Source organism: Amazonocrinis nigriterrae CENA67 (assembly GCF_016056305.1).
GTDB lineage: Bacteria > Cyanobacteriota > Cyanobacteriia > Cyanobacteriales > Nostocaceae > Amazonocrinis > Amazonocrinis nigriterrae.
The window spans coordinates 74171-119752 of sequence record NZ_JAECZC010000011.1; the positions used below are offsets into that span (position 1 = coordinate 74171).

The following is a 45582-nucleotide window of genomic DNA, read 5'->3' on the forward strand; positions in this document are numbered from 1 at the left end:
GTCATTAGCCAAAGTTCCGTGTAGAGTTCTATATTTTCGTAGTCGGATCAGCCTCAATTAAAGCTAATCAAAACAAGGACGTTGCTAAAGAACGCCTATGAAAGGAGCAAGCTGGAGGAGAAAAGAATTTAAGTTTTTTCAAAAATTCCTAATCATATTTCAATTTAGCAATGTCAAAACAAGATGTGTTAGAAAATTCATTGGAGTCATTGAACTGAAATTAATACTTACATACTGAAATAGACCGAATCACCTGATTTTGCTCAAAAGCAACTGTTGTTAGCCAAGGGCAAAAGACTAGTTTCACCCCAACGGGGTATGCACTTAATCAAGACTGTTGGTAATAGAGCAGGCATAAAACTTATATAACAAATCTTAATAGAGTTATGTGATCTAAATTATGAAGTCAAGGTTGAAAATAGAGGATTTTTGCTTGGTTCATAGGTCATTAATCCTTCATAGTCATCAGCCGCAGAGAATACATACTTTTTTCTTGAAATTATAGCCACTGCAATTGAAAAGTATATAAATTTACTTGAGTATTTTTTATATGTAATTAGACATATTTATTCAAATTAACATTTGAATAATACAGCAGATGGCAGTTGGCAAATTGAAGCAAGGCTGAAGCAGTGTGACTGCTTTACCTCCTATTTCAAAATCTGTATCTTTGTACTAAATGTCAACAAAAACTGCTGTATGGTTAACCATAGAGTCTGCAAGCCATACCTTTGTGTAAATCTTTGCGTCTTGGCAACTGGTGTTGCAAAGGCTCTACCGATAGCCTTTGCATATGGCGTGAAACCTCAAAGCTGCGACCCCCGACGCTCCTACGTCGCTAACGCTACGCTAATATTGCAACACGCTGGCTCCCCAAGGCATCCGATTGCCTTTGGGTGAGGCTGAAAAGTTCTTGTTTTCCAAGATGCGTGCAAGAAGTCTGCTGTATTAATATCAGCTGAGTAAGACTTAGGAATTGATGAGTTGATTTATATAAGCATTTGAAATTTTTACAATTGTTAAAACAGCGATCGCAGTAGATCTGTCCTTTGAATGTATATTGGGCGTAGTAGCCTGTTCTGTTAAATCTCACCATGTCAGCATATGGATAAAAAACACTTGGCTAAAAACCAAAGTTGCTACGTCAGTTGTGTGCAGTTAGCATACCAGGGGCAGAAAGGCAATAACTATAATTGCCGTGATTCATCTGTTTTGACAAAAGGTTGAAAGATGCAGGTGAAAGAGTTTTTTGGCTTTTGCACCTCAGTTCGACAGGAGTCGCAACAAGGATAAGGAGAAAAACCAATGGTCTTGGCTCTTTTTAATTTTTGCAAAGTGCTACTGAGGTGAAAATGGAGAAAAAGGAAAAAAGCAAAAGTCAAAAGAAGAGTAGGGTAAGCAGGGAAAGCATAGGGGAGATGTTGTTGAGCGAATCCCATACATAAGTGCAGAGGACTGAGACTATAGACAGCTTGTACCTCATTGTACGAGACTGGTTATAAATCTTTTTCTTTTTTCAATAAATAAATTTAGTTGCTCTGTCCATTAACTCTCGGCAATCTCCCTCCCCCAGTTTCCCAGCGTCCTCTTTTTCGGTCAAAAGTAAAAAGGGATAGTGCTTATACAGTTGCTTGTTCCTTTGCCCCTTCCCCTTCTTTGTAAAGCGCTACCACTGCCTTTGTGGAAAGTTTTGTCAGGATTGTTTACATATTGCAACTGTTTACTTCACTTGAAAGTCCGTTGTAATTTGTAAAATGCTTCTGTGACCTGGATCTTGTTCAGATTGCGGCTCTCTTTTAACGATATTCATGAGCATTTCGACTTCCGTGCTGAGTGAACTGCTACAGTCCATAACCTACCTGCGGCCCCAGCTATATTTTAAGGCTTCACTAACGGCGCTATCGCACGCGATGGAAGACCAGGTTTTGGCTGCGACTCTAGAGCAACCTCTGGTAATTGCTAGCTTCCAACGAGAGCGATACTATCGCCAAGAAGCTCACCGCTATCAGCGGCTGGCTTTGCGAAGTAATCAAATATACGTTTTATCTGCACCGGAAACTGACTTTAGACACAGTTCGGAATACTATGAAAAGATAGCTTTCGAGCCAGAAGATGCCTTAAGTCAAGAGTGGCATTTGGTGGTGATTGCGGAAAACTATGCTACTTGCCTGGTTTGCCGAGAAAGTCTTGGTTCCATCGCTAAAACTAAGCAAACACCGGAGTTGACCCCCAGTTTAGATATGGACACATCTCGCAGGTTTGAAGGGATTTGGACATCGGAGAGGGGTGTCAGTCTCAAGGCAGCTGAGTTGTTATTAGATAGGATTTTAGTTTACAGACCAGACCTAGCAAGCAAAATTCAGGAGGCACGCCAGAGATTTGACATTGGGGAGACTAGAACCAACAAAAGAGCCAACCAAGTGGCTGAATTTGCTTGTGACATCGACACTGACCCCTTTGTACAACGCCTAGTGACTTACCTGCAAGCTAGCCAGTACAAATTACACAAAGCTTACCGTTCCATTACTGCCCAAGCTCGCAAAGAACGCTTGGTGAATTCAATTAGTACTGCAATTCGGCGATCGCTCGACCCGCACGAAGTCCTGCAAATTGCAGCACAAGAACTTGGACAACACTTAGGGGTTGGTCGGTGTCTGATTTACCGCGCTCAAGCCACAGATGACCAAGCCATAATTGAACATGAGTTTTTGAGCCAAGGTATTTTACCTATTTGTGGTCAAACCTGGGAGTTAGCTAATAACCCCCTGTTTCAGGAAGTAGTCAAACAGGGTGAGGGCGTCTGTGTAGCTGATGCAACTAATGACTTGCGTGTTACTAGTTCAGCCTCACTGTCCTTGATTGTGAAAAAGTTTGCTATTCGTTCATGGTTAATAGAACCAGTGTTGTATCAGGGACGATTGTTAGGCATCGTCGAGTTGCACTATTGCAACTTGCCACCCCATCAATGGCAAACAGGAGAGTTAGATTTAGTCAAAGCGATCGCTACTCATATTGGGTCTGCTCTCATTCAAGCAGAAGCTTATGCTAATTTAGAAGACCTCAACCAGCAACTAGAAGCCCTTGACCGTACCCGCAGCAACTTGATAGCTATCACTGGACACGAACTCCGCACTCCCCTGTCCACCATTCAAGTTTGTCTGGAAAGTCTCGCCAGCGAACCGGATATGCCTGTTGAGTTACAGCAGGTAATGCTCAACACTGCACTTTCCGACTCAGAACGAATGCGGAAACTGGTACAAGATTTCTTAACGCTTTCTAACTTGGAAAGTGGTCGAGTGGAATGGCATCCAGAATCTTTGACTTTACAAGAATGCATAGACTTAGCACTCAGCCGACTTCGTACCCGTTCCCAAGGAGAAAAGCTGCCACAAATCAAAACTCACATTTCCCCAAACCTACCTTTAGTCAGAGCTGACGGCGATTGGCTAGTAGAAGTGCTAGCAAAACTTATAGATAATGCGTATAAGTTTACACCGAGTGAAGGCGAAATCTCTATTAAGGCAATTCGTAACGGCGATCGCATGGTTGAAGTCACCGTGGCTGATAGTGGACGCGGCATCGAACCCAATCGCCTGGAAATCGTGTTTGATCGCTTCTATCAAGAAGAAGGAGCATTGCGACGTACCACCAGCGGCACTGGTTTGGGATTAGCAATTTGCCGCCAAATTGTCAATGGCTGGGGCGGTGAGATTTGGGCCGAGTCCAAGGGCAAAGACCAAGGCAGTCAGTTTCACTTCACTGTACCTGTTGTTCAAAGTAGCCAAGAGGAAAAGCGCTCAAAAGTCAAGAGTAAATAGTCAATGGTCAAAAACTTTGTACTTTTGACTTTTGACTTTTGACTTTTGACTAAAAACTGTTACAGTCTATGACGCGATCGCAATATGATGGTGATGACGGTGTTAGGATGCCCTAAAAACCTTGAGAGAATGCTTATGGCAGAACAACTTTCTGGAAAAACCCCCCTGTATGCCGGCAGCACCGGTGGCTTGCTGACAAAAGCAAGCGTTGAAGAAAAGTACGCTATCACTTGGACTAGCCCCAAAGCACAAGTGTTTGAATTGCCTACAGGTGGTGCTGCAACGATGCACCAAGGTGAAAACCTGTTGTATCTAGCTCGTAAAGAACAAGGCATCGCTTTAGGCGGTCAACTCCGGAAATTTAAAATCACGGACTACAAAATCTACCGGATTTTGCCCACCGGAGAAACCACTTTCATTCACCCAGCTGATGGTGTCTTCCCAGAAAAAGTGAACGAAGGTCGCGAGAAAGTGCGTTTTGTACCCCGCAGAATCGGACAAAACCCCAATCCAGCACAACTCAAGTTTAGTGGTAAATATACCTACGACGCATAGGGACTAGGGACTGGAGACTGGGGACTGGGGACTAGGGACTAGGGACTGGGGACTAGGGACTGGGGACTAGGGACTGGGGACTAGGAAAATCTTTCCAATACCAAGTACCCAATACCCAATCCCCAGTACCCAATACCCAATCCCCAGTACCCAATACCCAGCACCCAATCCCTCACCTGTCTATGATCTTTCCCGATTTTTCCGACTTTCAAGAGCTAGCTTTGCAAGGTAATTTTGTGCCAGTGTATCAGGAGTGGGTAGCAGACCTAGATACACCAGTGTCTGCTTGGTACAAAGTCTGTGCTGGACAGCCCTATAGCTTTTTGTTGGAATCGGTAGAAGGTGGGGAGAAAATAGGGCGTTATAGCCTAGTGGGTTGCGATCCGGTGTGGATTTTGGAAGCCAGGGGCGATAAGTGCATTGAAGATGGGCCTGGGGCTTACCGCACTGTCCAAATACACCGTGATGGTTCGCAAATTGTTTTTGAAGGCGACCCTTTTACAGCTTTAGCTCAATGTCTAGCACCTTATCACCCAGTGAAGTTACCCCAACTCCCCCAAGGAATTGGCGGTTTAGTGGGGTTTTGGGGCTATGAATTAATTCAGTGGATCGAGCCACGTGTGCCTATTCATGCACCTGATGAGCGTAATATTCCTGATGGTTTATGGATGCAGATAGACCATCTGTTAATTTTTGACCAGGTGAAACGAAGAATATGGGCGATCGCTTATGCTGATTTGCGTGATCCAAAAGTGGATTTGCAAACAGCGTATCAAAAAGCTTGCGATCGCGTTACCGAAATGGTAGGCAAGTTATCTCTACCCCTATCACCGCAAAAAACGATATTGGAGTGGACACCCCCAACCAATCAAAAAGCAGAGGTGACAGAAGAATATACAAGTAACTTCACTCGCCCAGAATTTTGTGCCAGCGTCCAAAAAGCAAAAGAATATATCAAAGCAGGCGATATCTTCCAAGTAGTTATTTCTCAGCGGCTATCTACAGAATATACAGGCGACCCCTTTGCACTTTACCGTTCCCTACGCCAAATAAATCCTTCGCCTTACATGGCTTACTTTCACTTCCAAGATTGGCAAATCATTGGTTCTAGTCCCGAAGTGATGGTGAAAGCAGAACGAGACCCTGATGGTGGAGTCATAGCAACAGTACGCCCAATTGCTGGGACACGTCCTAGAGGTAAAACAACTACTGAAGATACAGCATTAGCTAGTGATTTACTCACTGACCCCAAGGAAATTGCTGAACACGTGATGCTCGTTGACTTAGGACGTAATGATTTGGGGCGTGTTTGCCAAAGTGGTAGCGTCAAAGTTGATGAATTAATGGTGGTTGAGCGCTACTCCCATGTGATGCACATTGTCAGTAATGTTGTGGGTAAATTAGCGCCAAATAAAACAGCTTGGGATTTACTGAAAGCTTGCTTCCCAGCTGGTACAGTCAGCGGCGCCCCCAAAATTCGGGCGATGGAGATTATTCACGAGTTAGAACCGACTCGTAGGGGCGTTTATTCTGGTGTTTATGGTTATTACGATTTTGAAGGACAATTGAATAGTGCTATAGCAATTCGCACAATGGTTTTGCATGATAACACCGTTAGTGTGCAAGCTGGTGCGGGTTTGGTGGCTGATTCCGACCCAGAGAAAGAATACGAAGAGACACTGAATAAAGCTAGAGGAATGCTGTTAGCAATTCGTTGTTTACGTTGAAGTTTACCTGATCAAACTTTTTGCACTTCTTGTCCTAACCGATAACTGAGCAAGACTACTAATACAATTTCATGAATTAGCTGATGCTATGGAGGCGTATATTTGCTATACGTCTAAAATTAGACTAATCAATAATTCGTATTTGTAATTATAAAAATCAGATATGGTCTGGATTTGGGAGTTTATATGTGTCTAAATATTCTTATATTTAGTATAAATTAAAACTATTAATAACTCTACGCCCCTACAGCCGATTCGTGTGTTACAAATATTTTTGGAAATGGCATGAGTCCTAGAAAAGAAGAAAAAGAGGACAAAAGGCAAACGTCAGTTGATTCCTGACTTTTGACGGTATGTGAAAAAGGAACTCTAGTGTGGGGTGTAGTAAGACTTTCTTGTTTTCCTTACCCCAAGCCTTGATCAGGGTTTTGGTACTTCCTGTGAAAAGTTAGAGTTGATTCCTCTTTGTGCCTTGACCTCAGTTACTGATGAAATTAGATGTGTTACATAAGCACATTTTATAAAAATCTCACTGAGAAACAATTGCTTAAATGTAACATTTACGTTATATTTCTTAACAAAGCGTTACAAGACTCAGGTAATGCGTTATGCCAGCGATCGCGCTTAGGGTTCTGAATGAATGTGAGTATTCAACTTACAAGCAACAGATTCGCCGTGCATTTGTTGGTGTAATTGCAATCCTGTTGGTTTTGTCTTTGATGTTGACTGTTTTCGCTGTCAGCTCATAACACCTGACTTGCATTTGAGCAAATTTAATTTTTCAGATTTCACTTAACTGTAAATTTCATTGGGATTCTAAAATATGCCATTTACCATCCAGTCGGCTCAAAGTATTTTTCCGGGCACCCTCGTTGCTGACGTTGTTCCAACTACTATTGAATCCTTCAATCAGCTTAAGGCTGAAGATCAACTAGCATTACTGTGGTTTGCCTACACCGAAATGGGTAAAACAATTACGGTTGCGGCTATAGGAGCAGCCAATATGGTTCTCGCGCAAGGCATTTTAGAGCAAATTAAGCAAATGCCTTTTGAGGCTCAAACGCAAGTCATGTGTGATTTGGCTAACCGTGCTGACACTCCCATCTGTCGTTCCTATGCTTCCTTCAGCATGAACCTGAAACTAGGCTTCTGGTTTCAGCTAGCAGAATGGATGGAAAAGGGACTCGTCGCTCCGATTCCAGAAGGCTATCAACTATCTCCCAAAGCAGCCTCAGTGTTGCAAGCAATTCGACAAGCTGATTCAGGTCAACAAATCACCATCCTACGCAATGCTGTAGTTAACATGGGATTTGACCCGAATGCTCCTGGTAGTTACAAAAAAGTTTCCGAACCGGTGGCTCCTCCCACTGCACCAGCATTACGTACTAAAGTGACAATTGAAGGCATTGATAATGCTACAGTGCTGGCCTATATCAATAACATGAATGCCTTTGACTTTGATGCAGCTGTTGCATTGTTTACCTCCGAAGGTGCCTTGCAACCTCCTTTTGAAAGACCGATTGTCGGACAGCAAGCAATCCTCGCATACATGCGTGAACAATGCCAAGGGCTGAAAATGATGCCAGAACGCGGCGTATCTGAGCCAGCAGAAGATGGCTATACCCAAATTAAAGTTACTGGCAAAGTCCAAACTCCCTGGTTCGGTGCCAATGTCGGCATGAATATTGCATGGCGGTTCTTGCTAGACCCCCAAGGCAAAATTTTCTTCGTAGCAGTTGACTTGTTGGCTTCTCCCAAAGAACTGCTGAACCTAGTGCGTAAATAAGCCAGAAGGCATATTTATTGCATACTTTTTCTGTATTGCTACAGAGAATTTGTTGACTGATGACCGATGACAGTTATCAGTCAACATCACTAGATATGCAAGTTAAATATTGAAGGAATAACACTGCTGTGTTAGTCGCTTCTTTAACTGCTTAAGCATAAGTGAATTAGTGAGCGACACACCAAGCTTATGCCATGTTAATTAGCAATTTTTGTAAATTATCATCAATATATTTTTATCAAAATATTTTTTATATTCGGTGCAATGGAGATTTATAAAGCAAGCTGTATGGATGCTGATGAACTTCTAACACGCTATAGTGCAGGTGAGAGAAAATTCAGTCAGGTAAGCCTGCGCTTAGTTAACCTGAGCGAGATGTGTTTATCGGGTATTAATTTAGCTCAAGCTGACTTGGCTAAGGCAAATTTATCTCACTCCAACCTGCGCGGAGCAAATTTGATTGAAGCAAATTTGACGGCGGCTTCCCTATGGAGAACTGACCTCACGAAAGCAAACTTGATTTGGACAAACCTGAAAGCTGCTAACTTGATTCGTGCCAATCTGACTCAGGTAGACTTGTACCAGGCTTCTCTACAACATGCAAACCTGCGTTTAGCAGACCTCAGTGGTGCAGACTTAAGCTATGCGAACCTCAGCGGTGCAGACTTAAGCTATGCAAACCTCAGCGGCGCTTTTTTAGCAAAAGCAAATCTTAGTGGTGCAAACCTCACTGGTGCAAACTTGAGCAACACAGATTTAAGTGATGTGAATTTTGCTAAAGCTATTTTGTTCAAAACCGATTTCAGCTACGTTGATTTCACACAAGTAGATTTGACTAATGTAGATATGGGCGAGTGCTTCCTGAGCAAAGTCAAACTACCTGAACGACGTTTGCTTGAGGTGAATTGACCTGAGATATGTTAAGGTGCGTATGTTGTCGTTAAAAATTGAGTCAAGTGCGATCGCACTATCTATGCGACCTTGAAGTTAATTCTATAGCCAAAACTGGCGATCGCCTTCGACTATACCTGGAGCAATTCCTTGTAACCGCCGATAAGCTATTTTGTCAGAACCGTATAATGGGACGGGTAAGCGAGGTTCTTTCAAAGCCCCGTGATGTAGCAATGTCAGTTTAAGTGTAGCTTATATTAAACTTTCAATTAATACTTGCTGTTTGTGTTCAGGATCGGGAATAACGTTTAAACGCAGAGGATAAGGTAAACCCATTTTCTCAGACTTAACTTCAGTAGTGACTAAAATTACTTCATCCGGTGATAAGCGAAGAGCTAACCCTTTAGTTGGCGCTGTGACTACAGACTGCTGAAATTTATATAGTCGTGGAATCTGAGATTTTACACACTCCACCAAAATAAACTTTGAACCAATAACTTTTGCTCTTTCTCTTAAATTCTTTATTTCATCACCACAAAAATGTCCATCACGGTAAATTAGTACAGTTTTTTGTCTTAATTCAGCAGATGGGAGAAACCTCTCTAGTGTTCTTTTATCAATTGTTTCACCCTCAGTTAAAGCATCTTCCAGTCGGTAACGAATAAACTCACCTCGTTTGTCATAGAGACGCACACTTGCACAGACATTTCTACTTCCAAATCCTTTCTTTTTAGAAATTCGGGAAACATCAAAGCCGATGAAATAATCTGCAATTTCTAAAGGTTCAGCTAAAATAAAGGGTAAGTTTCCTAATTTTGCTAGAATTCCTGGAATTACTTGATGAAGGATATTCCCATAATTACTTGTATTTTTTAATGTCTCTTCATAAATTACTTGACTAGCAATTTTTCGCCGAAGTAAACGTGAAGAAATAAAAGAATAAAAGCTACCATCATCACTATTATCAGCATGGCGATCGGTTTGAGGTAGAAATGTTAAAACAATGTCAGTAGGAATCGCCATTAATTCATTAATAGCTTGTTCAACTTTTTCTCTATCATCAGAGATACTTGAACTACTTACTGATATACCAAATCGATGAGCGATTATGCTTTCAAACCCATAGCGTTTTAGACGTTGCTGAACTTCCCTAATAAAAGGATCTACCTTCAAATCACAAAGCTTCAAAGCTATAATGCGAATTAGTGTTGCTTTATCTTCATATTGAGATTGACGGCGATAAACGCCTCCTTTTTATTTAATAAGTAAAGAGCCATCGCTCTCCATCATCTACTAGCTGCGATCGCACCCCACAGAACACTAAACTAGAAAGTAAGATGCTCAGAATAGCCTATGAACGCCACGACAACAACTTTACTTTCTACACTCAAATTAGAAATCGACTTGACTGACGATCAGTTTTACCAGATGTGTCAGAAAAACCGCGATTATCGATTTGAGCGTACAGCATCAGGGGAATTATTAATTATGCCACCTACAGGTAGTGATACTGGCAGACGTAATGTTAAAATAACCACTCAACTGGATATTTGGAACTCAAAAAGTAATTTAGGTGAAGTTTTTGACTCTTCAACTGGCTTCAAACTTCCCAATGGTGCAGAACGTTCTCCTGATGCTTCTTGGGTGAAAATTGAACGCTGGAATGCTTTAACCCCAGAACAACAAGAAAAATTTGCCCCAATTTGTCCTGATTTGGTTGTAGAGTTACGCTCTGCTAGTGATTCACTAAAAGACTTACAGGATAAAATGCAGGAGTATATCGAAAATGGCGCTCAATTAGGTTGGTTAATTGACCGAAAAAATAAGCGTGTGGAAATTTATCATCCAGGTAAAGATGTAGAAATATTAGACAATCCTACTAGCTTATCAGGAGAAGATGTCTTACCTGGATTTGTATTGGATTTACAACAAATTATTTAGCTTGATTTATACAAAAAAGTTAGAAGTACATTGTTGTTGTACCCCTAACTTTGTTAGCTATGAAGTGCGAAGGTAAATTTAGACCAACGCTGTTACCTTCTCTAACACTCCCTGAAACAACCTCAAACCATCATTACTGCCAAGCATAGGATCAGATGCTCTTTCTGGGTGTGGCATCATTCCTAAAACATTGCCCTGACGATTGCAAATTCCGGCAATGTTATTCAACGAACCATTGGGATTTTCTCCTGCATAACGGAACACCACTTGACCGTTATCTTCAATCTCTGATAATGTCGCCTTATCAGCATAAAATCGGCCTTCTCCGTGGGCAACGGGTAGAGTGATGATTTCAGTATCTGTATAAGCTTGCGTCCAAGAGATATTGCTATGCTCTACTTTTAAAGGCACGCGATCGCAAATAAAATGCAAATCTTGATTTCTAGTCAGTGCCCCTGGTAACAGTCCAGATTCAGTTAATACTTGAAACCCGTTACAAATACCGAGGACAAATTTACCTTTTTGGGCATGTTCAATCACCTGCTGCATCACAGGGGAAAAACGCGCGATCGCACCGCAGCGCAGATAATCTCCATAACTAAAGCCACCAGGTACGATTACTACATCCAAATCAGCAATATCTGTTTCTTGATGCCAAACCATGCGAGTTGGTTGCCCAAGCAAATCTCTGGTGACATAAGCAACATCGCGATCGCAATTAGAACCCGGAAAAACAACAACGCCGAATTTAGTCATTAGTTAATAGTCATTTGTCATTTGTCATTTGTCATTTGGGAATGGGGATAAGGAATTAGGCGTTGCTGAGTGAAAGTATGAATCTGTCTCACGCAGAGGCGCACCAGGCGCAGAGAGCAAGAGTTTGAGAAATGAAACTTTTAACATTCATGCCTCAATTCAGCAACGCCAGGAATTAGGTAATAAAAGAATTTTCTCCCAGTACCCAGTACCTAGTCCCAAATCCCCAGTACACAATCCCTAAAAAACTCCCGTCTGGGTTTCAACCTCTATCAAATCAAAGCGATAATTTTCAATCACCGGATTTGCTAGCATTTGGTCACAAATCTGTTCCAGGTCTTGACGTGCTTTTTTTTCTTCCGTCGAGGTGATGGTCAATTCTATGTACTTTCCAATCCGCACCTGCTCAACGTTATTGTATCCCAGTTGCTGAAGACCAGATTGTACAGCCACGCCAGCAGGATCTAAAACTGAAGGGCGAAGCGTCACGAAAATTTTGGCTAGATACTTCCTTTGCACAAGTTTACAAACCTCTAAAATCAATACTTTCAACCATTAGTCTCTCTAAAATGTTCATCTAATGCTTAAAAGCATTATTTGCAGTGTTTGAGCTAAAAGCTTGAGTATACTAATTTACTCAAGATTTCTGTTCATTCAATGCTTGCTCTCTTATTATCTCTCTATGTTCCGTTCTGTAAAAGCCAACAATTGCTAACATTTACTTTCTGCTTCATTCTGGAAGCATCGGTACTACCCCCTTGGAGGTGACGTTACGAGCATCGCTAGAAGCATCAGCGATTTTTTCCATTAAGCTACCTATTAGGACTATAAGCGTCACCTCCAAGGGCTTAACAGTCAACCGATTTTGGATTAATCGCATGGCTGAAGTCAGTATACGCCAAGGATACCTATAAATGAGAATTTAAGAGGTTTTTGCCTAAGCTTTAATCTCAAATCTCAAATTGTCTCGGTCAAAAGAGTAAAACCAATTACTAATAATTATTGTAGCTTGCTGAGTGATGTGAGTTACATTTACAGTTTACCTCTTTTTTCCAGAGTTTTAATTATTTATGGCTAAATGTTACCAATATAGAGAGCAAGCTGTTATTTAGATCAATCTTTTGATGGATTTTTGATTAATTTTCACCATTAAAAACTAATAAAGGTATAAAGGTGAGAAAAGTAAGAAAGGTGGGAAAAGTAGGTTGTTTTGTATAAATGGTTTACTAGGTGATTGATATGCTGTAAGTTAATATATGGAATTTTATCCAGTCAACTAATAAACAAATACACACTCTTATCTTAAACAACCTGACATCTAATACTGAGGCGATAGCTAAGCAAGTGTAACTCGTTGAACTTAAAAGTGGAGATTTGCAATTGCAAATTGAGTAGCGAAGATAACAGTAACACAGTTATCAGGATGATACTTGATGTAATACAAGTGCAAGTTTACTCTTTTTTGGTGTTGCTAGCACTAGTTTGACTTAGCTAAATAGTTTTGCTTTGTTCCTGTGAAAACATCAAAAAATGCACTGGTAAATTCCTTCTAATACCAAATAACTAACAATAATATCCAAAAACGGAAGGTGTAAAAATGAACGCACAAAAGGAAATCATAAAAAACACAACAATTAATCGAATGGTAATAAAAGAACTTTCTCAGACAGAGAAACTAGAGGAAATGGCTAACGGAGATGGATGTAGAATAAAATTAGGTGATATCAACATAAATTTGGAAAGCACAGTGCCAGAATTTACCAAAAATTATTTGAAAATAGTAGTAAGAAGAGGAGAGGATGTAAAAAATATAACTAAAAAATTGCGGACTTTGAATATTAAATACAGTATCAGTGCTGAGGGTAAGCAAATTTCGACGTATTAGCCTACTGCGGATTTAGAGAGTACTAGCAATTCATCTTTATTGAATGCAATGGACAGACAAGACTGCTAGCAAGTGACTTTGCACAGGCTTTGGCTGAATGCTGCGATCGCGCTGATCATAACTATCTGCTCCAACTGAGTCAAAATAGGACTATGGAGCAGTTATAGTTAATTTATTAGTTAGCCAGTATAACAGCTTCCTCTACAGTGGCAAATTCAAACAATTGTCTATGAGAGCCATACACACCCGCAGTCAAGAGCGTATTTTAAACCTCCTGAAAATTCTCAAACAAGGCATTTCCGCCCAAGATATTTACGTAGAACTACGTAATCGCAATCAGAGTATGGGTCTAGCAACAGTTTACCGCTCCTTGGAAGCTTTAAAACTGGAAGGTATGGTACAAGTGCGGACTTTGGCTAACGGCGAAGCTTTATATAGCCTAGCGCAGCAAGACAAGCATCACCTCACTTGCTTGCAATGTGGTATTTCCATTCCAATTAATCAATGTCCCGTACATGACCTAGAAAGTCAGTTAGAATCCAGCCATAAGTTTAAAATTTTTTATCACACACTTGAATTTTTTGGTTTGTGTGACCAATGCCACGTAAATCAAGGTGCTGAAGTTAGTCAGTAATTGGGAATTGGGAATTGGGAATTGGGAATTGGGTATTAGTTATTTCTCCCTCATCTCCCCATCCCCCTCATCTCCCTCATCCCCCATCTTAACCAGCGCGGTTATTATTCACTCCTGGTACTTGCCCAGAAAATAACTGGTTGGAGTCAGCTTGAGAATCTGAGACTATAGAGCGTATACCCTCGAAAGTAGCAGGAATAGAACGGGGATCCATAAACATTACCTTGCTGCTATCGCTTTTACCAATTGTCGCACCCATATCTAGATAGCCCAAAGCAAACAAAACTTCCACAGCTTGGTGGGCACTAGGGTTAGTATTGATTTTTTGGGCAATAATTTCAGCTGACTCAGCAATAGCTTGGGCTTTGAGAACTTGTTGCTGGCGTTCGGCTTGGGCTTTAAGAACGATCGCTTTTTGTTCCGCTTCTGCCTGTAAAATTACAGCTTTTTGACGGGCTTCCGCTTCCAAAACTTGGGCATCAGCTTTACCTCTAGCACTATTGACAGCAGCCTCGCGATCGCCTTCGGAAGTTAAAATTGCTGCCCGTCTGCGGCGTTCCGCTGACATTTGCAATTCCATCGATTCCCGTACTGCCTGAGAAGGTATAATATCTCGTAGTTCTACCCGTGTGACTTTTACGCCCCAAGGATCGGTGGCAATGTCCAAATCCCTTAACAAAAGTTCATTGATTTGAGAACGGGCAGTAAAAGTTTGATCTAACTCTAGTTGTCCCATTTCCGAGCGAATTTGAGTAAGTACCAAATTCACCATTGCCGACTGGAGATTTTCCACCTTGTACCAGGCTTTTTCCATATCCACAATGCGCCAGTAAACCACCGCATCCACTTCAATGCCAACGTTGTCGCGGGTGATGCATTTTTGGGGAGGAATATCTAAAACTTTTTCCCGGATAGTTTCTTGGTAAACGATTTTATCTAGGAAAGGAAAAACAAAATTGAGTCCTGGTTCCAGTTTTTTGTTATAACTACCCAATCTTTCCACCAAAGCTTCATTGCCCTGATTGATGACTTTAACAGACCCAGCCACAGCACCACCACCAAGGGCTAGAAACATTAGTAAAAATAACTGTCCCATTGTAAAGCTCCTGAATTTTGAGTATTAAATGTTTCTTTAAACAAGATGAGGGAGATGGGGGAGATGAGGGGGATAAAGGTGAATAACTTCTTTTTCCCAATTCCCAATTACCCATTACCCATTCCCAATTCCCAATTCCCAACTAAGAATGCAACAAATTTTCTGGCATCACAATTAAAGTGGTACCTTCTCTTCTAACTACATACACTCTTTGATCGGGTGCTATGGTGAGTTTGTCATCATCACATTTTGCCCGCCAAGAATTTCCCTCATATAGCACCCGTCCGGCTTGTCCAGCGGGAATTTCTGTTAAAGTTTCAGCTATAACAGCATCCTGAATTTTTAATTGGCGTCGTCGTGGTTGCAAAAACCGCCGCGACAGCACAAATAACACTGTGGAAAGTAATAGCCAAACCGTAACTTGTAGCCATATACTTAAACCCACTAAAGACAACAACGCCACTACAAAGGCGCTGATTCCCATAATGAAGGCAACAAAAGCCGATGGTAAGAACAGTTCCATGAAACACAGAACTCCTCCCGCCAACAGCCAAATTAAGGTAGAACTTGGCATAGCGCCATCCTAGACACTACATTGACACAAGGGGAAGGGAAAAAGGGGAAGGGGAAGGGGAAGAAATAACTAATGCCCAATGCCCAATTCCCAATTCCCAATTTTTTTTTGAATTTTGATTAATTTCAGTAACAAGTTGTAGTCAGAGGTACACAAGTACAGTCTATTCTAGCCTTCAAGTTGTTGACAGCTAAATTTAATCGAAATTTACGAGTTGATTTATTCCTTAAATATATACTTTTATGATTTCTACACAGCCGATAATTTATTGCATCAATTCAGACTGCGATCGCCCCATTAATACTATAGGCGATGTCTCGCGACAAGCCGCTTCGCGTCTACGCTTGTGTGCAAATTGCCAAACTCCTCTGATTTACCGCTATCTCTGGGCTAGTGGCTCATTGGCAGCTAAAATACCACCAGGCACAAAAGTTGCGGATAGATATGAGGTAATTACGCATCAAGTTTGGCTAGATACTCAACCAGGACTGCCACCAGATGCACCAGAAGAGTTACCAAAAGTAGTTATTCCATACTTGAAACTATATCAAGAGCATTGGCATATTCCCCAAGCATATGGGTTTGCTCACTCTTCTACGGAAGATGCAAACGCTAGTGCTATCCTCTTACTGGAAAATGTTCCTATAGACGCAACAGGAAATCTCTACCCAACAATTGCTGATGCATGGCAACAAGCAACGGCAATACGGCAAGTTTATTGGCTATGGCAAATTCTGCAACTTTGGCAACCTTTACTAGAATTAGGAGTTGCCCAAAGTTTACTATTGCCAGATAACTTGCGAGTACAAGGTTGGTGTGTGCGACTGTTGGAACTTCACGAAACGCAAACCACCCAGAAATTGAGTTTACAAGATTTAGGTCAATCTTGGCAGCCTTGGGTAGCATCTGCAAAAACCCAGGAGTTAAAAAATATAGTTGAGCAGATGTGTAGTACTGAGGTAGAGTTAGAGACCATTGCCACTCAACTCAACGCCTTATTACTTTTATCAGCAGCACAATTGCCTTTAAGCTTAAAGGTGGCAGGAGCAACAGATACAGGCCCCGAACTGACACAAAATGAAGATACTTGCTATCCACTTGCTTCTAGTGAAGATGACTTATTACTAAACCATTTGGCCATTGTTTGTGATGGCATTGGCGGACACCAAGGTGGTGAAGTTGCTAGTCAATTAGCGGTGCAGTCTTTGAAATTGCAAGTTCGTGCTTTATTAGCAGAGGTGGAAGAACAGACAGAACTCCTATCACCAAAGTTATTGCAGGAACAACTAGAAGCTAGTTTGCGGGTGGTGAATAATGTAATTTGCTCCCGCAATGATGAACAAAAACGCCAAGGCAGAGAACGCATGGCTACAACCCTAGTCATGGCGGTGCAAATTCCACAACGAATAGAAACAACTTCTGGATGGCAGTCAAAAAATGCCCATGAACTTTATTTAGCAAGTGTCGGTGATAGCCGTGCTTACTGGATAACTCGCGACTACTGTCAGCTATTGACAGTTGATGATGTTGTGGCAACACGCGAAGTTCGCTACACCCGGAGTTTATATCGTAAAGCACTCACTAGACCAGATGCAACTGCCCTCACCCAAGCATTGGGGACAAAAGATGCTGAATTTCTGCGTCTTGTAATTAAGCGATTAATTTTAGAAGAAGATGGAGTATTGCTATTATGTTCTGATGGTTTAAGTGATAATAATTGGGTAGAACAATCCTGGCAAGATTACGCAATACCAGTGTTAACAGGACACCTTTCAGTTGAAGATGCTGTGCGTGATTGGATTAATCTAGCAAACCAAAAAAATGGTCATGATAATACATCCGTTGTTCTGACTCTTTGTCGTGTGTCTCCAGCAGATTTAGTGCTGGCGACTCCCCCACAGTTACCAGTTGAGATTTTAAAAGTAGAAGAACCACAAGAAGAACAATTAGCAATAGAACATATACAAGAAGAACAACTAGAAATAGAACAAACACAAGCAGAACAAGATTATTTGACAGAAAGTTCTCAAGCGCTGCTAGATTTGGATCTGACAGAGGAACCAACACCAACGCCAACACCAGTTAAAAAACCAAGTCGCGGTAAACCTTTATTGCTGCTTGGAGGATTATTAATTTTGCTGTTGGGAGGTACTAGTTTGGGATTATTTGCTTGGTGGCAACTTAATCCTCAAACCTTCCAACAAATGTGTAGGCAACTTCCCCAAAGAGTACAACGATTTTGTCCACGAGGATAGCGGGGGAGCTTTCGGAGCGGGGGAGCAGGGGAGTAGGGGAGCAGGGGAGTGTCAAAACATTAGATGCATTCATAACAAAATGAAAAGCTGTTGTAACAAGTGTGCAACTTGTAATTATTGATGAAGAAGTTTTTGTTGTGTCAGCAGATGTATTAAATGAATTAGTCACGAAAAAGTTATGTGATGGTGCGTTAGGCTTAACGCCGTAACGCACCCTACTTAAGATATTCGGTAAAAGAATCAATTACAGAATCTTCTCAGCCTTGAGCGCCGGGTAAGCTGTTTAGGTACTTGCGAGTGAAATTGTAAATGTCACTGAGTAAAAATTAATGAGTCAGCAAAGGAGACTTTCATTAGTCCTAGTGTACGCAGTTAATGACGGCTAATTATCAATCATCAGTTATCAGTTATCAGTCATCAATGATCGTTTATCGAATCCAAAGTGCTAGCCCTCCCCCACGCCCACGAGCTGCAATAAAATCTTTTGTTACTATAAAGAATGCAAAGAAAGGTAGTTTAGCTATGGGCTGATTATAGAAATCTTCAGACTGAACTTTACCAGAGCGAATGGGCTTGTTATAAACTGCACGACCAAACAAACTAATAAGCATGTGGTTAAAGTCAAACGCTATGAGATTTTTCTTGCCTAAATATTGCGCTGGCCCCGTTAGTTGCAACAACACAGAACCCAATTGAACCTGATTAGCAATTTCACCTTTGCCTGAATTCTCTTCTAAACTCGTATTAAAAGAAATATGAATTGCTGCAAATTTGGGCACATACAAACCCTTACCTAGAACAATTCCCCCTCGTTCCCTAGCTTTTTTTGTACCAGTAGCAAAGCAAAGCCGCCATTTACCCACAAGAGACTCAAAGGTATAAGTTAGCCGTTGCTGCTTGGTAGCTTTTTCTGCTTGTAGTAACGCATTGACTAATACTTCAGGCTTAGGGCGATCGCCTCTCTGTCCTCGGTATGCAATAGCAGCTTGAGATAGCGTACTCACAAAATCAGGTGTAGCTGTAGATGTCAAATCAGCCGTCATGAGGACTTAACTAGGTTTTTTACTTGTCTCAATCGATTGTAACGCTGATTAAACTCACTACTATTATTTTCGGATAATATACTTGTATTTACATTAAGTAAATGTGTCATCAGTAGAAAAATGTAGCACAATAAAACTACGAGTTTCTCTAAAATTCTATTTGTCAGTAACTTAATAAATCGTCTTTTTGTCTGTGGTGTGGTTTGGGAAGTGTGAACTCACGACTAGACTTGCTTACCTTTAAATATTACGAGGTGACGATATGGACGCTAACAAACTCCTGAATTTATATGCATCGGGAGAAAGGGAATTTGATAGAGCAAATCTGCATCAGGTAAATCTTTGTGATGCTGACTTAAGAGGGGCAAATTTTGCTGAAGCAGACTTGAGTGGAGCCAATCTGACACAAGCAAACTTGAGTGGATGTAATCTCAGTCGGGCAAATCTCACTGATGCAGATTTAAGTGGAGCCAACCTCAAGGGTGCAAACTTGAGTGAAGTAAACTTGATTGGTGCAGATTTAATCAGTGTCAACCTAGAGGAAACTAACCTGAGTCGTGCAGATTTGCGGAGTGCTAATTTAGGTTTAGCAAATTTGTTTGGTGCAAACCTCAGCGAAGCAGAAATGAGTGGGGCTAATTTAAAACAAGCCAATCTCAGCAAAGCAAATTTGACAGGCACCAACATTAATGAGGCGGAACTCAACGATGCTGATCTAACAGAAGTAATCATCACTGAACAAGAGATAAATGAAGGAATGTTGCATGTAGGCATATCCCATAAGTGGATCACTTGGGCTGGGAGTTACTGAGAAGCAGGGGAGCAGGGGAGCAGGGGTGCAGGGGTGAGGAGGAGATGGGGAATAAGAACACTAACAACTAACAACTGACCACTGACAACTGACAACTGACTCCTTTCTCCTTTTTTATCAGATTGCGGTAGAATACAGCCCACAGGCTTGTGTTTAGGGTTGGGCAATGACTTCTATAATTAATGTCAATCTACCACAGCAGTCTTATGAGATTGCGATCGCACCCGGAATTTTAGATCAACTGGGTCAATATCTGGCTGATTTAAACTTAGGCAAGAAGGTTTTAGTAGTTTCTAATCCGACGATTTTTAAGCATCATGGAGAAAGAGCGATCGCATCGCTAAAAGCTGCGGGATTTGAAGTGGCTAGCTATTCCCTTCCACCGGGTGAACGCTACAAAAGCCTCAACTCTATCCAAAAACTCTACGATATTGCTTTGGAAAACCGTTTAGAACGTTCTTCTACAATGGTGGCTTTGGGCGGAGGTGTGGTTGGCGATATGACGGGTTTTGCCGCAGCCACTTGGTTGAGGGGTATTAATGTGGTGCAAGTACCTACCACTTTGTTAGCAATGGTTGATTCGTCCATTGGTGGCAAAACTGGTGTGAATCATCCCCAAGGCAAAAACTTGATTGGAGCATTCCATCAACCACGGTTAGTATTAATTGATCCAGAAGTTTTGAAAACTCTTCCGGTACGCGAGTTTCGGGCGGGAATGGCAGAGGTAATTAAGTATGGTGTGATTTGGGATGCTGAGCTATTCTCCCAAATGGAAGCTAGTAAAAATTTAAATCAACTGCGTTACATCAAGCCTGAACTCATCGATTCCATATTGACGCGTTCTTGTCAAGCAAAAGCCGACGTGGTGGGCAAAGATGAGAAAGAAGCAGGGTTGCGAGCGATTCTCAACTATGGCCATACAATCGGTCATGCAGTGGAAAGCTTAACAAATTATCGTTTAATTACTCATGGTGAAGGTGTTGCCATTGGTATGGTTGCAGCAGGACAAATTGCCGCTAATTTGGGACTTTGGCAACAAGAAGACACAGAACGTCAAAATGCTTTAATTCAAAAAGCTGGTTTACCAACTAAATTACCAGATGGTGTAGATATTGAAGCAATTATTGAAGCGTTGCAATTAGATAAAAAAGTCAAAGCTGGGAAAGTGCGGTTTATTTTGCCGACGCAAATAGGTGTGGTGACAATTACTGATGACGTACCATCAGAGACTATCCGCGAGGTACTACGGGCGATGTAAATAATATTAAATATTCTACGTTTGATGTTTTGTGTTGACTGATGACTGATGGCTGATGGCTGATGAGAGTTGTCAGTCAAAACCTACTATTTACTAATTAAAATTCTGCTCCCCTGCTTTTTCACTTATTTGTGCCATGATACTCCAGGCTAACAATCAATTAACTTTGCATGAGTTTCTGAATCTTCCATCAGGCGAGGGAGATATCACCTACGAACTTGTAGATGGTCAAGCAATTCCTAAAATGTCACCAAAGTTTTTTCATGCTAAACTGACTCGTGCCCTTCTTGATTTGATTCAACTGTTGTGTGAAGGACGCGGGGAAGTATTTCCAGAATGGGCTATTACATTAACTCGTCGGGGACAAGATTGGGTACCAACACCCGATATTTTGTATATTTCTTATGAACGTTTACCCGCTGAGTGGAACGAAGACGCAGCTTGTCCAGTTCCTCCCGATTTGGTAATTGAAATTATTTCGCCCGGACAAACCTTTGGACAAATGGCAGCTAAAGCCAAAGACTATTTAGATGCTAAAGTATTGCGAGTTTGGGTAGTAGATAGCAAAGCTAGAAGCATTACTGTTTTTTATTCAGATGCAGCACCACAAACCTATATGGGAGATGATCTACTTACAGATTCGCTGTTTGAGGGACTAGAATTTACTGTTGAGCAGCTGTTTCAAAAGGCGAAAATACCATTAGATAAAAGCTGACATTCATCACACTCACTGCTCATCGTTATTCATCTCGTACCAGCACATATAAATTCTTTTGATTCCCACGCATCAGACGCAAATCTTCATCCACATAGGTAATATCCGACCAACCACTAAATGATAGTGTTGATTCTAAAGCTACCTCATTATCTACACCTAAAGCCTCTCGAAATGTAGATTCACTCAAGTTGTTATTTGCGCTTTTGGTGGAAGCTTCCAAAAAATCAATGTTGAGACGTTTAGTATCCTCTACTGTATACCTAGCTTTAATTAAAGTAATACCTGTTACACCAGAACCTACTGTAAATTCAATTACGTTATTATACTGCTGATCAATCAGATAAATTTCTTGAAAGATACCAGTAACCCTAACAGTTACATTAGGTAGTTTGCCAAAAGAAAGACGTTGTAGAGTTGTGTCTCGTTCTAATCCAAAGGTACTGTATAATAGCCGCCAACGCCCCTGAAGCAATTCTAGATGTTTTGTAGGTTCAGTAGTAGGATTTAGTGCTTCAATTTGTTCTGCTAATCTATCAATTTGTTCCTGAGTTGTTGGAGTGTTGTTAAACCCAATTTCACTGGCTTTGGAAATAGAAATCAGTTCTTGTTTAATATTTAACAATTGGTGAACCATAATTTAATTTTCCCAAAAACATTTTTTATCTGAATAATACTAGCGGGTTGAAGTTTATGGTGATGACCATTAATTTACTGAAAATGTGTCCATATCTGAATGAGGCAAAAACTTCTATTTATTCAAGGTGAAAGGTCTATATAAAGTATAAATAAAATTACCGTAGCCTAACGTACTTTGTAAATAGGGGTGCGTTAGGTTAAAGCCATAACACACCTTACTGTAAGACTCACTTGATAAATGGTCTGTTAGGTAGGAATTTTATTATTTTATAGCAATTTTGTTTACTATAGGACTTACGGTAAAAAGCTCTCAGACCTTGATTACTCCCTGTCTACGTTATTCTGTGACCCGTGCGTCAGTTCTGTACTGTATTAGGCGATCGCTATCAAATTCTACTCTGGAGTTAATCTAAAATACTGCATGGCTATGACTAGCAGACTTCTGCAATAGAACCTACATAATTTATTGCTCAATTAAGGTGCAATTGATTACAGCCAAATAAGTAGTTAGGCTATTTCTATTCCTAATGGATGATAAATTTAATCGTGACCTCTTCTTTAGAAGGAGGGAATTCAGTTGATTAAAAAGATAAGTTTATATCAAGACTAGTCCACTATTAAATGTCTTTGCTCATTGCCTCCGATGGTGTCGTGACATTGGAGGTTATTTTTTTTGAGCGATCGTAGTCATTATTAAGATTATACCAGTTAAAAAAATGCAAGAAATATCTTGTTAAGAACATACAGATGTACTCCCTTATATAGGAATCTGATTTGATTTATGAAAAAATTTAGGTATATGTAAGGGAGCCAGTTGCACAGGAAGGGTTTCCCGACTTGAGCAAACTGGCGTTGTGTTATCGCCAAAAGTACGGCACTAAAACCTTTGGGTGGTGCGTTAGCCAGAGGCATAACGCTACGTGTATTTCAAAAATCAAATACGAGTCCTATAGTCAATCTATGTGTTGCTTGATATTGCAGTGGTCAGATTTTAGTGACAAAAAAAGACCCTCGGTAGCAAGCCGAGGGATTCTGCAAGTCGGTATTGTCGCACAAAGACATTTGCGAATCTCACAATACCAACTCGAAAAGTGAAAAATCTGCCAAAATGCCAAATTGATTAACTGTGATGCAAAAAATAATGCAAGCGTGCGGTCATTGAGTCAGTCAACGACCACCTAAAAAACCTGTGTCAGATAGAACATTCTCGACACAGGAGTGTTTTCAATTTTTTGGTCAATTTAATGGCAGGCTTAATTGCCTACACCTATTTGCCTAAAAAACCCTCGCCTGATATTTATCCCAAAGACTTACCCGCTCTACCTGGCACTGTTTTTTAGTTCGTCGAACTCACGTTTAATTAATTTCAAATGATTTAATCATTTTCTCTGCTGTCTGCAAGAAGCGATCGTAATCATCTATTGCTGCCGTATAAGTAATTATGTAAATTTTATTATCCATTAAAGTCCAAACTTGCAGATTTTTTAAAGTTTTTTCTCCATCTTTACCAGTAAAAATTAACTGATTTGCTCTTTTATTTGCTAGAGTTGTTTCACTTGCATCCAAAATCTTGGATTCTGACACAGTATTTTTAATTTCCTGAATAAATAAATTTTTTGATTCATCCAATGTATTACTAAAATCTTCCACGCTGATAGTTAGCTGTTCTTGAAACTGATCCGTATCACTTTGTTTGGGTGATAAAAAAGTCACTAATTCTTGAGTAATAGGATTTGGTATATCTTGTCTCGCCCAATCTTCAGGATATTTGATTTTGATACCGTAATTAGAATTTTCATAGTTTAAAAAGTTTGGTGTAGAACTTCTCAAGTGAGACAATAAAACAATAGCTGTGAAAGCTACAGCAGTTATTCCTGCTGCTATGAAAATTTTCTTAGTTGATAAGGAAACGGGAGGTTTATTAATTTGATAAATTCTTGTTTTAGGCAGCTTTTCTAAAGCTTGCAAGGCTAACTCTGCTGTTTGGTAACGTTGTCGAAAATCATAGCGCACCATTTTATCTATAATATCTGCTACTTTTGGGCTGATTTTTGTATGGGTACGCCAATCTATTTCTCCTGTATTAGGGTTTTTTGGTAGTCTTAAACCGCTAAAATCAGTAGGGTTTATACCTGTCAATGCTTGGATAGCAATAATTCCTACTGCATAAATATCGCTACTAAATTGTGGTACTTGATTAGCTTGTTCACTGGGCATATAACCAGGAGTACCAATAGCAACAGTAAAACTGGATTGTCCTTGAGAATTAGCGATTTGGGTACTAATTTGTTTGACTGCTCCAAAATCAATCAGTACTATTTTGCCATCTGAATTTCTACGTCGGATATTAGCGGGCTTAATATCTCGGTGAATGACGTTGCGTTGATGGACAAATTTTAAAACTGATAAAATTTCTTTTAAAAGTTTAACTACTTCAGCTTCACTCAATTGGTTAGTTTTGGGAGGTAGTTCTTCACTGAGGTCGTAACCTGGAATAAATTCCTGAACTAAATAAAATTCTTGATTTTCTTCAACATGAGCCAATAGCTGGGGAATTTGCTCATGTTGTCCTAAAATTTCTAGGGTAGCTGCTTCTAGGTCAAACAAACGTTTGGCTTCCCGTAAAGTGTATTCATCATTAGAAAGTGGTTTAAAATGCTTTACAACACACTGAGGATTACCCGGTCTTTGCATGTCTTGAGCTAAGAAAGTCGTCCCAAATCCTCCTTGTCCCAGTTGAGTGAGAATTTGGTAGCGTCCACCCACTGTTTGACCCAGCATGAAATTTACCCTTGTTTCTAGAATTACTCACTCACAGATTTGTTAATCTTGATTTTTACACATAACTTATAGCGGTTTTCCATTGTCTGTAATACACTCTCGCTTGGGAAGTTAGTTGTCAGTGGTTAGTGGTCAGTTGTTAGTGGTCAGTTGTTATTCTCCCCTACTCCTCTGCTCCCCTACTCCCCTGCCCCCCTGCTCCTATGCCCCATTCCCAACACAGTAAATTAAATGACGATTAGCCTATGAGTCTTAGTCTGTGCATGATTGCCAAAAATGAAGAAGCGGCACTGCCGCAATGCTTGAGCAGTGTTAAAAATGTTGTAGATGAAATGATAGTGCTGGATACAGGCTCAAGCGATCGCACTCCTGATATTGCCAAACAATTCGGTGCAAAGGTTCATCATTTTGCATGGTGTAACAATTTCAGTGTTGCTCGTAATGCTGCTCTCAAATATGTTACTGGTGATTGGATTTTGGTACTAGATGCTGATGAAACGCTGACACCCAGTATTGTCCCGCAGGTAAAAGCAGTCATGCAAAGCGAAGAATATCTCCTGATTAACCTGATCCGCCAAGAAGTTGGTGCAGCCCAATCACCCTATTCTCTGGTTTCTAGACTATTTCGCAATCATCCAGATATTCGCTTTGAACGTCCCTATCATGCCTTAGTAGATGACAGTGTGTCTGAGGTTTTAACTAAGGAACCCCATTGGCAAATAGGTTATTTACAAGGCGTGGCAATTTTACATAAAGGATATCAAAAAACCGCGATCGCTCAAAATAACAAGTATGATAAAGCACAAGCAGCGATGGAAGAGTTTCTCACTATCCATCCTCATGATCCCTATGTTTGCAGTAAATTGGGAGCGTTGTATGTGGAAACTGGAAAAATCACCCAAGGTATAGAATTACTCAAACGAGGAGTTGCTGCTAGTGAAGAAAACTATGAAATTTTGTATGAATTGCATTACCATTTAGGCATCGCCCACAGTCATTTGCAAAACTCACAACAAGCAATTTTTCACTACCAATCTGCTATCAAATTGCCAATTTATCCCATGCTGAAACTAGGGGCATACAACAATCTGGGCAATTTACTGAAAGCATCTGGAAATCTCAACGGTGCAAAAACAGCTTATGAAACTGCTTTGAGAATAGACCCAAATTTTGCTGCTGGACATTATAATTTGGGGATGATATTAAAAGCTTTGGGTTTATTTACAGATGCGATCGCCTGTTACCAAAAAGCCATCCGGTTAAATCCCAGCTATGCCGAAGCTTATCAAAATTTAGGAGTAGTATTGTTAAAAGTTGGCAATGTCCAAGCTAGTTTAACAGCTTTTGGCAATGCCATCGTCCTTCATGAACAGCAGAATCCCGAAGAGGCAAAGAGGTTGCGTCAAGGTTTGCGAGAGATGGGCTTAATTAAGTTGTAATACTGAGTTGTATTCAACGGAGGGGATGAGGGAGATGAGGCAATACGGTTCGGTTAAAGGGGAAAGGGAAAAGGGGAAGAAAAACCTTTAACCCAAGCCCAGTAAACTTTTCCCCAAACCCTATTGTGAGTTTAAAATGCTTATCCGAACCGATTGGGGGATGAGGGGGGTGTTACTTTCCGATTTTCTCCATTTCCAAATGTTATTTCTTTTCGCAACTTAGTATGAGTGAGTTCACAATATTGTAATTGCATAATTTGCAGAAAAAAGTTACACACCTAAATTCTATATTCGGTAATTATGCAGCCCAGGTCAGAATCTAGTACAATTGCACCTATGTGGCGATCGCTAATTATTTCATTAGTGGGGCTAATCGCCCTGATCATGGCTCACTGTATGGCGTTGCTCTACCAAATTCAGCCAGGGATATCTTTATGGTATCCGCCATCGGGAGTTGCGATCGCCTTGACATTCTGGTTTGGCCCCTATTGTATTCCCCTGAATGGGGTTGCATCGCTGCTAATGTCATCGTTTTGGGGATTGCATGGTTGGAATCAATTAACTGCTTTAATTGATGTTATTGAACCTTTGATTGCCTGGTTACTTTACCGTCGTTTGTGGCGGGGTTCGCTAACATTTAATAACCTCAGAGATGCTGCTATTTTTACCTTCAGTGCCCCGTTAGTAGCGTCTGGTACTATGGCTATAGCTGGCAATTTGGCTTGGGTAGCGGTAGGCCAAATGTCCCCTGATAAATTAACTCAAAGCATCCCTAATTGGTGGTTGGGTAATGCCATAGGAGTCATGGCAATTACGCCTACCGCCCTTTTAGTACTAACTCCATGCTTGCAATTTTGGAGGTGGTTACCCAATTCAGAATTATTCAACACTTCATCAAATTGGTTCAATTTTCAGTCCTCGCGCCGTTTCTTAATAGAACTATGTGCCATATTACTTTTTTGTATAGGTACAGCAATTATTACTGTTTCAGAAACTCACGAGTCGGGTTTTAAGTTTCAACAGTTATCATTTTTAAGCTTTGTCCCTGTGATGTGGGCTGCTACCCGCTTTGGTGTTACCAGCGGTATGTTAATTTCTAGCTTTTGTGTACTGGTGACATTGTTATGCTATCTCATTGCCTATCCTAATAGTATATCTTTGCCGACTTTTCCAGTACAACCAGAAGTTTTGCACGTCCACAAACTTAGTCTATTGGTACAGTGTACTGTAAGTTTACTAGTGGGAGTTGCCATTACAGAAAGGGCAAGGACTCAAGTAGCCTTGGCTGTAGAAAGGGTACGATTGGGAGAATATCAAGCCCGTGCAGAACTATCAGAAAAATTAATTGAAGTTAATAATTCACTGATAGAAACCAACGCTCGTCTTGAGGAATCTAATCGAGATCAAGATGAATTACTCAAGCGCGAACAAGCTCTTCGCCGTCGGCTTGGTAATATTCTGGAAAGCATGACTGATGCATTTATTGCTGTGAATCGAGACTGGCAAATTACTTATGTAAATCAACAAGCCGCCAGAATTCAAGGAGTAGCACTAGAAAAGCTGATTGGTAAGAATTACTGGGAACATTGGCCTGCGAATAAAGATACAAAAACTGAGCAGGAATATTGGCGATCGCTGAATGAAGAAATACCCGTTCATTTTGAATCATTTTATGAAAAATACAACATGTGGTTTGAAATCCACGCCTACCCTTTTGAAGATGGTTTTGGTATCTTTTTGAGAAATATTACTGAGCGCAAGCAGGCAGAAGTAGAGCGAGAAAATCTTTTAACGCGAGAACAGGCTGCACGTAGCGAAGCCGAAGCAGCCAATAGATATAAGGATCAATTCCTAGCAGTCCTCTCTCATGAATTACGTACTCCGCTCAATCCTATATTAGGTTGGGTAATGTTATTGAGGAGTCGCAAGTTAGAAGGCGAAACGCTACTTCGAGGGTTAGAAACCATTGAACGCAATACTAAATTACAAATTAAATTGATTGAAGATTTATTAGATGTTTCTCGCATTCAGCAAGGAAAATTAGTTTTAAATATTCAGCCTGTTAATTTAGTCAAAGCCATTGAAGAAGCGCTAGAAACTGTCAATCTAGCAGTGGAAGCAAAAAATATTAAAATTAAAACTCTATTTGAACCGAACATAGTAATGATTTCAGGAGATGCAGCGCGTCTACAACAAATATTTTGGAATCTACTTTCCAATGCAGTGAAATTTACTCCATCAGGAGGGCAAATACAAGTGCGACTTGTACAAATTGACAACTTTGTCGAGTTGCAAATTCAAGATACTGGACAGGGTATTAGTGCTGAATTTCTACCCCATATATTTGAATACTTTCGGCAAGCAGATGGAGCAATTACTCGACAATTTGGTGGATTAGGTTTAGGACTAGCTATTACTCGCCATCTGACTGAACTGCATGGTGGAACTGTCAAAGCAGAGAGTCTAGGAGAAGGAATGGGGGCAACATTTACAGTCAGATTACCATTGATGCCGAATATCTCACAACCAGACCTAAATAGCATTAAACAACATAATTTTTTGAATTTAGAAGGGTTATCTATTTTAGTAGTAGATGATGAAATAGATACACGCGATTTTCTTTCGATAATGCTCAAACAATTTGGAGCAATGGTAATTGTGGCAGCATCAGCCGTGGAAGCCTTAGAATTCATTGCTAAATCCAAAATTGATTTACTATTAAGTGATATTGGTATGCCAGGAATAGATGGCTACATGCTCATGAATTTAATTAGAGCAATGCCACCAGAACAAGGAGGACAAATACCCGCGATCGCCTTAACTGCTTTTGCTGGAGAAATGAACCAAAAACAAGCATTAGCAGCAGGATATCAGCTGCATTTGGTTAAGCCTGTAGAACCAGATGTATTGTTAAAGGCGATAACTCAAGTTTTAGCACAAAATTTAAACTGACGATTTATGTACAAAGATAAAGTTAGGAAAGCTGTGATTCCGGCTGCTGGTTTTGGTACTCGTTTGTTTCCAGCGACGAAAGTTGTCAAAAAAGAACTTTTTCCAATTATTGATCGAGATGGCAAAGCAAAACCTGTGATTTTGGCAATTATTGAAGAAGCAATCAGTGCTGGAATTACAGAAATTGGCATTGTGGTGCAGCCAGATGACGTAGCAATTTTCACAGATTTATTTAAAAATCCACTGTCCAAAGAACTTTTCCAAAAACTTTCGCCTCAAAATCAAGAATACAGCCAATATTTACAAGATTTGGGCAGTAAAATCGTCATCTTAACACAAGAAAAGCAAGAAGGTTACGGTCATGCAGTATTTTGTGCTAAAGACTGGGTACAGAATGAGCCATTTCTGTTAATGTTGAGCGATCATGTTTACAGATCTGATACTGAAATATCTTGCTCTCGTCAAATTTTGGATGTTTATGAACAAGTCAATCAAAGTGTTGTTAGCTTAACAATTATGCCAGAAACAATGCTTTATAAAGCTGGCTGCGTTAAAGGAGTATGGCAAGATTTAAACTCAGATTTAAACTCGATTTTGACAGTAACCCAAGTCTACGAAAAACCTAGCATTGAGTATGCACGCCAGCATTTACATGTAGAAGGAATGGCAGAAAATGAGTTTTTATGTGTATTTGGCTTGTATGTACTCACACCAAAGATTTTTGATTGTTTAGCAGAAAACATCAATAAAAACTTACGCTACCGGGGTGAATTTCAGTTAACAACCACTCTTGATAATTTGCGACAAAAAGAGGGAATGACTGGATATTTTGTCAAAGGAAAGTGTTTTGATACAGGAATGCCAGATGCTTATCGACAAACAATAATTGATTTTAGGTAGGGAATTGGGAATTGGGAATGGGGAATTGGGAATTGGTAATTGGGAATTGGTAATTGGGAATTGGATTCTACTATTAGTCATCACATCTGGCCCACTACCCATCACCCATTACCCATTACCCATTACCCATCACCTCATCTCCCTTATTCCCTACTCCCTACTCCCCATATCTTGTGAAACAATTGCGATCGCGCTGAAAAACGCCACCAAATTGCGATGTTAGGTTGGGGATTTATTGTTTGTGAGTTTCCTAATTTACTGATAGGGTAACGAAACCAACATACTTTTAAGTAAGTAGTAGGTTCATAAGCCGACAGCCATGTTTTCTCATAGCGTACCAAATCACTTAGCCAAACTGGCTCGATGCCTTCTGACTGAGAGACTTTCGTGATGAAGTTAGCAAAAGCGATCGCATCTTCTCTGTGTTTTTTAATTCCTTTTGGTAAGTGTTTTTCTGCGTATTGCCAAAACAATGTGGTAAAGTTTTTACCTAAAACCCGTGCAGTACGTGGCAGCAATTCCCGCACTTCTCCCAGCCGCTTCCACTTGAGAGAATTGGCGAAGATACCGACTTCTTTGGCAGAAACTTCTGCTAATTGCTGTGCTTCATCACAACTGAGTCCCAACTCTCCACCAACAGCCTGCGGGTTTGCAAAAAAACGCTCTCTAAACTCAGTATTGGTGTAAAGTTGGGCTAAAACTTGCTGGGTTTGTGCTAACCCCATCTTCCACGACTCCTACCAATTTCTCGTGCTTTTTCTAATTCTTCTGTCAACTCTGCAAAGGGTGGTAAATTTTCATCCCTTTCTAGTACGATTCCTTTTACTGATGCACGCCCAACAACCTCATCCATCAGTTGCCACACTTCCAGAGGCGTTGACTGAGAATGGCTATCAATCAGTATACCGTCATGCCAATGCCCACCAACGAAATGTAATTGTACGATGCGTTCCCAAGGTAATTGTTGCAAAAAGTCATGCACATCATAGGCATAATTCATGGCATTGGTGTGAAGATTCGTGACATCCAACAGCAACCCACAATCAGAACGTTCTACAACTTCGGTTAAAAACTGTGCCTCTGTCATTTGGGCACCTGGAAGCGTCACCATATAAGTAATATTTTCCAAAATTAATGGCACATCAACCCAACGACGGACTTCGGCAATGTTGCGACAAAGTACTTCCACGGCTTCCTTGGTATAAGGTAGCGGTGACAAATGCCCGATATCGACTCCCCCTGCTTTGGTAAAGCAGATATGTTCACTCCACCAAGGTGGGTTAAGTTGTTTAATCAGCGATGCAAGTTTGCGTAAATAATCAGTATCCAAACCTTCAGCACTGCCTAGCGATAAATTGATGGCATGGGGAATTATCGGGAAATGGCTAGCCAGCAGTTCTAACTCCTGCTGTTTTTGCACAGGTGCATCTAGATAATGTTCAGCAACAATTTCTAGGAAATCAACTTGCTGGCGGTTGAGAAACAAGTCACTTTTAAATGGTTCCCGAAAACCCAACCCCACGCCTAAAGTAGGGAGATGAGAAAACATTTTTTTTAGCCTCCACAGCCGCCACAACCACCGCCACAACTGCTACCGCAAGAACTGCCACTACTACAAGAACTGCCGCTACTACAAGAACTGCTGCTAGAAGAACTGCCGCTACTACAAGAACTGCTGCTACTACAAGAACTGCTACTACTACAAGAACTGCTACTACTACAAGAACTGCTACTAGATGAACTCCTAGACGACCTTGTGTATGTGCGAAAGAATGCTTTGTAGTAAGAGTCGTAGGAGGTTCCAGCCAAAGCTTGAACGCCAAAGATTGCCACCACCAAATTGTAGTCATATACAGAAGGGTTGCTAAACCTTACTTTATTCTTCAGTTGGGCGAATGTTTGTTGGAGTTGTTGCAGATATCTTTTCCCCCGATGGCTGAGGTGCGATCGCCTGCTAACTAAGCACAAAAGAAAGATAATGGAGAGGACACCCATTGCAATCAAAAAACCCACGTTATAGCGTCCCTTTCCCAAAGCGATGAGTAGCTTATAACCGCCTAAGCTGAAGATAATCATCGCCCCAATTAAGCCAACTTTAATATTCCATTCATGCCATTTGCTGTCATACAGCAGTTGTTCATTTTGCAACTGTTCTTCATAGACATGGCAGAATGGTTGCACAGTCTGACTTGCCAACTCAACAGCAGCCTTAGCTGTGGAAGCAGCAGAAAACTTATCAAACACCTGCTGTTCTATTGGGTGGAGATCAAATGTCTGGGGAGGATTTGCTGCTTTTATGATCGACTGTTTACTGACTTGCAAATAATCTTCCACAATCAAATCAAATAATGCCACATGGGCAACTCCTGCTTCTTGGGAACGCAAATAAGCGATTTCGTAGGGGTCTGGTTTTTCAGAAATTAATGGTAGAGGCTGATTTTTGGTTGGATCTTGGATTAACTCTCGGCAAATTACTATCGTTACACCAATCACAAAGCTATAAAACAGTAGAAAGTCTGGCCCGTACATATCTGCGATCGGATTATGCAGAAATGCATCCATTGCTTTGACTCCTTGTTAGGAAATTACTGAAAATACGAGAAATTAAATGTCTCAATGTTTGCAGCGTTTTTTTAGAACATTTGGCTTTCTCAAGTTAATTTACTTAACTACAGTATTATAGCACACACTAATTTTTATCCGCCACCGCAGCCGCCACAGCCACCACCACAGCCGCCGCCACCACCGTCACCGCCACCGCAGGAACTACCGCTACCACAGGAACTAACACCACCGCTAAAACTGGTACTAGCGTTTGCTGCTGCCACATGGAACATCTTTTCAAACTCAGCATAGGGGCTACCTACTAGTATCGAAATACCAAATACCGCTAAAGGCAATAATATATTGGAGTCTGTTGCATTTAGTTGAACAGTTGAAACCTGTTTTTTGAGTCCTTCAAATGTGTTTTGTAGTCGCTGTAAATAAGCTTTTCCCCGTTGGCTGAGTCGTGGTGTCTGGCAAACACATAAAAGAATTATTTGTGAGAAGATGCCAATGATTACAAGAAACATCACATTGCTATGTCCAGTCGCTAGGGCTGCTATTAGTTTGTAACCACCCAAGCCCAAAATTATCAATGTCCCTATGAAACAAAGACGTTTCACAAATTGTTTGCTTGTGTTTGGGAATAATAATTGCTCATTTTGGAGTCGTTGTTCATAAACAGTACAATGCTGCTTTACCTTTCCAGGTAAGGATGACTGGAATATTTCACTAGCCTTGCGTGAGTACAAAAACCCATCCAATACCTCGCGTTCTATTGATGTTAAAGTGTTCACATCAGGACGACTAAGTGGTTGTTTAAGGTTCTTTCCATCAATTTCCAAGTAACGACGCTGAATTAAATCAAAAACGGCTAGCCGCGTAACCTCATTTTCTCCGCCGCGTAAATAAGCAATTTCATAAGGATCAGGGTTGGTTGGAACCGATGGTAATGGTAGTTTTGCTGTCGAGTCACCCTGCATACCCCATCCACAAACTATCAAAGTGACAACGATAACAAAGGCATAAAACAGCAAAAACAAAGGCCCATACATGTTAGCAATTGGGTTAGCTGTGGGGTTGCTTATCACCACAACTAGCAACATAGCCAAGATACCAAGCAGTAGCTTATCCATCACTTAATATTCCTTTTTGGCTTTGGATGGGTTTCCCTAGTAGCTTGCTACAATACCAATTTCAGCCTTTTCGGAAAACTATTTTTGAAAAGTACAGGAATTATGCAAGCAATAGCTGAAACCCTTATTGTTATAAACGATGTAATTTTGCATTTTTATGAAAATAGTCAGTTATTTAGTAGGGTGTGTTGTCGCCAAGCGCCGCACCATCACTTTGATGCGTTATAGACGTTAGTCCATAACGCACCCTACTTAAAATTTATTTACAGTAATTACGAATTACGTGAAGCGCTACTAGACAACTTAGTTCCACATCTTTTACAAAACCCTGCATCAGCATCATGAAAAGCTAAACCACAACCAGAACAAACTGTTTCTATCTGATTGGTATTTTTCACCAATCGCTTAATTAAATCACCAACTTGCCAAGGAACTAGTGCCACACCTGTCAAAATCATCAAAACTGTGAGTAGACGACCTAATTCAGAAATTGGTGTAATATCACCAAATCCCACAGTTGTCATTGTCACGACAGAGAAATAAAAAGCATCCAAGAAAGTACTGTAAACTTTAGGATTAACAGGATGCTCAACTTGATAAATTAAGCCAGAAAAAACAAAAATAATTGCAAATAAAGTAAATAATATCCTTGAGAATATGATGGTATCTTCGCTAGTAATTCCGTCTAATAAAAATTTTTTATCTATAAACCTGATTAGGCGTAAAATCCTGAACCAACGCAGGATGCGGATAAAGCTAATATCTACTAATCCTATGAAATAGGGCAACATTGCCATTAAGTCAATAATGGCATAAAAGCTAAAAATATATTTAATTTTATTTTCTGCACTCCACAAGCGAATTACATACTCTACTGCAAAAATGATCAAGATAGTAGTATCAATCAAATCCAACTGAAACCGGACAGTATCAGGAATATTATAAGTTTCAGCCACAAAAATTCCTGATGATAGTAGAACCAGTCCGGCAATAACTAAGTTAATCGCTTTACCCACTGGTGTTTCTAAGTCTGTTAAGTAAAATTCTGTTTGTTGTCTGCTTAATAGCATATGTACCTATTCAGTAATTTTAATCAGCTGCCATAAGTAACATTGCTAATGCGATACTATTAACCATTATCTTTTTCTACTCCCAACGAACATGAACCAAGAATATTTTATGCGCTTAGCACTAGCAGAAGCAAAAAAAGGTGATGGCCCCTACGGTGCCGTTATTGTTAAGGATGACGAAGTTGTTGCCGTCGCATATAATACTGTGATTAGAGACAATGATCCATCTGCCCATGCAGAAATCAATGTTATTCGCAGTTTAACAGCTAAACTTCAAAACCTTTCTTTAGAAGGTTATAGCATATACACTACTGGTGAACCTTGTCCAATGTGTGCAGCTGCTTGTGTTTGGACAGGTTTATCAGAAATTGTATATGGCGCTTCAATTCAAGATTTAATCTCGGCTAATCAGTCGCAGATTAATATTGCTTGTGAAGAAGTGATAGCTAAGTCATTTAGAAATATTAAGGTGACTCAAGGAGTATTGAGAGAAGAGTGTTTAGCTTTGTTTAAATAACTTATATTTTGTAACAGCAAGTGAAGGAAAAATGCCAAAAATAATTGGCTTAGAAGGAATGACTGTGGAAGAAGTAAACAAAGAAATCACAAAGGGTGCAAAGTTTGTCATTTTTCCTTACTGCTTTTCTATAATAATTTTAACGTTTAAACGGAGTTCTGAAATTCACTTTATTAAAGCTGGTGAAAATAGCCTAAAAAAAAGGCTGCCATTTATATTTATTTCATTCTTTTTAGGTTGGTGGGGTATACCTTAGGGAATAATATATACAATTCAATGTCTTTTTACTAATTTTAGAGGTGGGAAAGACATCACTGATCAAGTAATTTCTACTCTTAGACAAACGTAGAATATAGCAGATTTGCATTTTCAGCTAGGTTCATTTAAATAGGATAAAAATGTGTTGGCGATAATAGCAGCTTGAGTGCGATCGCGCAAATCTAATCTATTTAAAATATTAGTCACATGATTTTTTACTGTCCCTTCAGAGATATAGAGTTGTTGAGCAATTTCGCGGTTACTAGCGCCTGTAGCAATTAATCGTAAAACTTCTTTTTCTCTAGGAGTGAGTTCAGCTAAATTAGATGGTACAGATGTCGCTTGGGTTGATGGCATAGTGGAGAACTGAGTCAAAAGTTTTTTCACAATTCCTGGCCCTAGTTGTGTATAACCTTTATAAACTGCACGAATAGCAACAGCTAATTCTTCTGAAGGTGTATCTTTTAGTAAATAACCTATTGCCCCATTCTGCAATGCTGCTGTTACATATGCATCATCATCAAAGGTAGTTAAGACTAAGATTTTAACTCCGACAAAACGTTTTTGAATTTCCCGTGTGGCTGCAACTCCATCCATGACGGGCATTCTGATATCCATTAATACGACATCTGGCTGCAATTGTTCAACTAAATCAATGGCATTTTCACCATTTTCTGCCTCTCCTGCAACTTCTATATCTGGTTCTAATTCTAATAATGCTTTTAATCCTTGGCGAATTAAACTTTGGTCATCTACAAGTAACAATTTAATCATCATCTCAACCTTGGTAAGGGAATATCAACTATAATTTGGCAACCAGAACCAGGCGCACTATGAATATTAAATTCACCACCTAGTGCTAAGGTGCGATCGCGCATACTTTGTAAACCAAATCCTGTGGTATTTTGTTTTAAATTAAAACCTTTACCATTATCTTGAATCATTAACCATAAACTACCTGTGATTGTAATTAATTCCAGTTTCACCTCTGTAGCATTTCCATGTTTAGCAATATTTGTCAAGGATTCTTGGATAATGCGGTAAACAGCCGTACTAATTTCTATGGGAATATTATAATCAATTGTGATTCTACAAATAGGTGAAATTCCCGTTGAACGATAAAAATCTTCTAGAAGAATAGCAATTGCTTGTTCTAAAGATTTTTCTTGCAAGGGATGAGAACGCATAGTCGAAACAGATTGACGAACATCTTTGAGTGCATTAGAACCGAGTTCTTTTGCTCTTGCTAAAAATGTTTGCGCTTTGTTTGGATTAGATTGCCAAAGTTTCAAAGCAGTTTCTAATTGCAGATTTAATGCTGTTAAAGAGTGTCCGAGAGAATCATGAATTTCACGAGCAATGCGATTACGTTCTTCTAAGGTAGCTTGATTTTCAATTTGCATCGCGTATTGGCGGAGTTTTTCGTTAGCACTAGCCAGCCTTTCTCGACTCTGCCGTTCAGATAAAACAGCATTCATCATCAACAATACAAAAACTAAACTCAAGCCAAATGTTAGTGTCCAGTTTAAACTCAAAAACCGAAAGCGTTCTTGTCCTTGTTGTATTGATTGATAATTGAATAATTGATATTTGAGTTGTGTAGTTGATAAAGATAAGATAAACGATAGGCAGGTAACTATCAAACGCCCAGGTAATTCAAAAATTAGGCAACTGCGAGCAACTAAAATGATGTAGAGAAAGGGGAAAGGGCGAGAAAATCTCCCACCCACTAAACCAGTGATGGAAATCAAGATAATTTCACTGGCTGTATAGATTATCTTTGTTATCTTGTTTTTAGTGGGCAATCTTAAACCCATTAATGCAAAAATAATCAGACTAAAAAATGACAGTTCAGGTAAGATACCGCAAAATGACAGTTCAGGAAAAATACTGCAAATAGAAACTTCTGAATGTTTGTAGCGAAATCGTGGTGACGAGGGTGATAAAATGATTGGCAATACAGCGATCGCCAGTAGTATCCATTCCAAATAAAGCAGAGAAGGAAAAGGATGCTTTTTAATTTTAAATGGAAGACTCATAAGCTGCTGCCCTTGATTTAAGAGTTAAGAGTTAGGAGTTAGGAGTTAGGAGTTATGACTTATTAATTAGTAATGACGAGTAAGTAAATATTACAAAACTTATGTAATTAATTAGAATTTAGGCAAACAATAGCTGAAACCCTTATTTACATGTAGAGGCAATTTATCAAGTATGTAATTTCACGTAAATTTTTTGATAAAATTTTCATAACTCTAACTTGTGTAGTTTTACAAAACCTTGTGTTCGTCCTAACTCTTCACTACTATCTTTTAACAATTATCAGTCACATTGACCAAAACTGAATTATGACTAAAGTCATGGGTGTAAACGTGACTTTCTCCTCATGTGATTGCTGGGCGTGAATTTCTATGATGGTGACATCCAACCAGGAAGCAATCACGAGGTAGTAAATGAAACTGAAGGTATTATCATTGATAGCAGGAGCGATCGCTCTCACTTTAACAGCAACTTCTTTTGTTGTTCAAGCACAAACAGCTTCTTCTTCACCTCTGCTAGTTGCACAAACAGCGAAAAAACAAAGGGGCCCTTGGAAAAATCTGGATTTAACAGATGCACAAAAAGCCCAAATTCAGCAAATTCGACGCAATACACGCGCCCAAATTGAAGCAGTTTTCACCCCAGAACAAAAAGAAAAGTTAAAAGCGGCTTTTGAAGCACGTCGGGCCCAACGCCAAGCAGGCCAACGTCCAACAGGCCAACGCCAAGGCCCTTGGAAGAACTTTGCAGAATTGAATCTAACCCAAGCACAGAAAGACCAAATACGACAAATTCGGGAATCATCAAGACAACAAATTCAAGCAGTCCTGACTCCTGAACAGCAAGCGAAACTCAAGCAATTCCAAGAAAATGCGAGACAGCGCCACCAACAACGCCAACAAAATCAACAGAGTAATTAATCTAGCATTAAAACACAGCATTGAAGTCTAACGCGATATTTCTATGAAAAGTGTTATCTATCTTGTTGTATGCGCTGGTGTAATCTTTTTAGCTAAAAGTTAAACAGGACTGTACAAGTATTATTTTCCATAGTAAAGATTTCATAGACTTCTTGCAGAATATGGAAAGGAGACAAAGTTCAATCTCCTTTCTTTTCCCTTTTTGACAATAAAATTAAGGTGAGTTCAACGGATATAAAAAACCCCGCTTCCATTCTTCTCCCCATAGGGAGAGAGGCTTTGAAACCCTGATTTTTTCAACGCTCTAGTAAAAGTTAGGAGTTATGATTATGAGTTAATCATAACTTCTAGCTTTTTTAGCATGTCCAAGGAATTCGCCATCGGTAGTAAAGTGCGTGTTGTGGCACTACCGCCCTACGTGAAAACAGCAGATCCCATGCCAATGTTACGCCCCCCAGATGTGATTAATACTGGTGAAGAGGGTATAGTCGTTGACCGTCGTCCTGGAGGATATTGGGGTATCCGCTTTGCTAAAGGAACCTTTCTTTTAGATAGCCAATACATTGAAAGCACAGACACCCCTCCTGGTTAGGGAGCTTTCAAAGCAGGGGAGATGGGGAGCAGGGGAGATGGGGAGCATGGGAGCATAGGGAGCAGAGGAAATTTTTACTCAATTCCCAATTCCCCATTCCCAATTCCCAATCCCCAATTCCCATTCCATGAAGTTTTAAGGACTTTTTGACAGAATAAGTTGTCATCGCGTATTAATTTAAACATATCTATTTATCTCCAATCACGACTTTAGCCCTGGATAAGGCTTAAGGATGAAAGCACCACTATCTGATAACGAACCAGAGAGAATTAAAAGTCTTTTAGACTATAAGATCCTCGATACTCCATCTGAAGCTGCCTTTGATGATCTCACTCGTTTAGCTTCGTATATTTGCGGTACTCCCATCGCTTTAATCAGCCTCATTGATACTAACCGCCAGTGGTTCAAGTCTAAAGTCGGTTTGGAAGCATTAGAAACACCTCGTGATATTGCATTTTGCACCCATGCGATTCTGCAATCTGAAGTTTTGATTGTGCCTGATGCAACATCTGATCAACGGTTTGCCACAAACCCGTTGGTGACCTCTGATCCCAATATCAGGTTTTATGCTGGTGTACCATTGACTAATGCTGAAGGATATGCATTAGGAACGCTTTGTGTAATTGATTATGTACCACGAAACCTTTCTTTAGAACAGGTCGAAGCATTACGAATTTTGGGCCACCAAGTCATCAAACAATTAGAACTGCGGCGTAACTTAGCTAGTTTGGTACTGGTGAACAATGAACGCAAACAGGTACAAAAGGTACGTCGGCAATTCTTCAAAAAGGTTGCTGGAGGTTTTGGGTTAGCGTTGGCAATTTTAATTCTAATTGGTGTGGTTTCTTATCAAAACACAAGGGTATTGATTAATACTAGCAATCAAGTTAAAAAAACCCAAAACCAAATTAATAGTCTCGAAGAACTGCTGTCCCTCATGAAGGATGCTGAGACTGAACAACGAAGTTATATCCTCACTGGAGAAGAACGCGATCTCAAAGCATATGAGATAGCAGTTGTGGAAGTTGATCGCAAAATTGAGGAACTGAGGAATTTAAAATTAGATAAACCCAGACAACAGCAATTCGACATACTGAAATTGTTAATAGTAGCCAAACTAACTGAACTCAAGCAAACTGTTGAGTTGCGCCAAAACAAGGGATTTTCAGCAGCATTGCAAATATTGCTGAAAAATAAGAGTGAAAATCGCATGGATATTATCCATGAACTAATTTATGAGATGCAGGGTCAGGAAAAGGCTTTGCTTGAGCAACAGTCAGAAGTAGCAAAAGACAGTGCTGAAAACTCAATTTTGACAACTGCGATCGCTATTTTTGCCAGTTTTCTAATTCTGACCATAGTCTACTATCTCATCTATCGTGAGGTGACTGAGCGCAAATTCACAGAGGAGACACTCAACAAAGAACGTAACTTTATTTCGGCAGTTTTAGATACAGCCAGCGCCTTGGTAATCGTTCTCGACGCCCAAGGTCAAATCGTGCGCTTCAATCACGCTTGTGAGCAAATAACAGGTTACTCATTTGATGAGGTCAGGGGTAGGTATGTATGGAATTTGTTGTTACTTCCCGAAGAGGTGAAGTCCGTAAAAGCAGTGTTTGAACAATTGCGAACTGGTCAAGGCCCTAAAGGATATGAAAATTACTGGCTAACTAAAGATGGCAATCAACGACTAATTGCATGGTCAAACACAGTTTTAAAAGACTATGAAGGTTCAGTAGAATACATTATTTGCACTGGTATTGATATCAGCGATCGCAAACGCTCACAACAGCAATTAACGGCACAATATACCGTTACTCGTGTTTTAGCAGAGTCTACCACAATCCTCGAAGCCATGCCCCGAATTCTCCAAGGAATCTGCGAGAGTTTGGCATGGGATTTAAGTGAAATTTGGATGGTTGATCAGCAAGCAAATCTCCTACGTTTTCTCGACATGTGGTATAAAATCTCTTTGGAAATGCAAGAGTTTGAAATACTAAGTCGGCAAACCACATTTGCTCCAGGAATGGGATTACCTGGTCGAGTTTGGGCTAGTGGTGAAGCTGTTTGGATGAGTAATGTTGTTGAAGATAGCAACTTTATCCGCTCTCAAATTGCTGCTGAAGCAGGATTGCACGGTGCTTTCGCTTTTCCTATTCGTAGTGGTAAAAAAATCGTCGGTGTGATTGCATGTTTTAGTCATAAAATCCTGCAACCTGACCAAAATTTAGCCAAAATTATGAATTCTATTGGTGAGCAAGTGGGGCAGTTTATCGAACGCAAACAAGCAGAAGAAGAAATTCAACGCCAAAACTTGCGATCGCAACTGTTTACGGAAATCACCTTGAAGATTCGCCAGTCTCTGCAAATCACAGAAATTTTCCAAATTACTGTTAAGGAAGTACAAAAGATTCTCCACAGCGATCGCGTTTTGATCTATCAACCTTTGCCAGATAGATCTGCAAGCACTGTTGTTGAGGCAGTAGTTTCAGGCTGGCTGGCCATTAAAGAGCAAAAAATGACTGATTCTTATCTACGAGCAGAATATATACAGCAGTATTATCTACAGCAATATCGGCAAACACGCAATTTGGGTTTCACTGAGTCAGATATAGTTGCAGTTAAAAAAAGCCACATGAAATTTCTGCAACAGTTTGGAGTCAAGTCTAATTTGGTTGTGCCGATTTTGGTCAAAGAAGAACTCTGTGGTTTGTTGATTGTGCATCAGTGCGGCAGTTCTCGCCAATGGTCTAGCTTTGAAACTCATCTGTTGCGGCAAATAGCTGACCAAGTAGGTATTGCCTTAGCCCAAGCCCAGATGTTAGATGCAGAAACTCAACAACGGCGAGAACTCGAAATTGCCCGTCAGCAAGCTGAATTAGCTTCTAGAACCAAAAGCGCCTTTTTGGCTAACATGAGTCATGAAATCAGAACTCCGATGAATGCGGTGTTAGGGATGACCGATTTGATGTTAGAAACTCCCCTTAACGCCGAACAACGGGATTTCATGGGAACAATTCGCATTAGTGGAGATGCTTTATTAAGCCTGATCAACGAAATTTTGGATTTGTCCAAACTTGAGGCTGGGGAGATGAGTTTAGAAACTCTAGATTTTGACTTATCTACCTGTGTCGAAGAAGTTTTAGAATTATTGGCTCCCCCAGCTCACAATAAAGGATTAGAAATTGCAGGATTGATTTATCGCAATGTTCCCACCCAACTACAAGGAGATGCTGGACGCTTGCGGCAAATCCTCATGAACTTGCTCAGTAATGCCATCAAATTTACCAGTGATGGCGAAGTAGTGTTACGAGCCGAATTGCGATCGCAAACTCCCACCACTGCAACTATTCACTTTGCTGTCACCGATACCGGTCTTGGTATTACTCTAGAAGACCAAGGTAAACTCTTTACGCCATTTACTCAACTAGATGCCTCCACCACCCGCAAGTATGGCGGTACAGGTTTGGGATTAGCTATTTGCAAACAACTAGTAAACTTAATGAAAGGAGAAATTGGAGTAGAAAGTAGTTTGGGGAAAGGATCTAAATTTTGGTTTGAGATTACTTTCAACAAACAACTTCACCCTGTTTCTGCAATCGATGATGGCGGACTTTTACGTAATAGACGTATGTTAGTGGTGGATGATAACGCTGCTAATCGTAAAATCATCCAGCATCAAGCTAGCCGTTGGGGGGTACTAGTTGATGAAGCAGCTTCTGCTGCTACAGCCCTCAAAGCGATGCAGATGGCTGTAGAGCAGAAAATGCCTTATGATTTAGCTTTGATTGACATGCAAATGCCAGACATGGATGGCATAACATTGGTAGCGCAAATTAAAGCCAATTCTGCGATCGCTTTTATACCTTTGGTTTTGCTGACCACCACCAATCAAAGAGAGTCAGCACAACGCTCATTAAATACAGGATTTGCCAGTTATTTGGTCAAACCTGTGAAAGCATCCCGACTCCTCGATTCCATCATGACTATTTTGGGAACCCAGCTAGAAGAGGAGGCAGGAGGTGAGTCCACTTGCCATCTTGGCTTGTTGCCAGATGGCAAAGTGGCGTTCCCCGTAGGGGTTCTCGTACCCCTACGCTTAAGCAAGCTACGTGTTAGCGTCTTTGAAGGAGAAGAGTACCCCAAGGGCAGAAAGCAGAAAGTAGGAGGTGAGTCCACTTGCTGTCTTAGTGAGTTTACTTACCCTCTTGGCTGTTGCCAAGATGGCAAAGTGGCCAACCCAAAGGGTTGTTGCCGAGATGACAAAGTAGTAAACCCAAAAAGCAGGAGGCAGGAGGCAGGAGTGAAAAATTTAGAATATAGCAGCGATGATATTTGTGTTGATTCCTGTTTTTTGCAGCCCAAGTTAAGAATTTTGCTAGCTGAAGATAATCTCGTAAATCAGAAAGTAGCCTTAAAGCAACTTCAAAGCATGGGCTATGGTGCCGATGTTGCTGCCAATGGGCAAGAAGTTTTGCAGCTATTAGAAAAAAAACCTTACGATTTGATTCTCATGGATTGCCAAATGCCCATTCTTGATGGTTTGGAAACCACAAAAGCAATTCATTCATGGGAAGAAAACCGTTTTGCTAGTCATCGTCGCCCAGTGGTGATTGCGATGACAGCTAATGCCATGAAAGAAGATAAACAAATGTGTCTAGATGCTGGAATGGACGACTATTTAAGTAAGCCAATCATCAAAGAAAAATTACTAGCAGCGCTAGAATATTGGGCAAGTTTTATATTGTCTACGCCAGAGGCAGTTAGCTTTGACCAGACAGTTGCCACAGTAAATGTAGATGCAGTTGATTTACCAATTAATTGGGAACGCCTACATGAAATGTCAGACAATGACCCAGAATTTGAATTAGATCTATTGCAGATATTTGTTGAAGATATTCAAGAGCATATAGAGTTAACCAAAACTGCGATCGCTGCAAACGACTTTCAGCAATTAGCCAAAGAAGCCCATCAAATCAAAGGTGCTAGTGCCAACGTTGGAGCTACATTTATGCAACTGACCGCAGAAAAACTAGAAAAACTAGCTCATAACCGAGAGTATCAAGGTACTACTAACTTAATCTCAGATTTAGAAGAGTTTCTCAAACGCATTCAAGAATTTTTAATCAAAAGTCAATAGCAAAGAATTTGATTGTAGGTGACAATTAGCAACATCTCTTTGTGTCTTTGTGACGGCAGTCGCTACAACGGAGGAAACCTCACGCCAGTTTGCTCAAGTCGGGAAACCCGCCCACGCAACTGGCTCCGCAACGCGCTGCCTCACCTTTGTGTTAAAAAATTAAAGTACCACAAAAGACACAAAGACACAAAGGATTCAAGATCAGCAACTATTTAGCGTCGAACTTGGTTAGAGATATCTTCGCCTGCCTGTGCTGCACTATCGCGTACATCTTTAGCAGTTTCCTTGGCGCCCTTTACGTAACCTGAACCAAATTCTTTAAAAGCTTCTCCTGACTGTTGCCCAATTCTCTGTAGTCTTTCACCAGGAGAGTCTTCGGTTTCTCTCGCATCTTTAAACCACTGTCCTGTTGTTTTCGGTCTTTGGGCATCATTTTGTTCTACCTTTTCACGAACTCTCTCACCCAAGGATTTGTCATTGTTTCTGAGATCAACATTTGTTGTCAGCACTAAAACACCAACTAGGACAACAGCAAAAAAACGCTTTACTTGAAGACTATTAAGTAAGGAACTGATGTAAGCATTTGTCCTAGAAAATAAATTTAACATGCCAATACTCCATTGTTCTTTGTTGATGCTTTTACCAGTTTGGAGAAATAATTGGCTAATTCCAAATTTAGCTAATGCACGAGAAAACTCAGTTAGTTTTGTTTATTTTTGCAATTAGCATAGTGAATGGAATTATAGGTTAGTGATGAAATCTGGTAAAAATCCTACCTATCATTAGCCAATTAACTCTTTTGAATCCAAATACAGATTAACGGTAAATAAAGCGATTATCCTTCTAACAAAAGGCATATCTCCGTGATGAAACCTGCGATAGAGGGGACTGGGGGGATGAGGGGGATGAGGG

The 45582-nt window shown here is 40.4% G+C and carries 38 protein-coding genes and 1 pseudogene (1 of these 39 running past the window's edge); 21 read left to right on the forward strand and 18 right to left on the reverse strand.

Annotated features, from left to right (window positions below):
• A protein-coding gene (locus I8748_RS08990) for an amylo-alpha-1,6-glucosidase (protein ID WP_198124279.1) crosses the window boundary here: on the reverse strand, positions 1-5 show its 5' portion. Its footprint begins 2275 nt before the window's first position; 5 of the gene's 2280 nt are visible here — the first part of the coding sequence; it begins with the start codon at positions 3-5; its stop codon lies beyond the left edge, outside the window.
• A gap of 1803 nt (positions 6-1808) precedes the next feature.
• Here I8748_RS08990 and I8748_RS08995 point away from each other — a divergent pair.
• The 5 genes from I8748_RS08995 to I8748_RS09015 all read left to right on the forward strand — a co-directional run bounded on the left by I8748_RS08995 (position 1809) and on the right by I8748_RS09015 (position 8795).
• The gene (locus I8748_RS08995; RefSeq protein WP_198124280.1) at positions 1809-3818 is read left to right on the forward strand and encodes a DICT sensory domain-containing protein; all 2010 of its coding nucleotides are present in this window, start codon (positions 1809-1811) and stop codon (positions 3816-3818) included.
• A gap of 135 nt (positions 3819-3953) precedes the next feature.
• Positions 3954-4373: a photosystem I reaction center subunit II PsaD gene (locus I8748_RS09000; RefSeq protein WP_198124281.1), complete on the forward strand. Its 420-nt coding sequence runs from the start codon at positions 3954-3956 to the stop codon at positions 4371-4373.
• Between the two features lie 182 nt (positions 4374-4555).
• Positions 4556-6100, forward strand: coding sequence for an anthranilate synthase component I (gene trpE / locus I8748_RS09005; RefSeq protein ID WP_198124282.1), 1545 nt, complete (start codon positions 4556-4558; stop codon positions 6098-6100).
• A gap of 823 nt (positions 6101-6923) precedes the next feature.
• Positions 6924-7886 carry an orange carotenoid protein N-terminal domain-containing protein gene (locus I8748_RS09010; RefSeq protein ID WP_198124283.1) on the forward strand — a complete coding sequence of 321 codons (963 nt, stop codon included), beginning with the start codon at positions 6924-6926 and terminating at the stop codon, positions 7884-7886.
• A 288-nt stretch (positions 7887-8174) separates the two neighbouring features.
• Positions 8175-8795, forward strand: coding sequence for a pentapeptide repeat-containing protein (locus I8748_RS09015; RefSeq protein ID WP_198124284.1), 621 nt, complete (start codon positions 8175-8177; stop codon positions 8793-8795).
• A 234-nt stretch (positions 8796-9029) separates the two neighbouring features.
• Here I8748_RS09015 and I8748_RS09020 read toward each other — a convergent pair whose 3' ends face one another.
• On the reverse strand, positions 9030-9965 hold the full coding sequence (locus I8748_RS09020) for a Piwi domain-containing protein (protein WP_318781205.1): 936 nt from the start codon (positions 9963-9965) through the stop codon (positions 9030-9032).
• Positions 9966-10130: 165 nt separating this feature from the next.
• On the opposite strand from I8748_RS09020, the gene I8748_RS09025 reads away from it, so the two are divergent.
• On the forward strand, positions 10131-10718 hold the full coding sequence (locus I8748_RS09025) for a Uma2 family endonuclease (RefSeq protein WP_198124285.1): 588 nt from the start codon (positions 10131-10133) through the stop codon (positions 10716-10718).
• 78 nt (positions 10719-10796) lie between these two features.
• On the opposite strand, the gene purQ is transcribed toward I8748_RS09025, so the two are convergent.
• The 3 genes from purQ to I8748_RS09040 form a co-directional block, all read right to left on the reverse strand.
• Entirely contained in the window at positions 10797-11474 is a 678-nt protein-coding gene (gene purQ, locus I8748_RS09030) for a phosphoribosylformylglycinamidine synthase subunit PurQ (RefSeq protein ID WP_198124286.1), read from the reverse strand.
• A 240-nt stretch (positions 11475-11714) separates the two neighbouring features.
• On the reverse strand, positions 11715-11993 hold the full coding sequence (gene purS, locus I8748_RS09035; protein WP_096560101.1) for a phosphoribosylformylglycinamidine synthase subunit PurS: 279 nt from the start codon (positions 11991-11993) through the stop codon (positions 11715-11717).
• Positions 11994-12204: 211 nt separating this feature from the next.
• On the reverse strand, positions 12205-12354 hold the full coding sequence (locus I8748_RS09040; RefSeq protein WP_198124287.1) for a hypothetical protein: 150 nt from the start codon (positions 12352-12354) through the stop codon (positions 12205-12207).
• 717 nt (positions 12355-13071) lie between these two features.
• Here I8748_RS09040 and I8748_RS09045 point away from each other — a divergent pair.
• Both I8748_RS09045 and I8748_RS09050 read left to right on the forward strand, forming a co-directional pair.
• Complete coding sequence (locus tag I8748_RS09045) at positions 13072-13359, forward strand: hypothetical protein (RefSeq protein ID WP_198124288.1); 288 nt, start codon at positions 13072-13074, stop codon at positions 13357-13359.
• Positions 13360-13588: 229 nt separating this feature from the next.
• A complete protein-coding gene (locus I8748_RS09050; RefSeq protein ID WP_198124289.1) occupies positions 13589-13993 on the forward strand; it encodes a Fur family transcriptional regulator in 405 nt (134 codons plus the stop codon).
• Positions 13994-14081: 88 nt separating this feature from the next.
• Here the strand turns inward: I8748_RS09050 and I8748_RS09055 are convergent, their stop codons facing one another.
• Together I8748_RS09055 and I8748_RS09060 are read right to left on the reverse strand one after the other, a co-directional pair.
• Positions 14082-15089: an SPFH domain-containing protein gene (locus I8748_RS09055; RefSeq protein ID WP_198124290.1), complete on the reverse strand. Its 1008-nt coding sequence runs from the start codon at positions 15087-15089 to the stop codon at positions 14082-14084.
• A 142-nt stretch (positions 15090-15231) separates the two neighbouring features.
• Entirely contained in the window at positions 15232-15663 is a 432-nt protein-coding gene (locus I8748_RS09060) for an NfeD family protein (RefSeq protein WP_198124291.1), read from the reverse strand.
• 242 nt (positions 15664-15905) lie between these two features.
• Here I8748_RS09060 and I8748_RS09065 point away from each other — a divergent pair, with 242 nt between their 5' ends.
• Entirely contained in the window at positions 15906-17918 is a 2013-nt protein-coding gene (locus I8748_RS09065) for a protein phosphatase 2C domain-containing protein (protein ID WP_198124292.1), read from the forward strand.
• 428 nt (positions 17919-18346) lie between these two features.
• Here I8748_RS09065 and I8748_RS09070 read toward each other — a convergent pair whose 3' ends face one another.
• Positions 18347-18961 carry a hypothetical protein gene (locus I8748_RS09070; protein WP_198124293.1) on the reverse strand — a complete coding sequence of 205 codons (615 nt, stop codon included), beginning with the start codon at positions 18959-18961 and terminating at the stop codon, positions 18347-18349.
• Positions 18962-19223: 262 nt separating this feature from the next.
• On the opposite strand from I8748_RS09070, the gene I8748_RS09075 reads away from it, so the two are divergent.
• From I8748_RS09075 to I8748_RS09085, 3 genes are all read left to right on the forward strand, one after another.
• On the forward strand, positions 19224-19772 hold the full coding sequence (locus I8748_RS09075; protein WP_198124294.1) for a pentapeptide repeat-containing protein: 549 nt from the start codon (positions 19224-19226) through the stop codon (positions 19770-19772).
• Between the two features lie 166 nt (positions 19773-19938).
• Positions 19939-21030 carry a 3-dehydroquinate synthase gene (gene aroB, locus I8748_RS09080; protein ID WP_198124295.1) on the forward strand — a complete coding sequence of 364 codons (1092 nt, stop codon included), beginning with the start codon at positions 19939-19941 and terminating at the stop codon, positions 21028-21030.
• A 136-nt stretch (positions 21031-21166) separates the two neighbouring features.
• Positions 21167-21745: a Uma2 family endonuclease gene (locus tag I8748_RS09085; RefSeq protein ID WP_198124296.1), complete on the forward strand. Its 579-nt coding sequence runs from the start codon at positions 21167-21169 to the stop codon at positions 21743-21745.
• Between the two features lie 25 nt (positions 21746-21770).
• Here the strand turns inward: I8748_RS09085 and I8748_RS09090 are convergent, their stop codons facing one another.
• Positions 21771-22382, reverse strand: coding sequence for a PAP/fibrillin family protein (locus tag I8748_RS09090; RefSeq protein WP_198124297.1), 612 nt, complete (start codon positions 22380-22382; stop codon positions 21771-21773).
• Positions 22383-23529: 1147 nt separating this feature from the next.
• On the opposite strand from I8748_RS09090, the pseudogene I8748_RS09095 reads away from it, so the two are divergent.
• A pseudogene (locus tag I8748_RS09095) lies at positions 23530-23724 on the forward strand (transposase); the annotation flags it as partial.
• Between the two features lie 16 nt (positions 23725-23740).
• Here the strand turns inward: I8748_RS09095 and I8748_RS09100 are convergent.
• On the reverse strand, positions 23741-25165 hold the full coding sequence (locus I8748_RS09100) for a serine/threonine-protein kinase (protein WP_198124298.1): 1425 nt from the start codon (positions 25163-25165) through the stop codon (positions 23741-23743).
• 245 nt (positions 25166-25410) lie between these two features.
• Between I8748_RS09100 and I8748_RS09105 the strand changes: the two genes are divergently transcribed.
• From I8748_RS09105 to I8748_RS09115, 3 genes are all read left to right on the forward strand, one after another.
• A complete protein-coding gene (locus I8748_RS09105; protein WP_225896364.1) occupies positions 25411-26604 on the forward strand; it encodes a tetratricopeptide repeat protein in 1194 nt (397 codons plus the stop codon).
• A gap of 300 nt (positions 26605-26904) precedes the next feature.
• Complete coding sequence (locus tag I8748_RS09110; protein ID WP_198124299.1) at positions 26905-29556, forward strand: MASE1 domain-containing protein; 2652 nt, start codon at positions 26905-26907, stop codon at positions 29554-29556.
• Between the two features lie 6 nt (positions 29557-29562).
• Positions 29563-30456: a UTP--glucose-1-phosphate uridylyltransferase gene (locus I8748_RS09115; RefSeq protein ID WP_198124300.1), complete on the forward strand. Its 894-nt coding sequence runs from the start codon at positions 29563-29565 to the stop codon at positions 30454-30456.
• A 143-nt stretch (positions 30457-30599) separates the two neighbouring features.
• Here the strand turns inward: I8748_RS09115 and I8748_RS09120 are convergent, their stop codons facing one another.
• The 5 genes from I8748_RS09120 to I8748_RS09140 all read right to left on the reverse strand — a co-directional run bounded on the left by I8748_RS09120 (position 30600) and on the right by I8748_RS09140 (position 35206).
• Complete coding sequence (locus I8748_RS09120; protein ID WP_198124301.1) at positions 30600-31181, reverse strand: hypothetical protein; 582 nt, start codon at positions 31179-31181, stop codon at positions 30600-30602.
• Positions 31172-32005: a DUF692 domain-containing protein gene (locus I8748_RS09125; RefSeq protein ID WP_198124302.1), complete on the reverse strand. Its 834-nt coding sequence runs from the start codon at positions 32003-32005 to the stop codon at positions 31172-31174. Before I8748_RS09125 ends, I8748_RS09120 begins: the two co-directional genes overlap by 10 nt.
• Positions 32006-32010: 5 nt before the next feature.
• On the reverse strand, positions 32011-33018 hold the full coding sequence (locus I8748_RS09130) for a TIGR04222 domain-containing membrane protein (RefSeq protein WP_198124303.1): 1008 nt from the start codon (positions 33016-33018) through the stop codon (positions 32011-32013).
• Positions 33019-33152: 134 nt separating this feature from the next.
• Positions 33153-34136: a TIGR04222 domain-containing membrane protein gene (locus tag I8748_RS09135; RefSeq protein ID WP_198124304.1), complete on the reverse strand. Its 984-nt coding sequence runs from the start codon at positions 34134-34136 to the stop codon at positions 33153-33155.
• Between the two features lie 272 nt (positions 34137-34408).
• Positions 34409-35206: an ion transporter gene (locus I8748_RS09140; RefSeq protein ID WP_198124305.1), complete on the reverse strand. Its 798-nt coding sequence runs from the start codon at positions 35204-35206 to the stop codon at positions 34409-34411.
• Between the two features lie 91 nt (positions 35207-35297).
• Between I8748_RS09140 and I8748_RS09145 the strand changes: the two genes are divergently transcribed.
• Positions 35298-35723 carry a nucleoside deaminase gene (locus I8748_RS09145; protein ID WP_198124306.1) on the forward strand — a complete coding sequence of 142 codons (426 nt, stop codon included), beginning with the start codon at positions 35298-35300 and terminating at the stop codon, positions 35721-35723.
• A 31-nt stretch (positions 35724-35754) separates the two neighbouring features.
• Complete coding sequence (locus I8748_RS09150; RefSeq protein WP_225896365.1) at positions 35755-35979, forward strand: hypothetical protein; 225 nt, start codon at positions 35755-35757, stop codon at positions 35977-35979.
• A gap of 113 nt (positions 35980-36092) precedes the next feature.
• Here I8748_RS09150 and I8748_RS09155 read toward each other — a convergent pair whose 3' ends face one another.
• Together I8748_RS09155 and I8748_RS09160 are read right to left on the reverse strand one after the other, a co-directional pair.
• Positions 36093-36755, reverse strand: coding sequence for a response regulator (locus tag I8748_RS09155; protein ID WP_198124315.1), 663 nt, complete (start codon positions 36753-36755; stop codon positions 36093-36095).
• Positions 36755-38020: a sensor histidine kinase gene (locus I8748_RS09160; protein ID WP_198124307.1), complete on the reverse strand. Its 1266-nt coding sequence runs from the start codon at positions 38018-38020 to the stop codon at positions 36755-36757. The genes I8748_RS09155 and I8748_RS09160 overlap by 1 nt, the downstream gene beginning before the upstream one ends.
• A gap of 411 nt (positions 38021-38431) precedes the next feature.
• On the opposite strand from I8748_RS09160, the gene I8748_RS09165 reads away from it, so the two are divergent.
• From I8748_RS09165 to I8748_RS09175, 3 genes are all read left to right on the forward strand, one after another.
• Positions 38432-38938 carry a Spy/CpxP family protein refolding chaperone gene (locus I8748_RS09165; RefSeq protein ID WP_198124308.1) on the forward strand — a complete coding sequence of 169 codons (507 nt, stop codon included), beginning with the start codon at positions 38432-38434 and terminating at the stop codon, positions 38936-38938.
• Between the two features lie 361 nt (positions 38939-39299).
• Positions 39300-39530, forward strand: coding sequence for a regulatory protein SipA (gene sipA, locus I8748_RS09170; RefSeq protein ID WP_198124309.1), 231 nt, complete (start codon positions 39300-39302; stop codon positions 39528-39530).
• Positions 39531-39762: 232 nt separating this feature from the next.
• The gene (locus I8748_RS09175; RefSeq protein WP_225896366.1) at positions 39763-44670 is read left to right on the forward strand and encodes a response regulator; all 4908 of its coding nucleotides are present in this window, start codon (positions 39763-39765) and stop codon (positions 44668-44670) included.
• A 212-nt stretch (positions 44671-44882) separates the two neighbouring features.
• Here I8748_RS09175 and I8748_RS09180 read toward each other — a convergent pair whose 3' ends face one another.
• A complete protein-coding gene (locus I8748_RS09180; RefSeq protein WP_198124310.1) occupies positions 44883-45278 on the reverse strand; it encodes a hypothetical protein in 396 nt (131 codons plus the stop codon).
• Between the last annotated feature and the right edge of the window lie 304 nt (positions 45279-45582).

What these genes read in the sequence shown, in the direction of transcription:
- I8748_RS09140 (WP_198124305.1), bottom strand. Translation starts at nt 35,206, where the DNA reads ATGCTATTAAGCAGACAACAAACAGAATTTTACTTAACAGACTTAGAA.
- I8748_RS09040 (WP_198124287.1), bottom strand. Translation starts at nt 12,354, where the DNA reads ATGCGATTAATCCAAAATCGGTTGACTGTTAAGCCCTTGGAGGTGACG.
- I8748_RS09060 (WP_198124291.1), bottom strand. Translation starts at nt 15,663, where the DNA reads ATGCCAAGTTCTACCTTAATTTGGCTGTTGGCGGGAGGAGTTCTGTGT.
- sipA (WP_198124309.1), top strand. Translation starts at nt 39,300, where the DNA reads ATGTCCAAGGAATTCGCCATCGGTAGTAAAGTGCGTGTTGTGGCACTA.
- I8748_RS09015 (WP_198124284.1), top strand. Translation starts at nt 8,175, where the DNA reads ATGGATGCTGATGAACTTCTAACACGCTATAGTGCAGGTGAGAGAAAA.
- I8748_RS09025 (WP_198124285.1), top strand. Translation starts at nt 10,131, where the DNA reads ATGAACGCCACGACAACAACTTTACTTTCTACACTCAAATTAGAAATC.
- I8748_RS09045 (WP_198124288.1), top strand. Translation starts at nt 13,072, where the DNA reads ATGAACGCACAAAAGGAAATCATAAAAAACACAACAATTAATCGAATG.
- I8748_RS09150 (WP_225896365.1), top strand. Translation starts at nt 35,755, where the DNA reads ATGCCAAAAATAATTGGCTTAGAAGGAATGACTGTGGAAGAAGTAAAC.
- I8748_RS09110 (WP_198124299.1), top strand. Translation starts at nt 26,905, where the DNA reads ATGCAGCCCAGGTCAGAATCTAGTACAATTGCACCTATGTGGCGATCG.
- I8748_RS09070 (WP_198124293.1), bottom strand. Translation starts at nt 18,961, where the DNA reads ATGACGGCTGATTTGACATCTACAGCTACACCTGATTTTGTGAGTACG.
- I8748_RS09120 (WP_198124301.1), bottom strand. Translation starts at nt 31,181, where the DNA reads ATGGGGTTAGCACAAACCCAGCAAGTTTTAGCCCAACTTTACACCAAT.
- I8748_RS09175 (WP_225896366.1), top strand. Translation starts at nt 39,763, where the DNA reads ATGAAAGCACCACTATCTGATAACGAACCAGAGAGAATTAAAAGTCTT.
- I8748_RS09145 (WP_198124306.1), top strand. Translation starts at nt 35,298, where the DNA reads ATGAACCAAGAATATTTTATGCGCTTAGCACTAGCAGAAGCAAAAAAA.
- I8748_RS09100 (WP_198124298.1), bottom strand. Translation starts at nt 25,165, where the DNA reads ATGCTGGGTCAAACAGTGGGTGGACGCTACCAAATTCTCACTCAACTG.
- I8748_RS09165 (WP_198124308.1), top strand. Translation starts at nt 38,432, where the DNA reads ATGAAACTGAAGGTATTATCATTGATAGCAGGAGCGATCGCTCTCACT.
- I8748_RS09055 (WP_198124290.1), bottom strand. Translation starts at nt 15,089, where the DNA reads ATGGGACAGTTATTTTTACTAATGTTTCTAGCCCTTGGTGGTGGTGCT.
- I8748_RS09050 (WP_198124289.1), top strand. Translation starts at nt 13,589, where the DNA reads ATGAGAGCCATACACACCCGCAGTCAAGAGCGTATTTTAAACCTCCTG.
- I8748_RS09180 (WP_198124310.1), bottom strand. Translation starts at nt 45,278, where the DNA reads ATGTTAAATTTATTTTCTAGGACAAATGCTTACATCAGTTCCTTACTT.
- aroB (WP_198124295.1), top strand. Translation starts at nt 19,939, where the DNA reads ATGACTTCTATAATTAATGTCAATCTACCACAGCAGTCTTATGAGATT.
- I8748_RS09135 (WP_198124304.1), bottom strand. Translation starts at nt 34,136, where the DNA reads ATGGATAAGCTACTGCTTGGTATCTTGGCTATGTTGCTAGTTGTGGTG.
- I8748_RS09130 (WP_198124303.1), bottom strand. Translation starts at nt 33,018, where the DNA reads ATGGATGCATTTCTGCATAATCCGATCGCAGATATGTACGGGCCAGAC.
- I8748_RS09125 (WP_198124302.1), bottom strand. Translation starts at nt 32,005, where the DNA reads ATGTTTTCTCATCTCCCTACTTTAGGCGTGGGGTTGGGTTTTCGGGAA.
- I8748_RS09085 (WP_198124296.1), top strand. Translation starts at nt 21,167, where the DNA reads ATGATACTCCAGGCTAACAATCAATTAACTTTGCATGAGTTTCTGAAT.
- trpE (WP_198124282.1), top strand. Translation starts at nt 4,556, where the DNA reads ATGATCTTTCCCGATTTTTCCGACTTTCAAGAGCTAGCTTTGCAAGGT.
- I8748_RS09090 (WP_198124297.1), bottom strand. Translation starts at nt 22,382, where the DNA reads ATGGTTCACCAATTGTTAAATATTAAACAAGAACTGATTTCTATTTCC.
- purQ (WP_198124286.1), bottom strand. Translation starts at nt 11,474, where the DNA reads ATGACTAAATTCGGCGTTGTTGTTTTTCCGGGTTCTAATTGCGATCGC.
- I8748_RS09065 (WP_198124292.1), top strand. Translation starts at nt 15,906, where the DNA reads ATGATTTCTACACAGCCGATAATTTATTGCATCAATTCAGACTGCGAT.
- I8748_RS09115 (WP_198124300.1), top strand. Translation starts at nt 29,563, where the DNA reads ATGTACAAAGATAAAGTTAGGAAAGCTGTGATTCCGGCTGCTGGTTTT.
- I8748_RS09160 (WP_198124307.1), bottom strand. Translation starts at nt 38,020, where the DNA reads ATGAGTCTTCCATTTAAAATTAAAAAGCATCCTTTTCCTTCTCTGCTT.
- I8748_RS09010 (WP_198124283.1), top strand. Translation starts at nt 6,924, where the DNA reads ATGCCATTTACCATCCAGTCGGCTCAAAGTATTTTTCCGGGCACCCTC.
- I8748_RS09105 (WP_225896364.1), top strand. Translation starts at nt 25,411, where the DNA reads ATGAGTCTTAGTCTGTGCATGATTGCCAAAAATGAAGAAGCGGCACTG.
- I8748_RS09075 (WP_198124294.1), top strand. Translation starts at nt 19,224, where the DNA reads ATGGACGCTAACAAACTCCTGAATTTATATGCATCGGGAGAAAGGGAA.
- I8748_RS08995 (WP_198124280.1), top strand. Translation starts at nt 1,809, where the DNA reads ATGAGCATTTCGACTTCCGTGCTGAGTGAACTGCTACAGTCCATAACC.
- I8748_RS09155 (WP_198124315.1), bottom strand. Translation starts at nt 36,755, where the DNA reads ATGATTAAATTGTTACTTGTAGATGACCAAAGTTTAATTCGCCAAGGA.
- I8748_RS09000 (WP_198124281.1), top strand. Translation starts at nt 3,954, where the DNA reads ATGGCAGAACAACTTTCTGGAAAAACCCCCCTGTATGCCGGCAGCACC.